The 57,671-nt window shown below is 47.6% G+C and carries 51 protein-coding genes, 1 tRNA gene and 3 pseudogenes (1 of these 55 running past the window's edge); 33 read left to right on the top strand and 22 right to left on the bottom strand.

Annotated elements, in window-relative coordinates; translation table 11 throughout:
• Positions 1-996, bottom strand: the 5' portion of a protein-coding gene (locus tag KTR07_RS13710) for an ATP-binding protein (RefSeq protein WP_011108087.1). The gene continues 294 nt to the left of window position 1, outside the view; only the first 996 of its 1,290 coding nucleotides appear in the window; its start codon is at positions 994-996; its stop codon lies off the left edge, out of view.
• A 152-nt stretch (positions 997-1,148) separates the two neighbouring features.
• Complete coding sequence (locus KTR07_RS13705) at positions 1,149-2,204, bottom strand: metallophosphoesterase (RefSeq protein WP_113748205.1); 1,056 nt, start codon at positions 2,202-2,204, stop codon at positions 1,149-1,151.
• 113 nt (positions 2,205-2,317) lie between these two features.
• On the opposite strand from KTR07_RS13705, the gene KTR07_RS13700 reads away from it, so the two are divergent.
• Entirely contained in the window at positions 2,318-3,214 is an 897-nt protein-coding gene (locus tag KTR07_RS13700; RefSeq protein ID WP_113748204.1) for a 1,4-dihydroxy-2-naphthoate polyprenyltransferase, read from the top strand.
• A gap of 1 nt (position 3,215) precedes the next feature.
• Here KTR07_RS13700 and rfbB read toward each other — a convergent pair whose 3' ends face one another.
• From rfbB to KTR07_RS13685, 3 genes are all read right to left on the bottom strand, one after another.
• On the bottom strand, positions 3,216-4,352 hold the full coding sequence (rfbB, locus tag KTR07_RS13695; protein WP_008761096.1) for a dTDP-glucose 4,6-dehydratase: 1,137 nt from the start codon (positions 4,350-4,352) through the stop codon (positions 3,216-3,218).
• 16 nt (positions 4,353-4,368) lie between these two features.
• The gene (rfbA, locus tag KTR07_RS13690) at positions 4,369-5,244 is read right to left on the bottom strand and encodes a glucose-1-phosphate thymidylyltransferase RfbA (protein WP_011108090.1); all 876 of its coding nucleotides are present in this window, start codon (positions 5,242-5,244) and stop codon (positions 4,369-4,371) included.
• A 77-nt stretch (positions 5,245-5,321) separates the two neighbouring features.
• Entirely contained in the window at positions 5,322-5,813 is a 492-nt protein-coding gene (locus KTR07_RS13685) for a metallophosphoesterase (protein WP_008766431.1), read from the bottom strand.
• A gap of 55 nt (positions 5,814-5,868) precedes the next feature.
• Between KTR07_RS13685 and KTR07_RS13680 the strand changes: the two genes are divergently transcribed.
• Together KTR07_RS13680 and KTR07_RS13675 are read left to right on the top strand one after the other, a co-directional pair.
• Positions 5,869-7,953: an RNA degradosome polyphosphate kinase gene (locus tag KTR07_RS13680; protein WP_117981386.1), complete on the top strand. Its 2,085-nt coding sequence runs from the start codon at positions 5,869-5,871 to the stop codon at positions 7,951-7,953.
• A gap of 1,083 nt (positions 7,954-9,036) precedes the next feature.
• Positions 9,037-11,289 carry an inorganic phosphate transporter gene (locus KTR07_RS13675; RefSeq protein WP_008766433.1) on the top strand — a complete coding sequence of 751 codons (2,253 nt, stop codon included), beginning with the start codon at positions 9,037-9,039 and terminating at the stop codon, positions 11,287-11,289.
• 658 nt (positions 11,290-11,947) lie between these two features.
• Here the strand turns inward: KTR07_RS13675 and KTR07_RS13670 are convergent.
• Positions 11,948-12,475: an HU family DNA-binding protein gene (locus KTR07_RS13670; RefSeq protein WP_016269584.1), complete on the bottom strand. Its 528-nt coding sequence runs from the start codon at positions 12,473-12,475 to the stop codon at positions 11,948-11,950.
• A gap of 276 nt (positions 12,476-12,751) precedes the next feature.
• Between KTR07_RS13670 and KTR07_RS13665 the strand changes: the two genes are divergently transcribed.
• A complete protein-coding gene (locus KTR07_RS13665) occupies positions 12,752-13,009 on the top strand; it encodes a DUF4248 domain-containing protein (RefSeq protein WP_008761088.1) in 258 nt (85 codons plus the stop codon).
• Positions 13,010-13,113: 104 nt separating this feature from the next.
• Here KTR07_RS13665 and KTR07_RS13660 read toward each other — a convergent pair whose 3' ends face one another.
• Positions 13,114-15,276 carry an ATP-binding protein gene (locus KTR07_RS13660; protein WP_008761087.1) on the bottom strand — a complete coding sequence of 721 codons (2,163 nt, stop codon included), beginning with the start codon at positions 15,274-15,276 and terminating at the stop codon, positions 13,114-13,116.
• 568 nt (positions 15,277-15,844) lie between these two features.
• Positions 15,845-16,540: an RNA helicase gene (locus KTR07_RS13655; protein WP_074856212.1), complete on the bottom strand. Its 696-nt coding sequence runs from the start codon at positions 16,538-16,540 to the stop codon at positions 15,845-15,847.
• 168 nt (positions 16,541-16,708) lie between these two features.
• Here KTR07_RS13655 and KTR07_RS28750 point away from each other — a divergent pair, with 168 nt between their 5' ends.
• From KTR07_RS28750 to KTR07_RS13620, 8 genes and pseudogenes are all read left to right on the top strand, one after another.
• Positions 16,709-17,047: an SH3 beta-barrel fold-containing protein gene (locus tag KTR07_RS28750; RefSeq protein ID WP_008766438.1), complete on the top strand. Its 339-nt coding sequence runs from the start codon at positions 16,709-16,711 to the stop codon at positions 17,045-17,047.
• Positions 17,044-17,313: a hypothetical protein gene (locus KTR07_RS13645; protein WP_008766439.1), complete on the top strand. Its 270-nt coding sequence runs from the start codon at positions 17,044-17,046 to the stop codon at positions 17,311-17,313. The genes KTR07_RS28750 and KTR07_RS13645 overlap by 4 nt, the downstream gene beginning before the upstream one ends.
• The gene (locus tag KTR07_RS13640) at positions 17,310-17,483 is read left to right on the top strand and encodes a hypothetical protein (protein ID WP_008766440.1); all 174 of its coding nucleotides are present in this window, start codon (positions 17,310-17,312) and stop codon (positions 17,481-17,483) included. The genes KTR07_RS13645 and KTR07_RS13640 overlap by 4 nt, the downstream gene beginning before the upstream one ends.
• A 37-nt stretch (positions 17,484-17,520) precedes the next feature.
• A complete protein-coding gene (locus KTR07_RS13635; RefSeq protein ID WP_011108096.1) occupies positions 17,521-18,489 on the top strand; it encodes an HNH endonuclease in 969 nt (322 codons plus the stop codon).
• Positions 18,486-18,923 (top strand): N-acetylmuramoyl-L-alanine amidase, encoded by a 438-nt coding sequence (locus KTR07_RS13630; protein WP_008766442.1) that lies wholly within the window; start codon positions 18,486-18,488, stop codon positions 18,921-18,923. The genes KTR07_RS13635 and KTR07_RS13630 overlap by 4 nt, the downstream gene beginning before the upstream one ends.
• 325 nt (positions 18,924-19,248) lie before the next feature.
• Positions 19,249-19,650, top strand: a pseudogene (locus KTR07_RS28745) (DUF4373 domain-containing protein); the annotation flags it as partial.
• 909 nt (positions 19,651-20,559) lie between these two features.
• Positions 20,560-20,829, top strand: a pseudogene (locus KTR07_RS28740) (hypothetical protein); the annotation flags it as partial.
• Positions 20,830-21,001: 172 nt separating this feature from the next.
• Complete coding sequence (locus KTR07_RS13620) at positions 21,002-21,916, top strand: Rpn family recombination-promoting nuclease/putative transposase (RefSeq protein ID WP_011108099.1); 915 nt, start codon at positions 21,002-21,004, stop codon at positions 21,914-21,916.
• Between the two features lie 198 nt (positions 21,917-22,114).
• Here KTR07_RS13620 and KTR07_RS13615 read toward each other — a convergent pair whose 3' ends face one another.
• Entirely contained in the window at positions 22,115-22,336 is a 222-nt protein-coding gene (locus KTR07_RS13615; RefSeq protein WP_008766446.1) for a carboxypeptidase-like regulatory domain-containing protein, read from the bottom strand.
• Between the two features lie 333 nt (positions 22,337-22,669).
• Between KTR07_RS13615 and KTR07_RS13610 the strand changes: the two are divergent.
• Together KTR07_RS13610 and KTR07_RS13605 are read left to right on the top strand one after the other, a co-directional pair.
• Positions 22,670-25,672, top strand: a pseudogene (locus tag KTR07_RS13610) (SusC/RagA family TonB-linked outer membrane protein); the annotation flags it as partial.
• Positions 25,673-25,693: 21 nt separating this feature from the next.
• Positions 25,694-27,256, top strand: coding sequence for a RagB/SusD family nutrient uptake outer membrane protein (locus tag KTR07_RS13605; RefSeq protein WP_008766448.1), 1,563 nt, complete (start codon positions 25,694-25,696; stop codon positions 27,254-27,256).
• 437 nt (positions 27,257-27,693) lie between these two features.
• Here KTR07_RS13605 and KTR07_RS13600 read toward each other — a convergent pair whose 3' ends face one another.
• Complete coding sequence (locus KTR07_RS13600; RefSeq protein ID WP_008761074.1) at positions 27,694-28,092, bottom strand: response regulator; 399 nt, start codon at positions 28,090-28,092, stop codon at positions 27,694-27,696.
• Between the two features lie 144 nt (positions 28,093-28,236).
• Here KTR07_RS13600 and KTR07_RS13595 point away from each other — a divergent pair, with 144 nt between their 5' ends.
• The 8 genes from KTR07_RS13595 to KTR07_RS13560 all read left to right on the top strand — a co-directional run bounded on the left by KTR07_RS13595 (position 28,237) and on the right by KTR07_RS13560 (position 38,296).
• Positions 28,237-29,874, top strand: a complete 1,638-nt coding sequence (locus KTR07_RS13595; protein WP_008761073.1) for an ABC-F family ATP-binding cassette domain-containing protein — start codon at positions 28,237-28,239, stop codon at positions 29,872-29,874.
• 87 nt (positions 29,875-29,961) lie between these two features.
• Positions 29,962-30,543, top strand: coding sequence for a zeta toxin family protein (locus KTR07_RS13590; protein ID WP_008766449.1), 582 nt, complete (start codon positions 29,962-29,964; stop codon positions 30,541-30,543).
• Positions 30,533-30,745 carry a hypothetical protein gene (locus KTR07_RS13585; protein ID WP_008766450.1) on the top strand — a complete coding sequence of 71 codons (213 nt, stop codon included), beginning with the start codon at positions 30,533-30,535 and terminating at the stop codon, positions 30,743-30,745. Before KTR07_RS13590 ends, KTR07_RS13585 begins: the two co-directional genes overlap by 11 nt.
• A 96-nt stretch (positions 30,746-30,841) precedes the next feature.
• Complete coding sequence (locus tag KTR07_RS13580) at positions 30,842-31,252, top strand: DUF6769 family protein (RefSeq protein ID WP_008766451.1); 411 nt, start codon at positions 30,842-30,844, stop codon at positions 31,250-31,252.
• A gap of 86 nt (positions 31,253-31,338) precedes the next feature.
• Positions 31,339-32,610: an efflux RND transporter periplasmic adaptor subunit gene (locus tag KTR07_RS13575; RefSeq protein ID WP_008766452.1), complete on the top strand. Its 1,272-nt coding sequence runs from the start codon at positions 31,339-31,341 to the stop codon at positions 32,608-32,610.
• 129 nt (positions 32,611-32,739) lie between these two features.
• Positions 32,740-35,868 (top strand): efflux RND transporter permease subunit, encoded by a 3,129-nt coding sequence (locus KTR07_RS13570; RefSeq protein ID WP_062694599.1) that lies wholly within the window; start codon positions 32,740-32,742, stop codon positions 35,866-35,868.
• A 49-nt stretch (positions 35,869-35,917) separates the two neighbouring features.
• Positions 35,918-37,111 carry a TolC family protein gene (locus KTR07_RS13565; RefSeq protein ID WP_032841162.1) on the top strand — a complete coding sequence of 398 codons (1,194 nt, stop codon included), beginning with the start codon at positions 35,918-35,920 and terminating at the stop codon, positions 37,109-37,111.
• Between the two features lie 390 nt (positions 37,112-37,501).
• Positions 37,502-38,296, top strand: a complete 795-nt coding sequence (locus KTR07_RS13560; protein ID WP_217315443.1) for a pilus assembly protein N-terminal domain-containing protein — start codon at positions 37,502-37,504, stop codon at positions 38,294-38,296.
• Positions 38,297-38,370: 74 nt separating this feature from the next.
• Here KTR07_RS13560 and KTR07_RS13555 read toward each other — a convergent pair whose 3' ends face one another.
• Positions 38,371-39,849, bottom strand: coding sequence for an rRNA cytosine-C5-methyltransferase (locus KTR07_RS13555; RefSeq protein ID WP_008766456.1), 1,479 nt, complete (start codon positions 39,847-39,849; stop codon positions 38,371-38,373).
• Between the two features lie 108 nt (positions 39,850-39,957).
• Here KTR07_RS13555 and KTR07_RS13550 point away from each other — a divergent pair, with 108 nt between their 5' ends.
• The 6 genes from KTR07_RS13550 to KTR07_RS13525 all read left to right on the top strand — a co-directional run bounded on the left by KTR07_RS13550 (position 39,958) and on the right by KTR07_RS13525 (position 44,439).
• A complete protein-coding gene (locus KTR07_RS13550) occupies positions 39,958-40,710 on the top strand; it encodes a DUF6249 domain-containing protein (protein WP_217315439.1) in 753 nt (250 codons plus the stop codon).
• Positions 40,707-41,255 carry an RNA polymerase sigma factor gene (locus tag KTR07_RS13545; protein ID WP_008761066.1) on the top strand — a complete coding sequence of 183 codons (549 nt, stop codon included), beginning with the start codon at positions 40,707-40,709 and terminating at the stop codon, positions 41,253-41,255. The genes KTR07_RS13550 and KTR07_RS13545 overlap by 4 nt, the downstream gene beginning before the upstream one ends.
• Positions 41,239-41,568: a DUF5056 domain-containing protein gene (locus KTR07_RS13540; RefSeq protein WP_008766458.1), complete on the top strand. Its 330-nt coding sequence runs from the start codon at positions 41,239-41,241 to the stop codon at positions 41,566-41,568. Before KTR07_RS13545 ends, KTR07_RS13540 begins: the two co-directional genes overlap by 17 nt.
• A gap of 268 nt (positions 41,569-41,836) precedes the next feature.
• Positions 41,837-43,108, top strand: coding sequence for a cardiolipin synthase (gene cls, locus KTR07_RS13535; protein ID WP_008766459.1), 1,272 nt, complete (start codon positions 41,837-41,839; stop codon positions 43,106-43,108).
• Positions 43,109-43,145: 37 nt separating this feature from the next.
• Positions 43,146-43,940, top strand: a complete 795-nt coding sequence (locus KTR07_RS13530; RefSeq protein WP_008761063.1) for a thymidylate synthase — start codon at positions 43,146-43,148, stop codon at positions 43,938-43,940.
• Positions 43,941-43,944: 4 nt separating this feature from the next.
• Positions 43,945-44,439, top strand: a complete 495-nt coding sequence (locus KTR07_RS13525; protein WP_008766460.1) for a dihydrofolate reductase — start codon at positions 43,945-43,947, stop codon at positions 44,437-44,439.
• Between the two features lie 19 nt (positions 44,440-44,458).
• Here the strand turns inward: KTR07_RS13525 and KTR07_RS13520 are convergent, their stop codons facing one another.
• Positions 44,459-44,938 carry an Lrp/AsnC family transcriptional regulator gene (locus tag KTR07_RS13520; protein ID WP_008761061.1) on the bottom strand — a complete coding sequence of 160 codons (480 nt, stop codon included), beginning with the start codon at positions 44,936-44,938 and terminating at the stop codon, positions 44,459-44,461.
• Positions 44,939-45,090: 152 nt separating this feature from the next.
• Here KTR07_RS13520 and KTR07_RS13515 point away from each other — a divergent pair, with 152 nt between their 5' ends.
• Both KTR07_RS13515 and KTR07_RS13510 read left to right on the top strand, forming a co-directional pair.
• Positions 45,091-46,368, top strand: a complete 1,278-nt coding sequence (locus KTR07_RS13515) for an IgA Peptidase M64 (protein ID WP_008766461.1) — start codon at positions 45,091-45,093, stop codon at positions 46,366-46,368.
• Positions 46,369-46,548: 180 nt separating this feature from the next.
• The gene (locus tag KTR07_RS13510; protein ID WP_008766462.1) at positions 46,549-47,085 is read left to right on the top strand and encodes a GNAT family N-acetyltransferase; all 537 of its coding nucleotides are present in this window, start codon (positions 46,549-46,551) and stop codon (positions 47,083-47,085) included.
• 180 nt (positions 47,086-47,265) lie between these two features.
• Here KTR07_RS13510 and KTR07_RS13505 read toward each other — a convergent pair whose 3' ends face one another.
• From KTR07_RS13505 to KTR07_RS13465, 9 genes are all read right to left on the bottom strand, one after another.
• Entirely contained in the window at positions 47,266-47,736 is a 471-nt protein-coding gene (locus KTR07_RS13505; RefSeq protein ID WP_008761058.1) for a biopolymer transporter ExbD, read from the bottom strand.
• A 3-nt stretch (positions 47,737-47,739) separates the two neighbouring features.
• Positions 47,740-48,333: a biopolymer transporter ExbD gene (locus KTR07_RS13500; protein ID WP_008761057.1), complete on the bottom strand. Its 594-nt coding sequence runs from the start codon at positions 48,331-48,333 to the stop codon at positions 47,740-47,742.
• A 35-nt stretch (positions 48,334-48,368) separates the two neighbouring features.
• The gene (locus KTR07_RS13495; RefSeq protein WP_008761056.1) at positions 48,369-48,854 is read right to left on the bottom strand and encodes a hypothetical protein; all 486 of its coding nucleotides are present in this window, start codon (positions 48,852-48,854) and stop codon (positions 48,369-48,371) included.
• Between the two features lie 6 nt (positions 48,855-48,860).
• Positions 48,861-49,664 carry a MotA/TolQ/ExbB proton channel family protein gene (locus KTR07_RS13490; protein ID WP_008766463.1) on the bottom strand — a complete coding sequence of 268 codons (804 nt, stop codon included), beginning with the start codon at positions 49,662-49,664 and terminating at the stop codon, positions 48,861-48,863.
• A gap of 75 nt (positions 49,665-49,739) precedes the next feature.
• Positions 49,740-49,827, bottom strand: a tRNA-Ser gene (locus tag KTR07_RS13485).
• Positions 49,828-49,947: 120 nt separating this feature from the next.
• Positions 49,948-50,724, bottom strand: a complete 777-nt coding sequence (locus KTR07_RS13480; RefSeq protein ID WP_011108111.1) for a TatD family hydrolase — start codon at positions 50,722-50,724, stop codon at positions 49,948-49,950.
• The gene (locus KTR07_RS13475; RefSeq protein WP_011108112.1) at positions 50,718-51,434 is read right to left on the bottom strand and encodes a hypothetical protein; all 717 of its coding nucleotides are present in this window, start codon (positions 51,432-51,434) and stop codon (positions 50,718-50,720) included. The genes KTR07_RS13480 and KTR07_RS13475 overlap by 7 nt, the downstream gene beginning before the upstream one ends.
• A 15-nt stretch (positions 51,435-51,449) precedes the next feature.
• Positions 51,450-52,424 (bottom strand): polyprenyl synthetase family protein, encoded by a 975-nt coding sequence (locus KTR07_RS13470; RefSeq protein ID WP_011108113.1) that lies wholly within the window; start codon positions 52,422-52,424, stop codon positions 51,450-51,452.
• Between the two features lie 70 nt (positions 52,425-52,494).
• The gene (locus KTR07_RS13465; protein ID WP_008761051.1) at positions 52,495-53,178 is read right to left on the bottom strand and encodes an energy transducer TonB; all 684 of its coding nucleotides are present in this window, start codon (positions 53,176-53,178) and stop codon (positions 52,495-52,497) included.
• A 222-nt stretch (positions 53,179-53,400) separates the two neighbouring features.
• Between KTR07_RS13465 and cmk the strand changes: the two genes are divergently transcribed.
• From cmk to pfkA, 3 genes are all read left to right on the top strand, one after another.
• Positions 53,401-54,090: a (d)CMP kinase gene (gene cmk / locus KTR07_RS13460; RefSeq protein ID WP_008761050.1), complete on the top strand. Its 690-nt coding sequence runs from the start codon at positions 53,401-53,403 to the stop codon at positions 54,088-54,090.
• Between the two features lie 18 nt (positions 54,091-54,108).
• Positions 54,109-54,978 carry a 4-hydroxy-3-methylbut-2-enyl diphosphate reductase gene (locus tag KTR07_RS13455; RefSeq protein WP_011108114.1) on the top strand — a complete coding sequence of 290 codons (870 nt, stop codon included), beginning with the start codon at positions 54,109-54,111 and terminating at the stop codon, positions 54,976-54,978.
• A gap of 128 nt (positions 54,979-55,106) precedes the next feature.
• Positions 55,107-56,087 carry a 6-phosphofructokinase gene (gene pfkA / locus KTR07_RS13450; RefSeq protein ID WP_008761048.1) on the top strand — a complete coding sequence of 327 codons (981 nt, stop codon included), beginning with the start codon at positions 55,107-55,109 and terminating at the stop codon, positions 56,085-56,087.
• A gap of 131 nt (positions 56,088-56,218) precedes the next feature.
• Here pfkA and KTR07_RS13445 read toward each other — a convergent pair whose 3' ends face one another.
• Entirely contained in the window at positions 56,219-57,592 is a 1,374-nt protein-coding gene (locus tag KTR07_RS13445; protein ID WP_062694591.1) for a PepSY domain-containing protein, read from the bottom strand.
• Positions 57,593-57,671 lie beyond the last annotated feature (79 nt).

The following is a 57,671-nucleotide window of genomic DNA, read 5'->3' as shown; positions in this document are numbered from 1 at the left end:
ATAATCACTAAACAACACATTCCCCTCCAATAACGCTTGCGGTGGAAGCCCGCTCATAGCTCCCATTAATCCGGTATCTAACAAAAATAATTTAAATGCCGAAAAGTCCTCATAAGCCGACAATGGGATTCCGGCTTTTTTCACTCGGCTAACCTTGTAAATAAGTCCTGCATCAATCAGCCACTCAATAGCCAACTCAAAATCTTTCGCTCTGGCTCCTTCCTTCACGACACCATAAATAAACTTCTTATTTTCCTTAGCCAATTGAGCCGGAACAGAACGCCAAATCATACGAATCCGAGGCACTTCGGCAATAGGAGCATGTTTGGAGAAATCACGATCATAAGAATCCAGAATTGTCTGCTGTAGCTGTCGCACTTCGGCATAGTCTTTATGATTAATAAAGGCATTCACAACTTCAGGCATTCCTCCGACATAATAATACTGTTTGAGCAAATCTATCAATTTAGAACGAAAAGCAGCGATCAGCCCCCAGTCTTTTTTTGCAAGTAAACGGGCAAAAGCCTCTTGCCCGACAGCCTCCAAAAACTCCGAAAAAGAAAGAGGATATAAATCCATAAAATCGACCTTCCCGACGGGAAAAGAATCATTGCTATGCATGGCAATGCCAAGGAGGGAACCTGCTGCAACCACATGATACTGAGGAGCTTTTTCTTGAAAATACTTCAATGCCGTCAATCCGCGAGGCGCTTCCTGAATTTCATCAAAAATAATTAATGTCTCAGTATCTACTACGATGCCGGTCACTAATTGAATAGCCATCAGAATGCGCTCGACATCAAAGTCTTTCTGAAAAACATCTTTCATCACTTCGTTATCCTCAAAATTGATGTAAGCAAACTGTCTGTAAGCTGATGATGCAAATTCTTTCATCAACCATGTCTTCCCCACCTGCCGGGCACCACGAACAATCAAAGGTTTCCGTGTTGTCTTCTCCTTCCAGTCATATAACTGTTGCATTGCATCTCTTCTCATATTTATTCTTTTATAATCAACGATTTATGAACTGCAAATATAAGCAACTGAATAGAAAAGAACAAAAAGTCATGCATAAAAATGTGCTAATAACACAAAAAGTCGTACCTAAAAGTGTGGAGTTCATCAGAAAGTCGTACCTAAAAGTGTATCTACTCTTTGAGACGATGAAGCGTAATCATTATGATTTCTGCCGGAGCACCGATTCGTACAGGCATCTGAGAAGTACCGATCCCATTAGTAACAATCAATGGCATTTTAGTTGAATTGTACGCCAGTCCGGTCAGAAAGCGGGTGCCGTAGTGGGAGTTCTGTATCGGGGCGTAACCGAATACGCGTACCTGTCCACCATGAGTATGTCCCGCCAAAGCGATGTCCGTGTTGGCCACCGAAACATCCTCCACGTAGTCGGGAGTATGCACCAACAAGATAACGAAGTCGTTGGGAGAAAGCGCCAGTGTGGGCGACACCCCATTTTGTTTCAAGTCGAAAGGATTGCGTACTCCGGCAAGGATAATCTGCTGACCGTCTTTGCGTAATGTATCGACTTCGTGTTCCAGCGGACGCATCCCGTAATGCTTCATCGTGCGGATTATTTCGTCATGGCAGCGTTCATAATCATTATTTCCCATTACTCCGAAAGTTCCCATCGGTGTTTTCACACGAGCCAATGCGGCAAATAACGGTTCTACGTATTCACAGCCTTCCTGATAGTCTCCTCCCATCAGCAAGACGTCCGGTTTTTGGGCGATCAAAAGATCGACAAGGTTGTTCAAGCCTTTCTCTTTCAGCAGACTCTTGTAATGCAAGTCGGAAATGAAGGCGATGCGGAAGCCTTCGAAGGCTTCGGGGACATCACGGTGGGTGAAGTCATATTCCACGACACGGTCTATGCCGCTATAAGTGGCAGGGACGTTCACGGTAGAAGACGTGATCTTCGTTCCGCGAAGTACCAAATTACGTTCTTCCTGCTCGGTCGCAGCTTCTTTCTTCGCTGTTTTCTTCTGCTTTTTCGTCGAAACTTTCAAGTCGGCAAGCTGAGAATGATCCGGAGCAAACAGGTCGTCGATAGCGGCGGAACTGTCCGGACGGACGGAATCGACATTGAGCACAGGACGAGGCAGGGTCGATACGACATTCTTCTTTGACTTACAAGATACGAACAGGAATAATACGAATATTATGAACAGGTAATTTATTTTTTTCATCTTCTTTGGTTTATTTTCTTCTACATATAACACATTCCCCCACTATTTGAGGCGCAAAGATAGGAAAAATCATGTATCTTTGTCCGTCAAAACTTATTATTATATATTAAAGCATGGAAGAAGTAAAGCGTAACTCGCTGCGTGCGTGGATATTAGCAGCACGTCCCAAAACTCTGACAGGAGCCATTACGCCGGTCATGATCGGTAGCGCACTTGCTTATATGGATGGACATTTTCAATGGTTGCCGGCCCTTATCTGCTGCCTGTTCGCCGGTCTGATGCAAATTGCCGCCAATTTTATCAACGACCTCTTCGACTACCTCAAAGGAACCGACCGCGAAGACCGGCTGGGACCGGAACGAGCCTGCGCACAAGGCTGGATTTCACCGAGAGCCATGCGAAACGGAATCATCGTCACCGTCCTGTTCGCCTGTCTGATCGGATCTGCGCTGCTGTTTTATGCCGGATGGGAGCTGACCATAGTAGGACTTCTCTGCGTACTCTTCGCTTTCCTCTATACCACAGGTCCTTATCCATTATCCTACAACGGCTGGGGCGATGTTCTGGTCATCGTATTTTTCGGATTCGTCCCCGTGGGTGGAACGTACTACGTACAGGCGCTGACATGGACTTCGGACACAACGGTAGCTTCTCTGATCTGCGGACTGCTGATTGATACCTTGCTGGTAGTCAACAATTACCGAGACCGTGAAGCGGATGCACGGAGCGGAAAGCGGACGGTCATCGTTCGTTTTGGCGAGAAGTTCGGACGCTATCTTTATTTGATGCTGGGGGTGGCAGCAAGTCTTCTGTGTTTCTGGTTCTTCTTCGAAGGACACTTGTTTGCCGCACTTCTTCCGTTACTCTACCTGATTCCTCATGTCCTCACATGGAGACGGATGGTGCAGATTCACAGTGGTAAAAAATTAAACAGCATACTAGGTGAGACTTCACGTAATATGCTGTTAATGGGTATTTTGCTATCAATAGGATTCTTGATCCGACATTGATTTATTTTCCGTACATCTTTTCGTAATAGCCTTGATAGTCTCCGCTGGTCACCTCTTCCACCCAGTCTTGATTTTCAAGATACCATACGATTGTCTTCACGATGCCATCTTCAAATTTCGTTTCGGGATACCAGCCCAAGGCGTTCGTGATCTTCGTGGGATCAATGGCATAACGCTGGTCGTGCCCCAGACGGTCTTTGACAAAAGTGATCAGATCGTTGTTGATCCAGTCAACGGAGATTTCTCCGTCTTCACCTTTCACTTTCTTTTTAAGGACCTGACGATATTCCGGTTTCTCGGTCATTAGTTTACGGATAGTGGCAATGGTCAGCTTCACAATTTCAAGATTGGTTTCTTCGTTGTGACCACCTACGTTGTACACCTCGCCCTCTTTGCCTTCGCGCACTACCAAGTCGATCGCTTTGCAGTGGTCTTCTACGTAAAGCCAGTCGCGCACGTTGCTTCCGTCACCGTAGACAGGCAGATGTTTGCCTTCGAGTATATTCTTGATAATCAGCGGAATCAGTTTTTCGGGAAAATGATAGGGGCCGTAGTTGTTGGAACAGCGGGTGATCGTTACCGGCATTTTATAAGTGTCGTGATAAGCCATGACTACCATGTCGGCACTGGTTTTCGAAGCGCTGTACGGGCTGTGCGGACAAAGCGGGGTTTCTTCCGTGAAGTAGCCTTCCGCACCGAGTGAGCCGTACACCTCGTCGGTAGATACCTGATGGTAGCGCACTCCTTTTCTCCAGGTAGGATATCCCTGTTCGTCCTTACCCATCACCCAGGCACGGCGGGCACAATCCAGCAGATTCTGCGTACCGAGGATGTTGGTGATCAGAAACAGTTGCGGGTTTTCGATACTGCGGTCTACATGGCTTTCGGCGGCGAAGTTCACGACATAGTCGAAACGGTATTCGGCAAAAAGGCTGTCCACCACTTCGCGGCTGCAAATGTCTCCTTTGATAAAGAAACAACGTTCGTTATCGATATCTTTGGCAATAGTTCCCAGATTACCCGCATACGTCAGGGCGTCAAGAACCACCACTTTTATATCGCTGTGCTTGGCCAAGATATACTTAATATAATTGGCGCCAATAAATCCTGCGGCACCGGTCACCAGATAAGTTTTCATATATGATTATTTATGTTTATTTCAAGGGTTGTTTAGACAGTTCTATCAGGTATTTACCGTATTCGGTCTTTTCGAGTTTCTGTCCGAGCAGCAGCAATTGTCCGGACGAAATCCATCCTTGCCGCCAGGCTATCTCTTCGATACAGCTGACGTAGAAGCCTTGCCGGTTCTGAATGGTAGCCACGAAGTTGGAGGCTTCGAGCAGGCTGTCGCAGTTTCCGGTATCCAGCCATGCGAATCCGCGTCCGAACAGTTCCACGTTCAGTGTTCCTTCTTCGAGGTACAGGCGGTTCAGGTCCGTTATCTCATATTCTCCACGTGCCGAAGGGCGGAGAGAAGCCGCTTTTTCCGTCACGGTAGCGTCGTAGAAATAAAGTCCGGGAACGGCATAATTACTTTTCGGCACCAGTGGCTTTTCTTCCAGAGAAATCACTTTGCCTTGTTCGTCGAACTCCACTACCCCATAAGCCCGAGGATCTTTCACATAATAGCCGAAGATGCAGGCTCCCTTCTCCACACCGGCAGCACGCCGGAGCATAGCGGAAAACCCTTGTCCATAAAACATATTGTCCCCAAGAATCAGACAACCTGCCTCACCGTTCAAGAAATCAGCTCCCAACACAAAGGCTTGTGCCAGTCCGTTAGGCTGCTCCTGTATTTTGTAAGAGAAAGACATCCCGAGCTCCTCACCTGAGCCCAACAAGTCCCGAAACATCGGCAAATCACGCGGAGTAGAGATGATCAAGACCTCCCGTATCCCTGCCAGCATAAGCGTAGACAGCGGATAATAGATCATCGGCTTGTCGTATACGGGCATGATTTGTTTGGAAATCGCTTTGGAAAGCGGATAAAGACGAGTGGCGCTTCCACCGGCCAGAATAATTCCTTTCATTGTCGTCTGAGTTATTCATTTTACTGTGTGCAAAGGTCGGAAAGAAATCTGACGTGACAAAATGAATTGTAAGAAATCTATCCTGCCAGTTCAATAACTTCGAGGTCTTTGAACGTTCCGTTGTCGATGACAAAGCGCACCATTGTCCGCACTTTATGGAATCCGGACATCCCTGCGGCTCCGGGATTGATGTGCAGCATGTCCAACGTTTTGTCGTATTTCACCTTTAATATATGGGAGTGTCCGCTGATGAAAAGTTTCGGCGGACGTGCCATCAGGCTGCCGATAACCGAAGGGTCGTACTTGCCCGGATACCCGCCGATATGCTTGATCAGCACTTCCGCTCCGTCCACCGTGAAGCGGTTCACCTGCGGGAACATCTTCCGTATTTCCTGCCCGTCTATGTTGCCGTAAACCGCCCGCAGGGGACGGAAAGCCGCCAGCTTCTCGGCTACTTCTACCGAACCGATATCTCCGGCATGCCAGATTTCGTCGCACGATTCAAAATATTCGAGATATTTTTCGTCCCAATAAGCGTGGGTATCGGACAATAATCCAATTCTTGTCATAATTTTCTTTGTTTAGTCCTGCAAAGATACTATATTTGGGAAAATCTTAAAGCACATGGAAAGCAAATATAATTATTTCAAACGTGATATCAGCTGGCTCTCATTCAACTATCGGGTGTTGCTCGAAGCGCTGGATGAGCACCTGCCGCTATACGAGCGCATCAATTTCATCTCCATCTACTCCTCCAATCTGGAAGAATTTTACAAAATCCGGGTGGCGGACCACAAGGCCGTGGCATCCGGCGCAACGGAGAGCGATGAAGAAACCGTACAATCCGCCCGCGAACTCGTGGAAGAAATCAACCACGAAGTAAACCGCCAGCTGGACGACCGTGTACGCATTTACGAAGAAAAGATACTGCCCGCCCTGCGCAAAAACCACATCATCTTCTACCAGGACAGACATGTGGAACCGTTTCACCAGCAGTTTATCAAGGACTTTTTCCGGGAAGAAATCTTCCCCTACCTGCAACCCGTGCCCGTATCGAAAGACAAAATCGTCTCTTTTCTGCGAGACAACCGGCTCTACCTCGCCATCCGCCTCTATCCGAAGGAAAACAGGAACCCCGCCAACCGGCAGCCTTTCTATTTCGTCATGAAGCAGCCGTACGCCAAAGTGCCCCGTTTCATCGAACTTCCGCCCCGTGGAGACAACTATTACATCATGTTCACCGAGGACATCATCAAAGCGAACCTCAACCTTATTTTCCCCGGCTACGACGTCGATTCGAGCTACTGCATCAAAATATCCCGTGACGCCGACATTCTGATAGATGACACCGCCAGCAGCGCCGACCTCGTAGCCCAACTGAAAAAGAAGGTAAAAAAACGCAAGATAGGCGACGTCTGCCGCTTTGTCTACGACCGTGCCATGCCGCAAGACTTCCTCGACTTTCTGGTCGACGCCTTCCGCATCCACCGTGACGAACTCGTCCCCGGCGACAAGCACCTGAACCTCGAAGACCTGCGCCACCTGCCCAACCCGAACAAGTCTCTCCGCCGCATCGAAAAGCCGCAACCGATGAAGCTGAACATCCTCGACGAAAAAGAATCGATCTTCAACTACGTCGCCCAAAAGGATCTGCTGCTGTATTACCCGTACCACTCCTTCGAGCATTTCACCCACTTCCTCTACGAAGCAGTGCACAATCCGGAGACGCGCGAAATCATGGTCACCCAATACCGTGTAGCCGAAAACTCGGCCGTCATCAACACCTTGATAGCCGCCGCGCAGAACGGCAAGAAAGTCACCGTATTTGTCGAGCTCAAAGCCCGTTTCGACGAAGAGAACAACCTCGCCACCGCCGAAATGATGCAAGCCGCCGGCATCAAAATCATTTACAGCATCCCCGGACTAAAAGTACACGCCAAAGTGGCCCTCGTCCGTCGCCGCGGACTGAATGGAGAGAAAATCCCCAGCTACGCCTACATCAGCACGGGCAACTTCAACGAAAAGACCGCCACCCTATACGCCGACTGTGGACTTTTCACCTGCCGCAAGGAAATAGTGAACGACCTTTACAACCTATTCCGCACCCTGCAAGGCAAGGAAGACCCGAAATTCACCACTCTCCTCGTCGCCCGCTTCAACCTCATACCGGAACTGAACCGCCTCATCGACCGTGAAATATCCCTTACCGACCAAGGCAAAGGCGGACGTATCATCCTCAAAATGAACGCCCTCCAAGACCCCGCAATGATCGACCGACTCTACGAGGCCTCCGAACACGGCGTGCAGATCGACCTCATCGTCCGCGGCATCTGCTGCCTCATACCGGAGCAGTCATACAGCCGTAACATCCGTGTCACCCGCATTGTCGACAGTTTTCTGGAGCACGCCCGCATCTGGTATTTCGGCAACGAAGGGCACCCCAAAATATACATGGGCTCGCCCGACTGGATGCGCCGCAACCTCTACCGCCGTATCGAAGCCGTCACCCCCATCCTCGACCCTGACCTGCGCGCCAGTCTGATCGAAATGCTCCATATCCAGCTCGCTGACAACCAAAAAGCCTGTTGGGTAGACGACAAACTGCAAAACGTATTCAAAAAAAGAGCGTCCGGCACCCCTGCTGTCCGTGCCCAATATGATTTTTATGAATGGCTGAGTAAAAAAGCGCAGGAAGCGCAGCACTCATAACTTTTTGATCATCTCCAACTGCTTGCCCTCCGGTCCGATGTTTTTCGACCGGAGGAAAGCAGTCATTGAGCTACACCCAATGTCAGTCTTGATAATCTTAACAGAATCGTGCTTATTGCTTTCGTTCATCTTCTGAAAAAGCAATTAGCCGATTCCCCTTCGACAATATTCTTTGTCAGCAGTTATCTGACTAACATCACGGGACGAGGGGCAAAGCCTTCGTAGGCAAGAAGTTTTTTCGGACGAAAAAACACCCATACAAATAAAATCTTCGACAAATAATATAAAATTAAATATTTACAAGCAATTCAATATATTACAACACAACCGTCACACTTTTATCATTTCCATGACAAAACTCGGGCAGTCCGAAAACCCAGTTTTGGCTCCATACTTTACAGTTTTGAATTAAATGATAGTCAATAGTATCTTAAAATCTCCTCCTTCGGGAAGGAGGAGTACCCGTAGGGGGAAGTGGTAGGTGAATACATAATCCTGTTATTTACAAAGAAATAGGAACAAACATTATTTCTCCTACCACCTCGGTCTTCGACCACTCCTCCTTCCCGAAGGAGGAGAATAGAGATAGAATCGACTTTTTAGTCACCCCCCAATAGAGATACTACTGTTTGATTCATTTTTCATTCGGATTCATTTTTCATTCGAAAGAAACAAACTGGAAACAACCTTTTTTCTCGGATTGATCCCAAAACTCCCACCCCCCTCACACATCACCTCCCACATCCCTCACATGCCACCTCACACATCACCTCCCCCCGCACCGCCTCCCCCCGCTCCACCCCACCCGCACGGTCCCCCGGCCTACTTTTTTCTCCGTCAAGCGAGCGCCCGCAACGGAGCGTTAAGAAGGGCAGACTGTTTGAGCGGAGCGAGTTTCTGCCCTTTAGCGTAGTGAAGGAAGCGAGTAGGAGAAAAAAGTAAGCCTTGAATTTTTCTTTGGTTCTTTCTTTTGTTTCAAGACAAAAGAAAGAACGTTGTAACACAAATGTAACATGTATGACATCCCCCTGCAACCTCAAACCCCGTCCTTTGCACCCAGAAATAACATACACAACTTTCTTTATGGAGACAATTTACTTATGCATTATCATTTTCCTGTTCGTGCTGGCCGTGTTCGATCTCATCGTCGGAGTCAGTAATGATGCAGTCAACTTTCTGAATTCGGCGGTAGGCGCCAAGGCCGCTTCGTTCAAAACCATTCTTTTCATAGCCGGGATCGGTATTTTCATTGGCGCATCCCTGTCCAATGGCATGATGGATATAGCCCGTCACGGAATCTATCAGCCCGAGCATTTCTACTTTGCCGAAATCATGTGTATACTGCTCGCCGTCATGCTGACCGACGTAGTCCTTCTGGACGTCTTCAACTCTATGGGCATGCCCACCTCCACGACCGTCTCACTGGTCTTCGAGCTGCTCGGAGGAACTTTCGCCCTCTCCCTGATCAAAGTAAACAATGACGCCACCCTTGCGTTGGGCGATCTGATCAACACCGACAAAGCACTTTCCGTGATCATGGCCATTTTCGTGTCCGTAGCCATCGCCTTCTTCTTCGGTATGTTAGTACAGTGGCTCGCCCGCATCGTTTTCACGTTCAATTACACGAAAAACATCAAATACAGCATCGGCCTTTTCGGTGGGATCGCCGCCACCTCCATCATCTACTTCATGCTGATCAAAGGGTTGAAAGACAGCTCCTTCATGACCCCCGAAAACAAACAGTGGATACAGGACAACACGCTGCTGCTCATCGCCAGCTTCTTCGTCTTCTTCACGGCACTGATGCAAGTGCTTCACTGGCTCAAAGTCAATGTTTTCAAAGTAGTGGTACTGATGGGCACCTTTGCTCTCGCCCTCGCCTTCGCCGGCAACGACCTCGTCAACTTCATCGGAGTCCCCCTCGCGGGCTACTCCTCCTTCATAGACTACACCACCAACGGAGCCGGAGCAAGTCCGGACAGCTTCCTGATGACCTCGCTGCTAGGCCCCGCCAAGACACCGTGGTACTTCCTTATCGGTGCCGGCGCCATCATGGTCTACGCCCTCTGCACCTCCAAAAAGGCGCACGCCGTCATCAAAACCTCGGTAGACCTCTCCCGTCAGGATGAAGGAGAAGAGAACTTCGGAAGTACCCCGATGGCACGCACACTGGTACGTTTCAGCATGACACTTGCCAACGGCACCTCCCGCATCATGCCCGAAAGCACGAAGCAGTGGATCAACTCCCGTTTCCGCAAAAACGAAGCCATCATAGCCGACGGAGCCGCTTTCGACCTCGTCCGCGCCTCTGTCAACCTCGTCCTCGCCGGTCTGCTCATCGCCTTGGGAACGTCGCTGAAACTGCCGCTCTCTACCACCTACGTCACCTTCATGGTAGCAATGGGTACGTCGCTCGCCGACCGTGCATGGGGACGTGACTCCGCCGTCTACCGCATCACAGGCGTTCTAAGCGTCATCGGCGGCTGGTTCATCACTGCCGGAGCCGCCTTCACCATCTGCTTCTTCGTAGCCCTCGTGCTGCACTACGGCGGCAACATCTCCATCATCGCACTGATCGGAATAGCGATTTTCATCCTCATCCGCAGCCAGGTGATGTATAAGAAACGCAAGGCGAAAGAGAAAGGCAACGAAACGCTGAAACAACTCATGCAGACCGCCGACAGCGAAGAAGCGCTGCAATTGATGCGTAAACATACCCGCGAAGAACTCGCCAAAGTGCTGGAGTACGCCGAAACGAATTTCGAACTGACCGTCACCTCCTTTATACACGAAAACCTCCGCGGACTACGTCGTGCCATGGGTTCCACGAAATTCGAAAAGCAGCTCATCAAGCAGATGAAACGCACCGGAACCGTTGCCATGTGCCGCCTCGACAACAACACCGTGCTCGAAAAAGGACTCTACTACTATCAAGGCAACGACTTCGCCAGCGAACTGGTGTACAGCATCTCGCGCCTCTGCGAACCGTGTCTTGAACACATCGACAATAACTTCAACCCGCTCGACGCCATTCAGAAAGGTGAATTCAGCGACGTGGCCGAGGACATCACTTATCTGATTCAGCAATGCCGCAAGAAGTTGGAAAACAACGATTATCAGAATATGGAAGAGGAAATCCGCCGTGCCAACGACCTCAACGGACAGCTATCGCAACTGAAACGCAAAGAGTTGCAGCGCATCCAAAGCCAGTCGGGCAGTATCCGAGTAAGTATGGTTTATCTGACCATGGTGCAGGAAGCTCAAAATGTAGTGACTTACATCATTAACCTGATGAAGGTAAGCCGGAAATTCCAAATGGAAACAGAAATGCCGTAAGGTGGCTCATCCCCCAAAAGCACACAACAAAAGGGTTTATCTTCAAAAAGTCTATCTGATTAAATAAAATGCATTAGAGATAAACCGGAAAAAGCAAGAAGGGCTGCTCCCAAGTAGAATTGGGGCAGCCCTTTTTATGGTTGGGCGGTTGACTGTTATCCAATCTGCCGGGATATTCTTTTATAGATGTCAAAATTCTCCAACTACCGCATTATCGGGCTCAAAAAACATAATGTAGCAAACAGGGGTATAGGTGACCCCATTTTTTGATACTACACTTTTCCATAAATCCTACATCTCAGAGCAGGTATGAATCATTTCGCACAAGAAATGAAATGAATTAAATTCCACTACCTATTACTATACAATTACCTATTACTTTCCCATACAAAAATCCCCTTTATTCAACCCCATATCATAGACAGATACGGTTTTAAATAAAAGGGGATTCTCTAGTTTTTAAGAGAGGAGGTCGGTTTATGAATCTCCCGTCTTTTTAGCTTTCCGACGACGGAAGCGCAAGAGTGCTTCCAAAATATCCAATAACTTTTCTAAAAATAATTTCATAGCTTCCTTCTTTAGAGTTAAAAAACAGAGTGAATGGAGCAATTTAATAAGGGAACCGATCATGCATTAGTGAGTCAGCGATTCAGCCTCATTAAACGGTTGGGTCCGGAGCCTCATCGTCGTCGCCTCCGGGAGTGCTTCCTCCGCCGGGAGTGTCTCCGCCTCCCGAATGATTTTTATCATCGTCGTCCACAAAGCCGCCCGCTACGTCCTTGACGTGGACAAATTCTACTCCGGAAGTCAGTGCACGGGTAGTGACGCCATCGGCAGAACGGGTATATTCGGGAGTAAACTGACAGCGCAGCGAAACGATCTGCGAACTGCTGACTTTACTTTCCAACACGACTCCCTTTCCTCCGGCTTTGGCGATCATCGTAAATGTGCCCAAGCCTTCGAGACGTACTGTGCGGCTGTTGAGCAACTGTTCACGCATCACGGACATCAAGTTTCGAATCACGTTGTGGACATCACCCGGTGTCAGAGAAGCCTTCTCGGCGATCAGCTCCGCCATCTTCTGCGTGTTGACCATTTTCGAGAATTTCACGAGGCGGGGGTAATACAGTTTCTGTCCCGCTTTGTTGGCGATATTCGCCTGGTAAGGTTTGTAAATTAATGGCATAAGGTTGTTTTCCTTTCTTTTTTTAATGGTTGATGTAAGTTTTCTATGTGCAATCGATTACGGTGACAAAAGTAGGCGATGGCAAAAAAGTCCGGATACACGATGTAACGACTTGTAACGGAAGAGCACCAGTCGGCACGGCCTCGCACAAATACTGCCTCCAAGGACTTCTGTACAAAGCAACACCAAACGACTAAAAAAAGCGTACCTTTACATTGGCAACGAAAATGAAAGAAAGAAATATAGAAAAGATAGTAAAAGCAGTATCAAAAGACAATGAAAGCAAAAATCATGAAACCAACTTCCGAAGAAAATGCAACCCTGCCCCGCATACAGGCATACAGCAAAAGCCAACTGGCCACTCTCTACCTGCCCCACATACAGCCCGCCTCCGCACGCCGCACTCTCCGCAGCTGGATCGCCAAGAACACGGCACTACAAAACGAACTCGCCCGCACGGGATATTCCGAGAAAGCCATCCTGCTCACTCCGGCGCAAGTAGGGCTCATCTTCCGTTTCTTGGGGGAGCCTTGATTCGAGCTGACTATCCGCATGGCTTCCCCTCCCTTCGGGAAGGGGCTGACTAAAAAGTCCCATTCTTCGGGAAGCAAGTATATTTCCGTCACGCCACGTCCCTTTCAAACCTTCTCTTCGTTGGCCGTATAAGGCAGCGTGAACCAAAAAGTACTCCCCTGACCCAGCCGTGAGACAGCACCGATCTTTCCTCCCATCCTTTCGACGATTGCCCGGCAAATGGTGAGTCCGAGTCCCGTGCCCTGCACAAAGCTGTTGAGTTTGACAAAATTCCCGAAGATTTCTTCCAACCGTTCCTCCGGTATCCCGCAACCGGTGTCGGTGACATAGAAATGCAGGAAACCGTCTTCGCGCACATCAAACCCGAACTCAATGCTGCCTTCCCCGGTAAACTTCACGGCATTATTCATCAGATTCATCATCACCTGTACCAGACGGTTACGGTCCGCCTTTACGACACATTCGGTCGTCCGGCGGTGATAGCAGATACAGATGCCGGACTTTTTATTCCTCAACCGGAACGTATCTTCGAGTTCGATAAACAGGCCGTGCACATCTACCGGGGCGTAGTCGAACTCCATCGTTCCGGCTTCGATCTTCGAAAGGTCGAGCACATCGCTGATAAGCTGCAACAGGAGTGTGTTGTTGTTTTCAATGATGTTGATATATTCCTGTTTCTCTTCCGAAATCCCCCTTTCCGCTGACACCAGCAGCGAGGAAAAGCCGACAATGGCGTTGAGGGGAGTGCGTATTTCGTGGCTGATGTTGGCGAGGAAAGAAGATTTGAGCGTGTTCGCCTCCTCGGCTTTCACCTTTGCCTGTACGAGCGCTTCCTCCATTTCCTTTCGTTGGGTGACGGTCATCGAAGTGCCGATAAGGCTCAGCGGTTTTCCGTTCGCGTCGCGCTCGTCCACGGCTGCGCGCACTTCTACCCATTCATTCTGTTGCGGGGAAGGAAGCCACTGTCTGCCTACCCGATATTCCTCGCGCATTTTCTGCGTTTCGCCATTGGCGAGGCGCTCGAAGGCGTCCCGCACGCGTTCGCGGTCTTCATCGCAGATTTTCGCGAAACAGGCGGAGGTGGGCACGATAATCAGGTTGCCGTCATGCGTCACCTCCTCTTCGGTGACGTACAAGTCGTGGCTGACGTTGCACGAGAGGAGGCCGGTCCGCAAATCCCATTTCCAAGGGGTCATGTCGGCAGCGTCGAGGGCGGCGGACAACTTATGGTTGGTGGATTTCAGCATTTGCTGCGTCAGCACCAGTTCGGTATTGTCCACACCAAAGACATCGACGCAGCCTTTCGTTTTGGAATGTATGGAGATGACGGTCAGATGAGTTTTCGTCTTCTCCAGATAATACTGAAAGGTTATTTGCCTGTTGTCATTCAGTTCGCTGTACCTGTCGGGCAGTTCCGGCGAATAATCCGGATTGAGTTCGCTGTATTTCTTTCCCAGTATTTTTTCTTTGGGCAGGATGTATTTCTCGAAAGTGGGATTCACTTCCCGGTAGACATAGTCGATAATCCGGGCACCGGGGTCGAATATGAGCTCGACACGGGCATAGAGAACGGGCATGTTTTCGACCAGACTGCTATAGCTCCTCATGATCTCCAGCCGCCTGCTCCTCTCATGCAGCGCCCTCCGGAGCCATATCACATAGATGACGGCCAGTGCCATCAAAGAGAAAAACAGGGCCAGATAATATTTGTTCCGCTCGAAAAAAGTGGGGGGCTTCATACCAAAAACAGTGTCGTCGGGACACAGGCCGAGCAACAGTCCGCTCTCTACGTAGTCGGCATAATTGATGACGGATGGGGGCGTCCCCATCGCTGTCGTTTCCACTCTGTGCGGATGCGACGCTCCGTCCAGGCGGCTTTTGATCACCGGGAGCAGATGTTTCTTTATTTCACTGTCTGTCCAGAAATAGCCGCCGATCAACAGGAAAGGCATCACTTCCTCCGCTTCTTTCCTGCATTGCGCACTGATCCAGCGCCTGTCGGACATGAAGACCTGTTTGCGCATATCCGGGACAACGGTCGCCATCAGTTCCATGTGCTCGGCACATATGTCAACCGGGCTGTTCTGGACGCGAAACTCTTTATAGACAGGGGCCATAAAGTCATCGCTCCACAGACAGTTTTCGGTATAGGAATTGATGATTAATAGTTGACAAGAAGAGGGGCGGCCGGCATAAATGTAAGTCTGAAATGCACTGATCAGAAAGATTGCAAGTGCCGCTGTTTTTCGAGTTATCCGCGCTTCCATAAATAGTGATTGTTTTGATTGTTTGCGGAACCGATCACTGAATATCTTAAAATATTGCTATTAAATCTTTAAATATTACTATACAAAAAGGTAAGTTCTGTAAGAACTTGGTAGAGCGACTTATCTGCCAGTTTATAATATATTACTAAAGAAATAAAAACAAACAGACTTATTAAAAGCCGTCATCTGCATTCTCAGCTCGGAAAACGGATTCGTTTTACCCGAACTGAGAATGCAATAATTAGAATTTGTAAATAATGACGAACGTGCAATACGGTAGAAACCGACAAAGGAAAACAAATAAATATCTAAAAGAGAAAACGTAGGATGTCAACATCGAATATGAAATCTGAGTGAACAATAAAACTTATTTTTCAGAATAAAAGCGTTTCTGCATGGTTTTCTCAATAATATGATTACATTTGTGGTGACATTATAACAAGGGAATAAAATGGAAATCCATCGCTGATATCGAATCGTTTTTTTACGAATACAGACTACCAAGTTCTTACAGGACTTACCTCATTCCGTCAGTTGTTCTTTCCTTTGTCCCGATCATTGTCGTCGCTCAAAGGTGTTCGTCGTCTTTACCTTCTTTTCCTTTTTCGTTCTTTTCCTCGTCTTTCATGCGCAATAATTTATCTTTACCGAAATTTATTTCTATCACCACTTTCTTGGGCGAGTCGATATGGTAACTCACAATTCCGGCATCTCTAATCAAGAACATAATAATGACAACCAGCATCCCGACCAGATTTTCGGCAAAGACACAATTGACGGACACGCAGTGCGCTAAATTAAAAATCGTCGTCCAATTGGACATTCTCTTTCCCATCCAGGCCGAGTGGAAGCGCTTGATCGACGATGCCGAACAGTCCGAATGCTGCTGAAGATAAGCGTCGTCAAAGCCGTTATCCCGGCTGACTTTCATAATCGAATCGATGACTTTCTGTTTTTCTTCGTCATCACTGTGCTGCAAGCCATTACATTGCTTTTTCTTCCATTGCTTCTCTTCGACTCTTTCCTGAAGGGCATCCCTGTTCTCGTCATACACGGACTTTTCGCCACTCTGATTTGCTTTTTTCTGACTCATGCTTTTCTGATTTGCTTTTTCCTGACTCATGCTTTTCTGATTTACTTTTTTCTGACTTGTACTTTTCTGATTTACTTTTTTCTGACTTGTACTTTTCTGATTTACAGTCCTTTTTACTTCAATGTGTTGTTCTCTTTCACTACTGTTCTGGCAGTTTTCTTTTTTGTTCATTACTAATTATATTTAAATTAATCCGACAAAATTCGGGATTTACCTTTAACATTTTGGGTCACGCGTGACTCTTTCTACATATTTTTTCATTTTAGTCAAGCGTGAACGGTTTTTATTCTACCCACAGTCTACTTTTGCCCCGAAATCAATAAAAAACAATTGAATCATATGACTGAAATGAAAAAACAACATTCCCTCCCACGGGTACGGCTCATGAGGCGGGCCGCCGTCATCCGTCGCAACAATGACATGAACCGGCGTGATGCGCTCATCATCGCCCACCGAATCGGTGGACTGATAAGGAAGATGCACAGGGAGAACGTGAAATTCTGCTACACCAAGCAGGACGGAACCGTGCGCCACGCTGTCGGCACGCTCACCGGATATCAACACAGTTTTCACCGCCCCTATATGCCACGACCGGAAAATACGTTTGTAGTCTACTACGACCTCGAAGCCAAAGGGTGGCGCACGTTTCATGCCGAAAATTTCCTTTGCGTCGAATGAGTTTCGAAGAGCAGATGAGATTCGGAGAGCAAATGAGTTTCGGGCAGCAGATAAATTTTGAAATGAGTTTCGGACAGCAGATAAGTTTTGGACAGCAAATGAATTTCGGAGAACAAATGACTTCAGAAGAACGAAAAGAATGGGAAACGCTTTGCAGAATGTATCATGTGGACTCTTTGTACGAAGCCATTCAAGGGTGTCGGGAGGAACTGGAGTTTCTCGTTCGCTGTGCCGAACGGCTCGAACCCCGTGCAGAGGAGGAATGAGAAAGGTCAAAGACCGGAGTAAGCGGGCGGAACCGCCTCATGTCAGCGAGGAGGCTACGCCGTTTAACAGTCCTTGTTTATGCCGTTTTTACCTTGCAGGCTACGCCGTTTCTACCATGCAGGCTGCGCCGTTTATCCCCGGTGGTTTCGGAAAAGGGATTTCTTTTTAACGAAGTATAATTTTATTAACAATATAAAGAATAAAGTATGGAAAATTGGAGATTTATCGAAGCAAATTCCGATTATATGGTTTCAGACCACGGGCGGATATTGAGTTTCAAAGGCAAATCGAAGTTGATAATCAGCAGCAGCATTACCGCAAAAGGTTATGAGTACGTGGCCATCCGCCAAAAGGGGATATACGTCGGCTACTCTGTACACCGCTTAGTGGCAACAGCTTTTATCCCCAACCCGAAGCGTCTCCCCCAAGTGAACCACCTCGACGGAAACAAGCTCAACAACCACGTCGCCAACCTCGAATGGTGCGATGCCTACGACAATGTCATGCACGCCATCCGGACCGGTCTGCGTCCGTCGTCACCCGCCCTCTCCCCCGTCCCCTGTGCCACAACGGACGAGGCAGGAAATATCCTGCAAGCCTATCCATCCATGAACGCACTGGTAAAAGGGGAACAAATGAACCCTAAACAACGTAATTGGCTGGTGCTGCATTTATTACACCCCGAAAGACTGAAGCAATCGGCCATGAAGAAAAAGTCAAGAGCCGAAAGAAGCGGTTCGGAAGAATGCTTTCTGATAGCACCCGAAATACCTGTGCTGACCGTCAAAGCTGATTCAATCGGGGAGTTCGAAGCAGGCAATCCACTTGGGATAGGCAAATCGAGCAATTCAGTCGGGGAGTTCGAAGCAGGCAATCCGCTTGGGATAGGCAAATCGAGTAATTCAGTCGAGGAGTTCGAAGCAGGTAATCCGCTTGGGATAGGCAAATCGAGCAATTCAGTCGGGGAGTTCAAGGCAGGCAATGTATGTGTGCAGCCAGTTTCTTTTTCCTTTGTTTCATCGCCTTTTCCTCTTATTTCTCTCTTTGCCCCTATACATCATTCAGTGACGCAGCACTATTACCGCCGCCTGTCCCCCGAAGAATCCGCCATTTTTGGTTTCAACACTTATATATTGCCCAGAGAAAGAGGACAAAGAAAGGAGTTTCTGCAATGAAAGACACCATCATCATCCACTGTTCCGCCACCCGTGCGGGACAGGACATCACCGCTGCCGACATCGACTGCTGGCACCGTGCCCGTGGCTTCTGGTCCATCGGCTATCATTACGTCATCCGCCTCGACGGCACCATCGAACCGGGACGGGACGTCACCCTCGACGGGGCGCATTGTATGGGCTGGAACCAGCGTTCCATCGGCATCTGCTACGTCGGCGGACTGGACAAGGAAGGCCGCCCCGCCGACACACGGACAGATGCACAACGCACCGCCCTCATCCGACTGGTGAAATCTCTGCAACTGGCCTTCCCCAACGTGAAACAGGTCATCGGACACCGGGACACAAGCCCCGACCTCAACGGAGACGGCATCATCTCACCCAATGAATACATGAAAGCCTGTCCCTGCTTCGATGTGAAAAAGGAGTTCTAGGGAGTAGTTGTACGCAATAGTAACTCTATTCTCCTCCTTCGGGAAGGAGGAGTACCCGTAGGGGGAGGTGGTAGGTGAATGCATAATCCTATCATTTACAAAAAAATAGGTATAAACATTATTTCTCCTACCACCTCGGTCTGCGACCACTCCTCCTTCCCGAAGGAGGAGAATAGAGATAGAATCGACTTTTTAGTCACCCTCAGTTGAGATACAGAACTGACTATCAAGTAGCTTATCACCATACTGAAATGAGCTAAATTAAAATTACCGATTCGCCTTATTCATTATTTATCAGTCAATATCACTCTAAATATTCAAAAAGATGGCCCGTATTTCCAAACCCGGATTAGATTATTTCCCGCTCGATGTCAACTTCTTCCAAGACAGGAAGGTACGCCGCATTTCCAACCGTCATCATGCGGCAGGAATTGCCGCACTCACTTCCCTGCTCTGCCTCATCTACAAAGAAAAGGGATTTTACGTCGCATGGAATCAAGATACCTTGTTCGACATTTCGCAGGAAGTGTGTTGCGAGGAGGAGGAGATGCAGGCCATCATCGACGACTGCCTGTCCGTCGGACTGTTCGACACCTATATATATAAGGAGTACGGGATTCTGACTTCGCAAGCCATCCAAGAGCAATACCACAAAATCATTACCGACAGCCGAAGGAAATACAAACTTCCGCTGGAACGGTTTTGGCTCATCAAGGAAGAAAAGGATGGAACGGGAAATAATTCCGCAGACATAAGAAGCAATATAAATTCAAAAGGTACAGAAGTGGATGAAGCGGAAAACAAGATAGTAGATGCAGGAGTCAACACAACAAAAACAGGAGTCAATATCACAGCTACAGAAGTTACTAAAACAAAGCCAGGAATCGGCACGACAGGCACAAACATCCATGCAGCAGGCACAGACATCCATGCAGCAGGCACAGGAATCAATGCTACAAAAACAGTGACCGACGGAGCAGCTATGAAAATTAATGCTGCAAAAAACCGAGAAATTGCAGCAACAATCCCACAAACAAAACAGGAAACGGATACAGAAATCGAAAGTAAATCGGAAACGGATACTGAGATTCAAAGCAAACCGAAAAGAGAGATGGAAAATGATATCAAACCGGAAAGAGAAAAAGACAAAGAGAGAGAAAGACAAAGCAAAACCGAAAATGAATGGGAGAAAGATAGAGAGCAGCCGCCCGTTCCGTCAAACGGCGTTTCTCAGGCTGCGCCTGTTGCTGTCAAAGGTTTGTCTTTAGAAATCTCGTCCGGAAAAAGGGAGGAGGAAAATAAGGAAGAAAGAAGAAATGGAGGAATAGATCAGAAGGGAGAAGCTAGATATAACGGAACCCAATACGAAAGAAACCAGCTAGAAGAACCCAAGCATAACGGAACCCAGTACGAAAGAAACCAGCAGGAAGAACCCAAGCACAACGGAACCCAGTACGAAAGAAACCAGCAGGAAGAACCCAAGCACAACGGAACCCAGTACGAAAGAAACCAGCAGGAAGAACCCAAGCACAACGGAACCCAGTACGAAAGAAACCAGCAGGAAGAACCCAAGCACAACGGAACCCAGTACGAAAGAAACCAGCAGGAAGAAGCCCCGAACGAAAGCATTGCTTCCGGAGGATTCTCCGAATCCCTGCTGCGCCTCAACATGGACGCCATCGGCATCCGGAACGAACAAACCGTGAAAGGCATCCTCGCCCTCGCCCGACGCAGAAAGCTGGGTGGTCCGTGCGGCACCTTATGGAAAGTCCTCAGCTCCGAATACCGCTCCACCCTGCTCAAAAAGAACGAGCCGGGCGACTACATCCTCTGGGCGCTCAATCACCCGGCAGAATTTGAGGACACCTACACCGGTATCCTCAAAAAGCGAGTTAGGGGAAGATGAACATTTTTAAGAGGAAGATGAGCATTTTTGAGCGCCCACGTCATTTATTTCTCCCGCCAAACGCATCATAAAACAATAATTTATCCTATCTTTGTGGGACAAAGAAAAAGCCTCTTTACCGTATGCAAAGAGAAACCTCTCTTTACAACCTAAAAGAGCAACAACCAAAACAATGAGCAAATTTATCAATCCGTTCACCGACTACGGATTCAAATTAATATTCGGCAGAGAAGTCTCCAAGGATTTACTAATCGAATTTCTGAACGACCTTCTCGAAGGTGAACGAGTGATAACCGACTTAACGTTTTTGAACAACGAACAGCTGCCGGACTACCCGGAAGGACGAGGCATCATCTACGATGTCTACTGCACCACGGACACGGGCGAAAAGATAATTGTCGAAATGCAAAACCGCATGCAGAGCAACTTTAAAGAACGCTCCATTTTCTATCTCTCCCGTGCCATCGTCAACCAGGGCCGGACGGGGCACGACTGGAAATTTGAAATAAAAGCTGTTTACGGAGTCTTTCTGATGAATTTCATCATGGACAAGAACATAAAACTCCGGACAGACGTTATTCTTGCAGACAAGGAGACAGGTGAACTCTTCTCGGAGAAATTCCGGCAAATATTCATCGCCCTCCCCCTCTTCAAAAAAAGCGAAGAGGAATGTGAAACGAATTTTGAACGTTGGATTTATATATTAAATAATATGGAAACTTTAAAACGCCTGCCATTCAAGGCACGAAAAGCCGTCTTCGAAAAACTCGAAGAGATCGCTGATGTGGCTTCTATGTCTCCAAAAGAGAGGGAGCTATACGATAATAGCGTCAAAGTGTACCGGGATTATTTGGTGACAATGGATGCAGCGGAAAAGGAAGGAATAAAAAAAGGGATGAAAGAAGGAATGAAAGAAGGACTGAAGAAAGGACTTGAAGAAGGACTTGAGGAAGGCCTGAAGAAAGGTCGCGAAGAAGCCTTGAACATCTTTCAGACAGCCATCGACATGAAAAAGCAAGGAATTGACAATCAACTCATTGCCGAAAAGACCGGTCTGCCCCTATCGCTCATAGAAAGCCTCAAATAAAGGTAGAACCTAAGCATCCGCCCCCCTGAAAACAAGCCGAGTACCTGCCCGAAAAAGATGACTGAGATCGAAAAAGAAAGGGAAAAGGTTGCGATTATAGTAAGTGAGCCGGGAAGCCAAGTTGCAGAAAGCAGCACTTATATTCTGATTTACAATAAGATAGGACGAAAAAGGAGGAAAAAGAGAGGCTATAAAATATCAATAAGTCTTAGAAGAACTTGGTACATTCGTGATTGTAAACTTACCATCAATATCCGTGATAGTACCAAGAGTAGTGCCATTCACCAATACCGAAGCACCTACAACAGGCAGGCCATCTTCCTCGGCGGTTACCACACCGGTAACTCGGGACGTCTGCGCTGTCACCAGACCTATACCCACAAAAAGGAAGGTCATAAAGAACATCAATTTTCTTTTCATAAATTCTCTCTTAAATTTAACCTATAAATAGACTTCTAGTCTCTAACAGGGTGCAAAGATAACACTATTTATATCAAAATTAAAAAAGTGTTACGTTTTTAACTATAAAGTATCATATTGAAAGAATTTAATCAGAGAATAAATCAAATAAGTAAATCTAAAGACGTATTTAGCAGCATTTAAACATTATTACCTAACAGAAAGAAAGTGTTAAAACCGCTATTTTCATAAAAAAAACATCAGATATTCGTTCGAAATGGTATCTTTTTATCATTTTATGCCTTAAATAGCCCCAAAAACACTTAACGCTTCCCGAAAGGGCAACTCCCCACCGTACCAAGTTCTTCTAAAACTTTGCGCGTTTCCTATGTAGGAATGACTCCGCAAACTGTTACGATCACACAAGGCGTTATCAAAGTAGTATTAAAAAGTGACGCCAAGTCACTAGACGAAGTCGTAGTAACGGCCATGGGTATCTCCCGCGAAAAGAAAGCGCTGGGATACGCCGTTCAGGACGTGAAGTCAGACCAGCTGACACGCGCGGCCAACACCGACCTTGCAGGAGCACTACAAGGAAAAGTTTCGGGTGTGGACATCGCTCCCTCTTCCGGTATGCCGGGTGCATCTTCCAAGATCACGATCCGCGGTTCCCGTTCGTTCACGGGCGACAATACACCTCTGTATGTCATCGACGGCATGCCGATCTCTTCCGCTGCCGACGTAACGACTACCGACAACGCTAACGGCGCCGCCTACGGTACCGACTACGCCAACCGTTCGGTGGACATCGACCCCAACGACATCGAAAGCATCAACATCCTCAAAGGTCAGGCAGCTTCTGCCCTCTACGGTATGCGTGCGTCAAACGGTGTCATCGTCATCACCACCAAAAGCGGTAAAGGAGTGGCCAAAGGCAAACCGACGATCACATTCCGCAGCAATCTTTCGTTCGATGTCGTGTCTACACTGCCCGAACTGCAAAACGAATTCGGACAAGGCAGCGGCGGCTCATACGACCCTTATTCCGGCCACAGCTGGGGACCGAAAATAGCCGACCTCGCCAACGATCCTACATACGGCGGCAACACCGACAACGCTTTCACCCAGAAAATGGGAAAACGTCAGGGACAATACTACGTGCCCCAACGTGCCGAAGCCGGTCTTGACCCGTGGGCAACGCCGAAAGCATACAACAACATGAAGGATTTCTTCGACACCGGCATTACCTGGAGCAACAACGTCAACGTTTCCCAAAATCTGGACAAAGGAAACTACTCTTTCTCGCTGGGTAACAGCCACCAGGAAGGCATCATCCCGACTACCGGTATGGACAGATACAACGCCAAAATGTCTGCCGAAGTTCAGCTCAGCCCCAACTGGTCGACTGGCTTCAACGGTAACTTCGTGACTTCCAAGATAAAAAAGCAGTCTACCGCCAACTCCGGCGTGACGGCTACCATCTACAACGCTCCGGTGAGCTACAACATGAAAGGAATCCCCTCGCACGTCGAAGGCGACCCGTACGAGCAGAACACGTACCGCCAGGCATGGATCGACGACGCCTACTGGGCTGTGGACAACAATCTGTTCACCGAACGCTCGCAACGTTTCTTCGGAAACGCATTCGTGAAATTCACGACCAAATTCGGCACGGACAACCACAAACTGGACGTGAAATACCAACTCGGTGACGACGCCTACACCACCAACTACAGCGAAATCTACGGATACGGCAGTACAATGGCAGACACCGGCGACGCCATCGAATACCACTACAGCATCAACGAGCTGAACTCGCTGCTGACAGCTTCTTACCGCTGGGACATCAACAAGGACTGGGTATTCGACGCCCTGATCGGTAACGAACTTGTAGAGAAAAGAACGCAATATGCCTTCTCCGAAGGGATGAACTTCAACTTCCCGGGATGGAACCACATCAACAATGCTTCTATCTACCAGAGTTCCAAGTCGTACAACAAGAAACGTACGGTAGGTAACTTTGCCAACCTGTCTCTGGCATGGAAAAACATGGTATACCTCAACGGAACAATCCGTAACGACGTCGTTTCAAATATGCCGCGCGACAATCGTTCGTTCACTTATCCTTCCGTATCGCTCGGATTTGTGTTCACCGAACTCGAACCGCTGAAAAACAACATCCTCACATTCGGTAAGCTGCGCGCATCGTACGCCGAAGTAGGTATGGCAGGCGACTATATGCAAAGCTATTACTACACCCCGAGCTACGGCGGCGGATTCTTCAACGGCACGCCCATCGCCTACCCGATCAACGGAACGATGGCATATATCCCTTATTATAAGGTGTATGACCCGAACCTGAAACCGCAGAACACGAAGTCATACGAAATCGGTGCCGACCTGACATTCTTCAACGGACTGTTCACTTTGAACTATACCTACTCGCGTCAGAACGTAAAAGACCAGATCTTCGAAGTGCCTTTGTCCGGCTCTACCGGCTACGACAGCATGATCATGAACGGCGGTAAGATTCATACCAACTCGCACGAACTTACACTGGGAGTGTCGCCGGTCAACAACCGCAACTTCAAGCTCGACTTCGCTTTCAACTTCTCAAAGATCGACAACTACGTAGACGAACTTGCACCGGGTGTTGAAAGCATCTATCTCGGCGGATTCGTCACTCCGCAGGTGCGTGCCGGTATCGGCGAGAAATTCCCCGTAGTATACGGCAGCACGTACAAGCGCAACAAGGCCGGACAGATCGTGGTAGACGCGAACGGACTTCCGCAGGTGGGCGAAGACGACGTGATCGGCCGGGTTTCTCCCGACTTCCGTCTGGGCTTCAACACGAATATCGAGCTTTACAAATTCCGTATCGCTGCCGTGTTCGACTGGAAACAAGGCGGACAAATGTACTGCGGTACTGCCGGTGAAATGAACTTCTACGGTGTCACCAAAGAATCGGGCGAAAAACGCAAGAGCAACTTCGTCGTTCCCAACACCGTGAAAGAAACCGGAACAGACGCGCAGGGCAACCCGACGTATGCCGCCAACGACATCGAAGTGACTAACGCACAGGCTTATTACACCCGCCTGCGTTCTATCAACGAATCTTATATCTACGATTCATCGTTCATCAAACTGCGTGAGCTTTCTGTAAGCTACCCGGTATACGCCAGCAAATGGCTAAACGTAGATGTAAACGTATTTGCCCGCAACCTCATCGTATGGTCCGAGCTGAAGGGATTCGACCCGGAAGCATCTCAGGGTAACGACAACATGGGAGGTGCCTTCGAGCGTTTCTCTCTGCCGGGAACTGCAAGCTACGGTTTTGGTGTAAATGTAAAATTCTAATTAGCTAAACGAAAGAAGATTATGAAAAGATATGATAAAATAACCGGTGTACTGGCTGTTGCCGCTCTGTCTTTGTTCTCTGCTTGCTCGGAGGACACGATGGACAGAATCAACAAGGACCACGACCACACCACCAGTGTTGCCTCAAGATTTATCTTGGCAGATGTAATCACCTCTACCGCTTTCTCCAACGCCAGCGGTGACATCAATACATACGCCTCTTCGTATATCGAATACGAAGTAGGTGTCGACAACCAGCTTTACTACGCCGAAGTCCGCGAAAACGAACCGTCGTCCTCGTCTACCTTCAATAACTCATGGAACGGCATCTATTCTTCATTGAAGAACGCCCGCATCATCATCGACCAATGTGGCGAAGGAGGCAGAGATCACGGCAACGACGTCACCCGGGGAATGGCCGAAGTGATGGCCGCTTACAACTGCGCACTGATTGCCGATTTCTTCGGTGATGCCCCGTGCAGTCAGGCTGCGCTGGTGGACGAAAAAGGCTCTCCGGTCTATATGACCCCGAAAATGGATACGCAACAGGAAATCTATACTCAAATCATCAGTTATCTCGACGACGCCATCGCCAATCTTCAGAAAGAAGACTTGGCAGACGTGACCGAGCAGGATTTCCTTTATGCCGGCGACGCGGACAAATGGCTGAAATTCGCTTACGGCCTGAAAGCCCGCTACACCATGAGACTGATCAACCGCTCAAGCAACAAATCGGCCGATTATGAAAAGGTGCTGGACTATGTAAGCAAATCGTTCACTTCGGCTGACGACCAGGCTGCATTCGACATCTACGACTCTAACAACATCAACCCGTTCTACGGTTTCTACAACTCTCGTGCCGGATTCGGAGCCAGTACAAGCCTCGGCACCAAGCTGTTGGCCTACAATGATCCGCGTGCCAACCGTGCTTTCTTCACTCCGATCGTCGACAAAAAACGTTCGCAGGTAGCAGCCAACGATCCCAGCCTCGTTCCGGCTCCCAACGGTAGTCCGGATCAGAGTACGTCCAAATACGGTATCTCTGCATTCGTTTACGCCAAAACCGCACCGACCCTGCTGATGAGCTATCACGAACTGATGTTCCTGAAAGCAGAAGCTCTGTGCCGTCTGAACCGTGATGCGGAAGACGCGCTGAAAGAAGCGGTAGTAGCCGGCTTGCTGAATGCGGAAAACAGCATAAGCATTGCCATCAAGGAGTTGGGAAGCGGTTTGAACACCAATTCCAGCGAAGTAATCACGGAAACGTCTGCCGGAAAGTATTTCGACGACGTAGTGAAAGCGAAATATGCAGCCAACCCATTGCAGGAAACAATGATTCAGAAGTACCTTGCCATGTGGGGTGCCTCCGGTGAAGCCACGGAGACGTACAACGATTTCCGTCGTATGAAGGGACTGAACGAAAACTTCATCACGCTGACCAACCCGAACAATTCCAGCAAATTCCCGCTGCGCTACCCATACGGAAACAGCGACACAGCTGCCAACCCGGAAGTGAAAGCCGCTTACGGCAACGGTGACTACGTATACTCCGAACCCGTTTGGTGGGCAGGCGGAAGCCGATAAAAATCGCTCTTAAAATCTCTCAAAGGAGAGACTTTACATAGAGTCGTTTCTGAACTCTAACAAATTAACGGAAACGAACAGAAATAGGCCGACCGTGAGGTCCGCCTATTTTACTTTTACAGCCTTCTGCCGAAAGTGTCGGGCAGAGGCATTCCAGACAATACACCCGGATTGATACAGTAATATCCGGATTGACATAGAAACGTCCGGACACAGCTGACGGGGATAATGTGGATTTTCATATAGTAAAAATCCATATTATCCCCGTCAGCTATTTGTTAATATCACAAATACAAAACAGGAAAAAACACCCGAATTGTTATACCGTTTTTCTACTCAGCGATACCGTTTTGCCGGATAAAGATCATGTTTGCCGGAGCAAGGACCGGTTTAACAAACAAAAAAGATCAGTCTACCGGACAAAAAAAGAGATCGGTTTACCAGACCAGTTCGGGGAAATACTTCGTCAGCGTATTGCGCAGAATCGACAGTGTGATCGGTTTCACCAGCACTTCGCTCGCTCCCGCGTTCATCGCATTCTCCTTGTCAGAGCTGAAAGCGTAGGCGGTCTGCATGATAATAGGGATTTCCTTGTTTTCTCCGCGGATGATTTTCGTAGCATCCAGTCCGTTCATCACAGGCATTTTGATGTCCATCAGGATCGCTTTGGCCTCGTTGCCGTATTCCTTGAACAGTGCCACGATTTCTTCGCCATTCTTGGCCCACTGTATATCACATTTCTTTCCGATGATTGCTTTGATCAGTTTGAAGTTGCTGTCGTCGTCCTCAGCCACTAAGATAAGAGGTCTGAATTCATTTGTTTGTCCGCCTTCCATATCGTTTCTATATTATTTTTAAAATTATTCTCTAAAATTACTTTTTAGTCAACATATTTCAGTTAATAATGCTTTTCAGCCCGCAAGTTATAAAAAAGATTGATATATTTCGCTATCTTTGCGCCTCAAATTATAAAGAATTGTATGATTTCGATAGACGGACTAGCCGTAGAGTTTAGCGGCACTACCCTATTTAGTGATATTTCTTTCGTTATTAATGAAAAAGACCGCATCGCCCTGATGGGAAAAAACGGAGCGGGAAAAAGTACCTTACTCAAGATTCTGGCAGGAGTCAGACAGCCTACCCGTGGCAAGGTTTCGGCCCCCAAGGATTGCGTAGTAGCCTATCTCCCACAGCATTTGATGACGGAAGACGGCAGAACCGTGTTTGCCGAAACGGCACAGGCTTTCGCGCATCTGCACGAGATGGAAGCACGGATCGACGCACTGAACAAGGAGCTGGAAACACGGACGGATTACGAAAGTGACAGTTACATGGCACTGATCGAGGAAGTGTCCGCCCTCAGCGAAAAATTTTACTCCATCGACGCAACCAATTACGAAGAGGATGTAGAGAAATCATTACTCGGACTCGGATTCACACGCGAAGATTTTCAACGTCAGACGAGCGACTTCAGCGGAGGCTGGCGCATGCGCATCGAGCTCGCCAAACTGCTGCTGCAAAAACCGGACGTACTCCTGCTTGACGAACCGACCAACCACCTCGACATCGAATCGATCCAATGGCTGGAAGATTTTCTGATCAATAACGGCAAAGCGGTCATCGTGATCAGCCACGACCGCAAATTCGTGGACAACATCACCACCCGCACCATTGAAGTAACGATGGGGCGCATCTACGACTATAAAGTAAACTACTCCCAATACCTGCAACTGCGCAAGGAACGCCGCGAACAGCAACAGAAGGCTTATGACGAGCAACAGAAGTTCATCGCCGAAACGGAAGCCTTCATCGAACGCTTCAAGGGGACGTACTCGAAGACTTTGCAGGTGCAGAGCCGTGTCAAGATGCTGGAAAAGCTGGAATTGCTGGAAGTAGACGAGGAAGATACTTCGGCACTGCGGCTGAAATTCCCGCCTTCGCCCCGTTCGGGCAGTTATCCCGTCACGATGGAAGGTGTCGGAAAGACGTACGGCGATCATGTCGTGTTCCGCAACGCCAACCTGACAATTGAACGTGGCGACAAGGTGGCTTTCGTAGGCAAGAACGGTGAAGGTAAATCGACGCTGGTGAAATGTATCATGAACGAAATCGACCATGACGGCACGCTGACGCTGGGACATAACGTGCAAATCGGATATTTCGCGCAGAATCAAGCCTCGCTGATGGACGAAAACCTCACGGTTTTCCAGACGATTGACGACGTGGCAAAAGGAGAAATCCGCAACAAGATACGCGACTTGCTGGGCGCCTTCATGTTCGGCGGGCCGGAAGAGTCTATGAAGAAAGTGAAAGTGCTCTCGGGTGGCGAACGTACCCGTCTGGCAATGATCAAGCTCCTGCTGGAACCGGTCAACCTCCTGATTCTGGACGAGCCGACCAACCACCTCGACATGAAAACCAAAGATATCCTCAAGCAAGCGCTGATGGATTTCGACGGCACCCTGATCGTCGTTTCGCACGACCGTGACTTCCTTGACGGACTGGTGACCAAGGTCTACGAGTTCGGCAATAAGAAGGTGACGGAGCATCTTTGCGGCATCTACGAATTCCTCGAAAAGAAGAAAATGGATTCGTTGCAGGAACTGGAAAAGAAATAATAAACAATAAAAAGACATTATCTGCTTTAGGTGAAAGAAAAAGTATTTGTATATTTGTCACATAATATCTGAAACAGATAATTTAAAATGGATGAAACGAGGCAGTTATACATTATAAGCGGATGCAACGGAGCTGGTAAAACAACAGCTTCTTATACTGTACTGCCCGAAATATTATTGTGCAAAGAATTTGTCAATGCAGACGAAATAGCCAAAGGACTATCGCCTTTCAATCCGGAAAGCATGGCTATCGAAGCCGGACGTCTGATGTTGAAACGTATTGACGAACTATTGGCTACAAGAACCAGTTTCTCCATCGAAACGACATTAGCGACTCGCTCGTACACACGGCTCATCACAAGAGCACAGAGTGCCGGATACAAAGTAAGCCTGATCTATTTTTGGCTAAACTCTCCGGAACTTGCTGTCAACCGTGTATTGCAACGGGTCAACGAAGGCGGGCATAACGTGCCCATTGATACAATCTACCGCCGCTATCAGGCAGGCATAAACAACCTGTTCCGAATATATGCGCCACGTGTAGACTATTGGCTATTAGCAGATAACAGTGTTTCTCCCCGAGTGATTGTAGCCGAAGGCTGCCAGCAAGGTGAGGACCGGATATACGAACTTGAACTTTTTAATCGCATCAAGAGTTATGTCAAATAATGAAATGCAAGAATTGAGTGATAAACTGCGGCGCGGGCTCCAACTGGCCGAACAACGGCTACTGGAAAGAAATGCCCGTCACGGAAAACTCCTCAGTCAAGGGACGCCCGATGGAAAAGTGATTTACGTCTCCGCCACAGAATTGCTCGAACGCTTGCAGAAGCAAGAAAAAGAGAAAAGTAAAGAGTCGGAAAAAGAATAATTGAAGTTTTATAATAAAGCAACAACCGGAGCTCTATAATAAAGTAAAAAGATATTGGAAGTTTTACAAAATTAGAAAGCTCTATATAAATAAAGGATGAAAGGGAAGAAACGATTCATAGTAACGATGCTATTCTTTATCAACATTATCATGTTGGTAGCCGCCGTTATTCCCCATCACCACCACCCCAACGGGATGATCTGCATGAAGCAGGACCAACCGGTAGAGCAGCAATGCCCCAACCACCATCATCACCCCGCAAGCGATTCATGTTGCAGCAGCGAATGCATGACCCGCTTCCACTCTCCCATTCCCTCCGTGCACACGGACAGCGGACCGAATTACGTATTCGTCGCCACCCTGTTTACGGATATGATCATCGAACATTTATTACGACCGCAGGAAAGACGAGTCAAAAATTACTACATCTATCGTGAATCCCTGCACGGTACGAAAATACCTCGTACCTCCTCCCTTCGGGCCCCTCCCTACTCTGTTTTTGCGTAATGACGTAAATGCAAGCAAGTTGCATCTGCGTTACTCTATCTTTGTAGCGTACAAAAACAGTAAAACTTAGTAGGAAAACAACATTTATGAAGAAACTTATCTTTATAGGAGTCATGGGATTATTCGTCCTGGGCTCTTGCAATAGTAAAAATACTGGTCATGAAGGGCATGACCACGAGACCGTCACACACAATCATGATGAACACGAAGGACATGACCACGAAGCAGAAGGACATGACCACGAAGCCGAAGGAGCCGACCATTCACACGAAGGTGAATGCAGCGGAGGACACGATCACGGCAAAGCTGCCACCAGCGAACCCGCCGGCGAGCACAGCGACGAAATCATCCTCCCGAAAGCGAAAGCTGACGCTGCCGGTGTGAAGGTAAATGCCATCACACCGGCCCCCTTCCAGCAAGTGATCAAGACAAGCGGACAGGTACTCGCTGCCCAGGGCGACGAATCGGTGGCTGTAGCCACGGTGGCCGGAGTCGTTTCTTTCCGCGGCAAGGTGACGGAAGGAATGAGCGTCGGTCGCGGCACTCCGCTGGTGACTATTTCTTCGCACAACATCGCCGACGGTGACCCCGTGCAACGTGCCCGAATCGCTTACGAAGTATCCAAAAAGGAATACGAACGAATGAAGTCGCTCGTCAAAAACAAGATTGTGTCCGACAAGGATTTCGCACAGGCGGAGCAGAACTACGAAAACGCACGTATCAGCTACGAAGCGCTCGCCAAAAACCACTCGGCCATCGGTCAGAATATCACCGCGCCCATTGCCGGATACGTAAAAAGCATTCTGGTCAATGAGGGAGACTACGTAACCATCGGTCAGCCACTGGTCAGCGTGACGCAGAACCGCCGGCTTTTCCTCCGTGCCGAGGTATCGGAAAAATACTACCCATATCTCCGCACAATCAGTTCCGCCAATTTCCGGACACCTTATAATAATGAGGTCTACGAACTGAATGAACTGAGCGGCAGACTGCTTTCCTTCGGAAAAACTTCCGGAGACAATTCTTTCTACGTGCCCGTCACCTTCGAATTTGACAATAAAGGAGAAGTGATTCCGGGATCATTCGTCGAAGTTTATCTGCTTTCCTCCCAACTGGAAAACGTGATTTCCGTGCCCCGCACCGCCCTGACGGAAGAGCAAGGCATCTTCTTCGTCTACCTGCAACTCGATGAAGAAGGCTACAAGAAACAGGAAGTGACCCTCGGCGCCGACAATGGCAAAAGTGTACAAATCCTGACCGGAATCAAACCCGGAGACCGTGTAGTGACCGAAGGCGCATACCAAGTTCGCCTGGCAAGCGCAAGCAACGCCATCCCTGCCCACAGTCATGAGCACTAGCGGCAAGGTGCCGCATCCAAGTTCCCTTGCGGCACACACAGAACTCATTTATAGTTACGCAAGTTTATCCCCTGTCCGGCACTGCTCAAAAGTAAACCGGGAGGAACCAGACTTAATCAATGAAATATCATGCTAAATAAAATCATACATTACTCCCTGCACAACCGACTGGTTGTGCTCTGCGCGGCCATCCTCCTGCTTATCGCGGGGACTTACACCGCCATGCATACGGAAGTAGACGTGTTTCCCGACCTGAACGCCCCGACAGTGGTCATCATGACCGAAGCCAACGGTATGGCAGCCGAGGAAGTGGAACAGCTCGTCACCTTCCCCGTCGAAACAGCCGTAAACGGGGCTACCGGCGTGCGCCGTGTCCGTTCTTCTTCGACCAACGGTTTCTCCGTTGTCTGGGTAGAGTTCGACTGGGGCACAGATATATACCTCGCCCGTCAGATCGTCAGCGAAAAGCTCGCCGTAGTCAGCGAGTCACTTCCCGTCAACGTGGGCAAGCCGACTCTCGGCCCCCAATCGTCCATCTTGGGCGAAATGCTCATCGTCGGTCTGACCGCCGACTCCACCTCCATGCTCGATCTGCGGACGATTGCCGACTGGACGATCCGCCCGCGCCTGCTCTCCACCGGAGGCGTGGCACAGGTGGCAGTGCTCGGAGGAGACATCAAGGAATATCAGATTCAGTTGGACCCCGAACGGATGCGCCACTACGGCGTATCGATGGGAGAAGTGATGGCCGTCACCCAAGACATGAACCTAAACGCCAACGGCGGCGTACTTTACGAATTTGGCAATGAATATATCGTGCGCGGAGTACTCTCTACCCCCAAAGTGGAAGAACTCGGCAAAGCGGTAGTGAAAACGGTGAACAACTTTCCGGTGACGCTGGAAGACATCGCCGACGTGAAAATAGGTCCCAAAGCCCCGAAACTGGGCACAGCCTCGGAGCGTGGCAAACCGGCCGTACTCATGACCGTCACCAAACAGCCCGCCACCAGCACGCTGGAACTGACGGACAAATTGGAGGCCTCTCTGCAAGACTTACAGAAGAATTTGCCTGCGGACGTCAAAGTCTCCACGGATATTTTCCGCCAGAGCCGCTTTATCGAAAGCTCTATCGGCAACGTGAAAAAGTCTCTTTTTGAAGGAGGAATCTTTGTCGTCATCGTACTTTTCCTGTTTTTGGCCAATGTACGCACTACGCTGATTTCCCTTGTCACGCTGCCGCTTTCACTACTCGTCTCCATCCTCACGCTTCACTACATGGGGCTGACGATCAACACGATGAGTCTGGGAGGTATGGCGATTGCCATCGGTTCGCTGGTCGACGATGCCATCGTCGACGTGGAAAATGTATACAAGCGACTGCGGGAGAACCGTCTGAAAGCGGAAGCCGAACGCCTCAGCACGCTCGAAGTGGTATTCAACGCTTCGAAGGAAGTGCGAATGCCGATTCTTAATTCAACGCTGATCATTGTCGTCAGCTTTGTGCCGCTGTTCTTCCTGAGTGGAATGGAAGGACGTATGCTGGTACCGCTGGGTATCGCTTTCATCGTGGCGCTGTTCGCTTCCACGGTCGTTGCCCTCACGCTGACTCCGGTGCTCTGCTCTTACCTGCTGGGCAGCAACAAGACGAACAAGGAACTGAAAGAATCCTTCCTTGCCCGCTGGATGAAAGGCATTTACGAAAAGGCGCTGACATGGGTGCTGGCTCACAAACGGGTGACACTCGGCAGCACCATCGTCCTTTTCCTGATCGCCTTAGGGGTATTCTTTACGCTCGGGCGCAGCTTCCTTCCTTCGTTCAATGAAGGCTCGTTTACCATCAATATCAGTTCGCTGCCGGGTATATCCCTGGAAGAAAGCAACAAGATGGGACATCGTGCCGAAGAATTGCTGCTGACAATCCCCGAAATACAAACCGTAGCCCGCAAAACGGGACGTGCCGAACTGGATGAACACGCGCTCGGCGTAAACGTTTCGGAAATCGAGGCACCGTTTGAACTGAAAGACCGCCCGCGCAGCGAACTCGTCGCCGAAGTGCGCGAGAGACTCGGAACGATCACCGGAGCAAACATCGAAATCGGTCAGCCCATCAGCCACCGTATCGACGCGATGTTGTCCGGTACGAAGGCAAATATCGCCATCAAACTCTTCGGAGACGACCTGAACAAGATGTTCTCGCTGGGCAACCAGATCAAGGGAGCTATCAGCGACATTCCGGGAATTGCCGACCTCAACGTGGAACAACAAATCGAACGCCCGCAGTTAAAGATACAGCCCAAACGGGAAATGCTGGCGAAATTCGGCATCACCCTGCCGGAATTTTCTGAATACGTGAATGTGGCGCTGGCAGGAAAAGTGATTTCGCAAGTGTACGAGCAGGGCAAGAGCTTCGACCTCATCGTCAAAGTGAAGGACGACGCACGCGACGAAATGGAGAAAATCCGCAACCTCATGGTCGACACCAACGACGGACGCAAAGTTCCTCTGAACTACGTGGCGGAAGTGGTTTCCTCGATGGGCCCAAACACGATCAACCGCGAAAATGTAAAACGGAAAATCGTTATCTCCGCCAACGTTGCCGACCGTGACCTGCGCAGTGTTGTAAATGATATTCAGAAGCAGGTAGACGCCACTATCCAGTTGCCCGAAGGCTACCACATCGAGTATGGCGGACAGTTCGAAAGCGAACAGGCTGCCAGCCGTGTATTGGCGCTGACATCTTTCATGAGTATTGTCATTATTTTCCTGTTGCTTTACCACGAATTCCGCAGTGTCAAGGAGTCCGGCGTGATCTTGCTGAACCTGCCTCTGGCATTGATCGGCGGCGTTTTTGCCCTTGTCATCACGACCGGCGAAGTAAGCATTCCGGCAATTATCGGTTTCATTTCGCTGTTCGGTATCGCGACCCGTAACGGTATGCTGCTCATCAGCCACTACAACCACTTGCAGCAAGTGGAGGGACTGAACGTGTACGACAGCGTGATACAAGGCTCTCTCGACCGTCTGAATCCGATCCTGATGACGGCTCTCTCCTCTGCGCTGGCACTGATACCGCTGGCTCTGGGCGGTGATCTGCCGGGCAACGAGATTCAAAGCCCGATGGCCAAAGTGATTTTGGGCGGACTTTTAACATCTACTTTCCTGAACGGTTTCATCGTTCCGATTGTTTATCTGATGATGCACCGCCAGCGTAGCGCTGGGGCAAATTCTCCATGCGGCGTACCGGCGGAACAAGCATAATTATCAGTTAAATATAGCTACTATGTATATAGAAACAAATAAAAAAAGTATGAAACGAATCATCATCATAGGCTCTTTGGTAAGCTGCGCACTTCTCGCCCTCACGGGCGAAGTGCAGGCCCAAAGCGGCATCGAACAGGTTTTGAAGAATATCGAAGCCAACAATAAGGAGTTGCAGGCAAACGCCCAACTCATCACCTCGCAAAAGCTGGAAGCCAAAACGGACAATAACCTGCCGGACCCGACATTATCATACGCCCACCTTTGGGGAGCGAAAGATAAAAACGAAACGATCGGCGAACTTGTGGTGTCGCAAAGTTTCGACTTTCCGAGCCTGTATGCCACCCGCAACAAGCTGAATCGTCTGAAAGCGGGTGCTTTTGACAGTCAGGCGGACGTCTTCCGCCAAGAGAAATTGTTGCTCGCCAAAGAAGTGTGTCTGGACATTATCATGCTGCGCCAGCAAAAACACATCTTGGAGGAACGGCTGCGCAACGCAGAAGAACTTGCCAAAATGTACGCCAAGCGCCTCCAAACCGGAGATGCGAACGCTCTCGAAACGAATAAAATCAATCTGGAACTGCTGAATGTCAAGACGGAAACTTCGCTGAACGAAACGGCACTGCGCAATAAGTTGCAGGAACTGAACACGTTAAACGGCAATATCCCCGTAGTGTTCGAAGAAAACACGTATCCCGCGACGCCTTTCCCTGCCGACTATCAGATACTGAAATCGGAAGTGCTCTCCGCCGACCGCACGTTAATGGCGTTCAACAACGAAAGCCTCGTTGCCCGCAAGCAGATCGCCGTCAACAAGTCGCAATGGCTGCCGAAACTGGAACTCGGCTACCGCCGGAACACCGAAACCGGAACGCCTTTCAACGGAGTGGTAGTGGGATTCTCCTTCCCGCTTTTCGAGAACCGCAACAAGGTGAAAATAGCCAAAGCGCAAGCGCTGAACATCGACTTGCAGAAAGACAATGCCAGCCTGCAAGTGGAATCCGAACTGGCACAGCTCTATCGGGAGGCCAAAACACTGCACACCTCTATGGAGGAATACAGGAAAACTTTTCAGGCGCAACAAGACCTCGCACTGCTGAAACAGGCTCTGACAGGCGGACAGATCAGCATGATCGAGTATTTTGTCGAGGTATCCGTCATTTATCAAAGTCATCAGAATTACCTCCAGCTGGAGAATCAATATCAGAAGGCAATGGCACGAATTTATAAGAGCAAGCTATAAATTCCCGCTTTATTTCGCCCGATTATTGAATAAATAACTGAGGTTTCGCAAGTTCTTTATATTATTGACAAACAATAGTATCCCAAATGGGGGTGACTAAAAAGTCGATTCTATCTCCATTCTCCTCCTTCGGGAAGGAGGAGTACCCGTAGGGGGAGGTGGTAGGTGAAACATAAAAATACCTATAATAGAATACGAATGAATGCTTTTCTCACCTACCACCCCGCCCTACGGGCACCCCTCCTCCCGGGAGGGAGGGGAATTAAGATAGTTTGGATAACGCAAAAGTAACCTGCGAAACTTGAATAAATAAAAAGAATGCATTACATTTGGGGACTGTAAAAAAACACTAAACTATTATGAAAACTAAAACCCTCTCTTACACCCCCCATCTTGTTTTGCATTCTTATTTTATGGAGTGCCTGTAAAGACGATGCCGATGCCCCCCTGCGGTTTTACGACAGCAAATACGAAGTGCCCATGGGAGGAAGACGCTACCTCGGAATCGAAAGTGGAAACGGAGACTACTCTCTGGAAATCGGAAATCCCCGCATCGCAAGTGCCGGAATCGAAAGCGGCTGGAGCGGAGTTCCCGCCGGACGAATGATTTACATATCCGGCATTCTCACCGGAAGCACGTATCTGAAAGTGACAGACAACGCCACACAGGAAACGCTCACTCTGCCCATTAAAGTGGTGGACTACTACGAAGATCTCAATCTGATACACGGCTCGTCCTCCCTGCGTCCCAATGGGGACGAAAACCTACTGCCGGGTGTTGACGACATTTTCCTTGTCAGCAACGCTGCCCGTGACGCTTATTTCTTCAAACAAGGACAACGAACCGCTTTTTCATCGGGACTCGAACTGATCACCAAAGGAACTTATGCACTGAAGCAAGAGGAAGATAACAAAGCCACACTGACCCTTACTTTCTCATTGGATGCCTCACCGGCTACGGAACACCATTTCACCGTATGGGGAAACGCGTACCTGCTTCACCGGCTGGACAAGAACTTACATCTGAACTGGGGCACGCCGCCCATTGGAGAAACACGGACATCACCTGCCCCGCCTCCGGCCTACACACTGGAAGAAATAACGGAAGGAGCAGAACCGGGAACAGGCAGACAGGTCGGTTTCATTCTGAATTATAAGGAAATACCTACGGGAATACTTCCCTAAATTATGGATGATAAATTAGCCGCGCTATCAAGATAAGCATTCTATCCGCTCTCCGTTTCTTTCAGGAATGATCTTTACAGCGTACGTATCTCCTCCGGCAAATACCCGCTGCGGATACGCCACTCCTGCGGATAAAGATTATTGGCACGATTTCCGATATTCTTCACAAATCCGAGAGGAATATTCCGGTAAGTAAGCAAGATATAACCACGAGGGGCTGTTTCCGGCAAGGTAATAGCCTCTTTTCGTAAATAAGCGATAGCCTGTTCATAACTCACCTCTTCCGTATCAAAAGCATCCTGCCGCAAGAGCGTAGCGCTCATCGCCAGCGCATGAGTGGGAATCAAATCTTTCCCTTTCACTTCACCAGTCAGAACGCCTGCCTGTATCACTTTCAGATACTGTTTCATGGCAGCCAGTTCATCGGTATATCGTTGCAGAAATGCGACGATGCCCGCGCCTTCCGCAGACAAGGTGTATCTTTCGGCATTTTCCTGCTTCAGCCAGTTCAGTGCCATCCCCATGTGTTCTTTGGAAACGGGAGAAGCAGCCGCTCCGCCTTTCTTATCTTTTTTCTTGGACGACTTTGCTTTTGAGAATGAATAGGTTGCCGGTTCATCTTCCGCATCCGGTTTGCGAAGTGCCGCCAGAAAGAATCCTTCGCCTTTTGTCTTATGAGGAAGAAAATGACAGACAGACAAACTTCTCTGAGATTCATCCTCTCCGTCGAGTAAATTCCCCGTTATATTCCACTCGTCCTGCACCTCCAGCGGCAAGAGTTCCGCACCGAATTCCTGCTGAATCCAGCAGACGTTCTCTTCATCTTCTTTGCTATTATAGGTACACGTACTATATATTAATATGCCGCCCGGTTTCAGACAGGGCCAAATATCCGCAATAATCCGCCGCTGACGCTGCCAGCAGATCTCTACATTCTCCGGACTCCATTCCTCCACGGCTACGGGGTCTTTACGAAACATTCCCTCGCCCGAACAAGGCACATCGGTCAGAATGACATCGAAAAAAGACGGAAGTGCCGAGAAATCAGCCGGATCATTGTTGGTAACCACCACATCCGGATGCCCCCACTTCGTCAGATTCTCCGCCAGCACCTGTGAACGGTTCCGAATCACTTCATTCGCCACCAGCAGACTCCCTTCCGGAAGCACGCTGCGCGCATGGGTTGATTTTCCTCCGGGCGCCGCACAAAGATCGAGCATCACCACCGGAGACTCGACATACTGCCGCAGCACCTGCTCCACAAACATGGACGAAGCCTCCTGAACATAGTAGCAACCGGCATGAAACAACGGGTCGAACGTAAAAGTCAGACGCTCGTCAAGATAGTAGCCATCGGATGCCCAAGGAACTTTGTTGAAGGAAAAACGGGCAGAACTGTCTGTCAGCGAGCTTAATCCTTCCTCCTTCATTCTCAATTTATTGATCCGAATGCTGACGGGAGGCTCCTGTTGCAAGGCGGCAGCCAGTTTTTCATATTCTTCATTGCCCAGTAAGGCACGGGTATAGTCGATAAAAGAAGCGGGTAAATTCATTTTTCATTTATTAATTCCTGCAAATATCAAAAATATTTCGTCTCTTTGCAACTTTCTGACATACGAACTACGTCTAACAGACAAAGAAACAAATAAAAGAATTAATATATGAAACGGATTTTAATTGCTTTACTGGTCATGATGACCATTTTCTCGCTGGCAAACGCCCAGAAACAAACGACTATTGTGAACGACTCTACCGGAAACGTAAAAGTGACCGTAACGAAAGGGAAAGGCAAGGATGCCAAGGTAAATGTCGGCAACACGGCCGTCACTGTGATCGGAATCGATGACGAAGACGCCGACACGACAAGTGTAGATACGGGCAAAGTGAGTAGCTCCTCGCGCGGCTCTCACGGAAAAGCGAGCTTCACCATCAGCTCTGACGACGATGACTTCCCGTTCAATAATTTCGGAAATGCAGTCGGAGGAGGTATTCTGGTAGCCATCATCAGCATCATTGCCATATTCGGAATGCCGGTATTCATCATATTTGTAGTCTTCTTCTTCCGCTACAAGAACCGGAAAGCACGCTATCGCCTTGCCGAACAGGCTCTCGCAGCCGGTCAACCTCTTCCGGAAGAATTCATACGGGAGCACAAATCGACAGACCAACGTACACAAGGAATCAAAAACACCTTTACAGGCATCGGACTCTTCATATTCCTCTGGGCCATCACCGGCGAATTCGGAATTGGCGCTATCGGACTGCTCGTCATGTTTATGGGACTGGGACAATGGCTGATCGGCTACAAGCAACATGCCAACGAGGAAACCAAGAACAGAGAAACCGCCATCAGAAGCAACGACATCATCATCTCGGAGAGGAACGACGAAGAGAAGAACGAAGAAAATAGATGAGCCAACTCAACGATATATCGCTAGTCGCACAGGTCGTGGTGTTCAAGAACACCAGGGCCTTCGACCAGTTGGTACAAAAATACCAGTCGCCTGTCAGACGCTTCTTCCTGCATCTGACTTGCGGTGACAGCGAATTGAGTGACGACTTGGCACAGGATACCTTCATCAAAGCATATACCAATCTGGCCTCTTTCCGTAACTTGTCGAGTTTCTCCACGTGGCTATACCGTATTGCTTATAATATTTTTTATGATTATATTCGCAGCCGGAAAGAGATGGCAGACCTGGATACCAGGGAAGTAGACGCCGTCAACTGCACCGAACAAGCGAACATAGGGCAGACAATGGATGTTTATCAGTCACTCAAATCGCTGAAGGAAGTGGAACGAACCTGCATCACGCTGTTTTACATGGAAGATGTAAGCATCGACAAGATTGCAGGAATAACGGGAATACCGGCAGGGACGGTGAAAAGCCACCTGTCGCGTGGAAAAGAAAAATTAGCAACGTATTTAAAAAGAAACGGTTATGACGGAAATAGATAATGATAAACTTCTGAAAGATTTCTTCGCAGAAAACAAGCGGGAAATAGCCGACAACGGATTCAGCCGCCGCGTCATGCACCACTTGCCCGACCGCAGCAACCGGTTGGCACGCCTTTGGACTGTATTCGTAATGACAGTAGGAGCCACGCTCTTCGTCACGCTGGGCGGACTGGAAGCCGTATGGGGAACGCTGAAAGATGTACTTATCGGCATGATCAACCATGGCGCAACCAGTCTCGATCCGAAATCAATCATCATTGCAACGGTCGTCCTGCTGTTCATGGCCGGACGGAAAGTAGTATCAATGGCATAACAATGCTTGTCACACAACTGTGCCAAGGACTTGGCACAGTTGTGACACCGCACTGGCACAGCAGTGCCACGCCGTTGGCACAAGTGTGACAACGGCAGGGAACACAGCAGACAGTTCAGATGTATCGAACGAATATAATCCCCCAGATCAAGAGATTCTTGTTCATTTCTTCTGTTAAAGTATAATAAATTTGCTCTCCTCTCCCGATAGCTCCAAACATAGATGTTGTATCTTTGTTACTTTGTAAACTAAAATAGCGAGAAGAGTTTTGAAACTACGTATATTTCTTTTATTTCTGTTTCTGTCTTTATTCCGTGCTCAGGCAGATGTCATCGACAGTTTGATGACGCATCCCAGAGACTCCATAGCTCTGACAAGTGACTCCCTTGTATTACGTTTCTTATCGGAGTCAGGGATTCCTATATCCGACAATAACAAGGTCAGATTACTGAAAAGCGGACGAGAAAAATTCATTGATTTATTCAGCGCCATCCGCGACGCCAAACACCACATCCATCTGGAATATTTCAATTTCCGCAATGACTCTATAGCCAATGCGCTGTTCGACCTGCTGGCCGAAAAAGTGAAAGAAGGCGTGGAAGTACGAGCCATGTTCGATGCGTTCGGCAACTGGTCGAACAATAAACCGCTCAAGAAGAGACATCTCAAAAAAATACGAGAGCAGGGAATCGAGATTGTCAAGTTCGACCCGTTCACCTTTCCCTACATCAATCATGCGGCACACCGTGATCACCGCAAAATAGCCGTCATCGACGGTGAAGTCGCCTATACGGGAGGAATGAACATCGCCGACTACTACATCAACGGACTCCCCAAAATCGGTACATGGCGTGATATGCACATGAGAATAGAAGGCGATGCCGTCAATGACCTGCAAGAAATATTTCTTACCATATGGAACAAGGAGACTAAACAAAATATTGGCGGCGAAGCATACTTCCCCAAGCACAAGGAGCAGTCGGACAGCACCAATGTAGTCGTCGCCATCGTAGACCGCACACCGAAGAAAAACAGCCGTATGCTCAGTCATGCTTATGCCATGTCGATCTATTCGGCACAGAAAAACGTGCACATCGTCAACCCGTATTTTGTGCCCACATCCTCCATCAACAAGGCGCTTCAACGCACCATCGAACGAGGTGTGGATGTCACGATTATGGTTTCTTCTGCCTCCGACATCCCGTTTACTCCGGACGCCGCCCTCTACAAACTTCACAAACTGATGAAAAGGGGGGCCACCGTCTATATGTACAATGGCGGTTTCCACCATTCCAAAATCATGATGGTCGACGATATTTTCTGCACGGTAGGCACCGCAAACCTGAACAGCCGCAGCCTCCGGTACGACTACGAGACGAACGCTTTCATCTTTAACAAGGAAATTACAGGCGAACTGAACGAAATGTTTCGGAACGATATAGAACACTGTACGCAGCTAACACCGGAATTCTGGAAAAAGCGCTCACCGTGGAAGAAGTTCGTCGGATGGTTTGCCAATTTATTCACGCCATTTTTGTAATTTTGCATCGCACCAACTTATTGGAAAATTATTCGCTATGAAACAATATTTAGATTTACTCAATCGCGTATTAACTGAAGGAACTGAGAAAAGTGACCGTACAGGAACCGGAACGATCAGTGTGTTCGGACATCAGATGCGTTTCAACCTCGACGAGGGTTTCCCGTGTCTGACCACCAAAAAACTGCATCTGAAATCAATCATCTACGAGTTACTCTGGTTTCTGCAAGGTGATACGAACGCGAAATATCTGCAAGAACACGGTGTACGCATCTGGAACGAATGGGCGGACGAGAACGGTGATTTAGGGCATATCTATGGCTATCAGTGGCGTTCGTGGCCCGACTACGACGGCGGATTCATCGACCAGATCAGCGAAGCGGTAGAGACGATCAAGCACAATCCCGACTCCCGCCGTATCATTGTCAGCGCCTGGAATGTAGCCGATTTAAAGAATATGAACCTGCCTCCCTGTCATGCCTTCTTCCAGTTTTACGTGGCAGACGGTCGGCTGAGCCTGCAACTTTACCAGCGCAGCGCGGATATATTTCTCGGAGTCCCGTTCAATATCGCATCATATGCACTGCTGCTACAAATGATGGCGCAGGTGACAGGACTGAAAGCGGGTGAATTTATCCATACACTTGGCGATGCCCATATCTATCTGAACCACTTGGATCAGGTCAAATTGCAGCTTAGCCGCGAACCACGCGCATTGCCTCAAATGAAAATTAATCCGGATGTGAAGAGTATCTATGACTTCCAGTTCGAAGACTTCGAACTGGTGAACTACGACCCGCATCCACATATTGCCGGAATAGTAGCGGTATAAAACCATGAGTAAAATATCAATTATTGCCGCCGTAGACCGCCGAATGGCGATCGGCTTTCAGAATAAACTGCTTTTCTGGTTGCCCAACGACTTGAAACGCTTCAAGGCACTGACTACCGGAAACACCATCATAATGGGAAGAAAAACCTTCGAATCGCTGCCGAAAGGTGCGTTGCCCAATCGCAGAAACGTTGTGTTATCCACCCGTCCGGATACGGTATGTCCCGGTGCGGAAGTCTTCCCGTCGCTGGAAGTCGCCCTGCAAAGCTGCAAGGAAGATGAGCACGTCTATATAATAGGTGGCGCAAGCGTCTACCAGCAGGCACTTCCTCTTGCCGACGAACTTTGTCTGACGGAAATAAATGACGTTGCTCCCGAAGCCGATGCCTTCTTTCCGGAAGTATCTCCGGCTCAATGGCACGAAAAAAGCAGAGAAGCTCATCCTGTGGATGAGAAACATCTCTGCCCGTATGCTTTTGTAGATTACGTGAAACAGTAAGCTATTTTATTCTGTACGATTAATCTTCGTCTTCAATGTCGACCATAATCGGCATCTGCCGCTTTATGGCTTCATGGAAAGAGATCAATGTCTCCGTACGCGCCAACCCCAAAGGTTGCAATTTATCATGTATGATACTCAGCAAATGGTGATTGTTCTTAGCGTAAATCTTGATAAACATATCATATTTACCAGTAGTGAAATGACACTCTACTACTTCCGGAATGGCTTCCAAAGCTCTCGTTACAGAATCAAAGGATTCCGGATCTTTCAGATATATACCAATATAAGCACAAGTTTCATATCCTATCTTCTCAGGATCGATCACATATTCCGATCCTTTCAATATTCCCAGATTAGTCAACTTCTGAATGCGCTGGTGGATAGCCGCCCCGGAAACGTTACACGCTCTTGCTACTTCCAAAAAAGGAATACGCGCGTTCCCTGCTATTAATTTCAGAATTTGCTCATCTAAAGCATCTAATTGATGATGTCCCATTTTTGAATCAAATTGTTTTAATCAATGAATCTTTCATGCAAAGTTAGCTATTTTTCGGCAACAAATACTATGATTTATTACTTTTATTTGCAAATATCGAATAAGTCAACAATAGTTTGTACCTTTGTAAAAAACATAAATATACTATTTATATGAAACAAATTTGCAGTATTCTTCTTTTTTTCCTGATTTCGGCAGGAAGTTATGCGCAAAACTTTGCAGATTATTTTCAGAATAAGACGTTGCGGGTAGATTATATCTTCACCGGAAACAATAAGCAGCAAGCGATCTATCTGGACGAGCTGTCTCAGCTTCCCTCCTGGGCAGGTCGTGAACATCATTTGTCCGAACTTCCGCTCGAAGGCAACGGGCAAATTATCGTCAGAGATCTCGCCACCCGACAGTGTATCTACAAGACTTCCTTTTCTTCTCTGTTTCAAGAGTGGCTGTCCACCGATGAAGCCAAGGAGACAGCCAAAGGCTTCGAAAATACATTCTTGCTTCCCTACCCCAAACAGCCGGCAGAGGTAGAAATCGTGCTGTTCTCTCCCCGCAAGGAAGTGATGACCAGCTTCAAGCACATTGTCCGTCCGGACGATATCTTGATTCATAAACGGGGAACATCGCACGTCACTCCACACCGGTATATGCTTCAGAGCGGTAACGAAAAAGAGTGCATAGATGTCGCTATCCTGGCAGAAGGCTACACGGAAAAGGAAATGGATTTATTCTATCAGGATGCGCAGAAAGCCTGCGAGAGCCTGTTTTCGCACGAACCGTTCCGGTCGATGAAAAACAAGTTCAACATAGTGGCTGTAGCCAGTCCGTCGATTGACAGCGGAGTCAGTGTTCCCCGCGAAAATCAATGGAAACACACGGCTGTTCATTCTCATTTCGATACTTTTTACTCGGACCGTTACCTGACTACAAGTCGGGTGAAGGCCATCCACAACGCTTTGGCCGGCATTCCTTATGAGCATATTATTATCCTTGCCAATACGGATGTGTACGGAGGCGGAGGAATTTACAACTCATATACGCTGACTACCGCTCATCATCCGATGTTCAAGCCTGTAGTGGTCCATGAATTCGGACATAGCTTCGGAGGCTTGGCGGATGAGTATTTTTATGATGACGATGTAATGACGGACACGTATCCGCTGGATGTAGAGCCGTGGGAACAGAACATCAGTACACGGGTAAATTTTGCCTTGAAATGGGAAGATATGCTTGCACCGAATACGCCTGTCCCCACACCTGTAGCACAACATCAAAACTATCCGGTAGGTGTATATGAAGGTGGCGGTTACTCAGCCAAAGGTATTTACCGTCCGGCATTCAATTGTCGCATGAAAACGAACGAATATCCTGAGTTCTGCCCGGTATGCCAGCGTGCTATCCAGCGGATTATTGAGTTCTATGTCCCTTAATTAAAGGCAGATGTAGGAATTCTTTTTCTTTTAGAATTCCTGTCTGACTCCTGACATAGTAACATCTCATAGTATCATATAACTGATATAATATAACACCCGATAGAGTATAACATTTGGTATAGCAATACCGGGTATAGCAACAAAAAACAATATTGTCAAACTTAAAACCCAAACCGTATGATCAGATTTCAACCGATCACCACATCGGACGTACAACATTACAAATTTATGGAAGAGCTTCTCGTCGAATCGTTTCCACCCGAAGAATATCGCGAACTGGAACATCTTCGCGAATATACAGACCGGATAGGTAACTTCCATAATAATATCATTTTTGACGATGACCTGCCCATTGGCTTTATCACATATTGGGATTTCGATGAATTCTATTACGTAGAACACTTCGCTACCAATCCGGCATTGCGCAACGGAGGTTACGGAAAACGCACATTAGAGCATTTATGTGAGTTTCTGAAACGCCCCATTGTACTGGAAGTAGAACGCCCGGTAGAGGAGATGGCCAAACGCCGTATCAACTTTTACCAACGCCACGGATTTACACTGTGGGAAAAAGACTACTACCAGCCGCCGTATAAAGAAGGAGACGATTTCCTGCCTATGTATCTCATGGTACACGGCAACCTGGATGCAGAAAAGGATTATGAAGGGATAAGACATAAACTCCATACAATCGTTTACGGAGTCAAAGAATAAAGAAACAAAAGAATCGGAAGAAACATACTTCGGATAGATTTTAGATCATATCCGGCAGACGAAGTTCAGACATAAAGTCTGCCTCTGCCGAAGAATAATAAACAGAGAAGCTAAAAGAGAAGCTAAAAAGAAAGGGCGTCCAATTGCTTGGACGCCCTTCTCTATATATCAATTAACTAATTATTTCTCACCACGTTTAGTAGAAGAATAGTTAATCTTCAAAGCGTAAGATTTTCTAAGAGCATTCTTCACGTCTGTGATAATACCCATTTTAGTCTTTTGGTCTACTTTCAGAGACACAGTCATCTTAGCTTGGTCACCCTCATTCATACTTGCACGTTCCTGGAAAATGAAGTCTTGTACTTCGCCAACTTCAGCATAGCTGTCGTTGAGCTGAATACGACTTTCAGTACCCATTTTCGCACGATATTCCTGAGTCGGTTCACCCACATAAATGAATGTTACCAGCGATTTCTTCTCCAGTTTTTCGAGTTCAGTACCTACCGGAAGTGTAAACTGTACCTTTAATGTTACCTCGCGCATTGTTGTTACAATCATAAAGAAGAACAACAAAGTAAAGATAAGGTCAGGCAACGAAGAAGTATTCAATGCCGGCATTTCACGTTTACCAGTTTTATTAAATTTTCCCATTACTTACTTCCTTTTTTCTCCGTATTTTTTAGGTTCTGCCTCAGAAATTCTCTGCGGATAGATTTCACGAATTGCTTTTTGCTGTTCGTCGTTCAATTCCGCATAAGGTCTTTGCCATTTCTGAAGGGCCAGTTCATCTCTCAATTCATTGTATGCAGCAACAAGTTCGTTCTGCACGCTGATGTATGCCTGATAAGAAGATCCACGGTCATTCTGCAAAGAAATTACATGCTTGTCGTTAACGAGAGTCGTACCGAAAAACTCCACATTCTTCTGTGTCTTTTCAGGCATGTGCTCTGCATTGCCGGCATTAGCAATAAATTCTTTAGCTTTTTCCCTTAGTTGCTCAACACCGATATAATCATTACCGCACATCAAAGCATCATCCTTATTCAGGTATACCTGCAAAATGTTACGTTCTTTGATCTTATCTGTATTCTGTTGATCTTGATCTTCGGGTGGTGGAGGCAAAAGTCTTGCCAAACCACGGTCCGTATCCATTGATGTTGTAATCAAGAAGAAGATCAGCAACAAGAAAGCGATATCCGCCGTAGAACTTGAGTTAATATCAGGAACTTTTCTTTTTCCTCTTGCCATTGTAATTACTTATTAAATTGAGTATCCTCAATTGATTATGATATTTTTTTCTTTATGCCACTTGCAATGATTGCAACGATTGTTACAAACAACAAGATGTAGATGGAATAAAGGAACATATCAGTTAATTTCAGCCAGAAAGGAACGTTGTCAGTACCGTCATAACCTGGGATATTCATCGGTGTTCCATCACCTGCAGCCCAAGCAATCACTAAAACAACAACCAAAAGAACCAAACCAAGCAATGACTTAATTGCATTTGCAGGGCTATCTTTCAAAGCTGCTCCAAATTGGAATACAGCAGCAACTACTGTAGCAGCAACAGCCAAACCAAATAACCCATAAATGAGCATCAGTAAGGCATTTGTGTTTGCCGGTTGCCACATTTCAGGATCTACTCCCGCAATGACATCTGCTCCTTGAGCATCACCACCCAGGTAGAAAAGCCCCAGGACAATGAGGATGATGGCAAACATCGCATACAGTGCGTAATACGATACTTTATATGATAACTTACTCATTTCGAATTATTTTTTGTATTTCAGATCATATTTGATTACCATGTCAAGCAAAGAGATAGAAGAGTCTTCCATTTCGCTTGTAAGAGCTTCAATCTTAGCAAGTACGTAGTTGTAGAATACCTGAAGAATCAAAGCAACGATCAAACCGAAAATAGTTGTAATCAAGGCAACTTTCATACCACCTGCAACAACCGTCGGAGAGATATCACCTACCTGCTGGATCTTATCAAATGCCTGCACCATACCGATTACAGTACCCAAGAATCCGAGTGACGGAGCCATAGCGATAAACAGTGTGATCCAAGAACATCCTTTTTCAAGGTAACCAGCCTGTACACCACCGTAAGATACTACTGACTTCTCAACTACATCGATACCTTGGTCGATTCTCATCAAACCCTGGTAGTAGATAGAAGCAACAGGACCTCTGGTGTTACGTGCGATGTCTTTAGCAGCTTCAACATCACCTTTTTCCAAAGCAGCTTCGATAGATGCCATGAATTTTTTTGTGTTGATTTCAGCCAAGCTCAAATAGATGATACGTTCGATACAGAAAGCCAAACCGATAACCAAAGCAATAGCAACCAAACTCATGAAAGATGCAGTACCTTCGATGAATTTAACTTTGATTTCTTTGTGAATACCACCTTCTTCTGCAGCAGGAGCAGCGGCCGGAGCAGCTTGAGCAGCAGCAGGAGCAGCTTGTTGTTCAGTTTGTTCTGCTGCAGGAGCGTCTTGAGCCTGAGCAAGTTGAATTGAGCCAAATGTAAAGGCCCCAATCACAGCAACAATTGCAAATAACTTTTTCATTGTGTGTCTAATTTTTAAGATTAATTAATTGATTATTATTTATTGTATTTACTTCACGTTTCAACTTTTGTTCTGCGGAGAGACGGGGATTCGAACCCCGGATACACTTTTGGCGTATACACGCTTTCCAGGCGTGCCTCTTCAACCACTCGAGCACCTCTCCTTATGAGTTTTCCGCATTTTCAGCTACAAATGTATCCTTTTTTTTCTTTTCCTAAAGCATTATCCCTTTTTTATCTTAAATAAATACTGCAAATTAATATAATTTAAAACCTTTGGAACCTTATTTGACCATTCCGAACACTTTTAGCGCATTTTCGGAAGTGGCTTGTGAAAGGTGCTCCGGGGTGGTCCGATAAATTTCTACCAGTTTCAGGAACGTATCACGCACATTCGCACTTTCATTCCTCTTCCCCCGATTGGGGGCCGGGGTCAGATACGGTGAATCCGTTTCGAGCACAATCCGCTCCAAAGGCACTGTCAGCAAAGTATCCGGCAGTGAGGACTTTTTAAATGTGACCACTCCATTGATTCCCAACATGAAACCGCCAAATTCAAGCAACCGGGCCGCTTCTTCGGCATTTCCGGTGAAACTATGAAAAATACCGGTCAAAGCAGTGTTTTTATAGGGCTCCATTACCTTATATATATAGTCGAATGCCTCCCGCGAATGAACCACGATGGGCAATTTATATTCGAGCGCCCATTCTATCTGTTTCTCAAAAACGTACAGTTGTTCGTTCAGAAAGGTTTTATCCCAATACAAATCAAGCCCAATTTCGCCAATGGCTACAAAGTTATTGGGTGCTTCCAGACGCTCCCGGACGATTGACAGTTCCTGACGGTATGACTCGTTCACCGAGGTAGGATGCAGTCCGATCATCGGATAACAGAAATCCGGATAATCCGCGCAAACCGACAGCATGGGTTCAATCGTCGTACTGTCAATGTTGGGCATATAAATACGCGAAACACCTGCCTGACGTGCACGTTCCATCACCTGCGGCAGGTCATCGGAAAATTCTTCTAAAAAAAGATGGGAATGAGTATCTATTAACATGACAATTCGCTTTCTTCTTTTACTTTTTCGTTGGAGCGGTAGTAATATACCAGCCCATAGTCACGACATTTTTCCAACCGGGCTTCATTGGGGTTCACTTCCTGGAATTTTGTTTCTACCTGATTCCAGATATCCAGAATCAGTTCATCTGCCCGGTCACGCATCGAAGCCAGCTCATCCAGACTCCGGTTGGTGGCGGACTGGTAACTCTTCTGACGTTCGTAGCTATCCAGAAAAATATCATAATGCACTTTTACGCGCGCAATAGTCGGGTTATAAATGGGGATTCCCCCTTGTGAGGTTCTCCGCTGCTCTCCTTCAATGATCTTTCTCCCCCACTCTACCAAAGCTGCTTCGCTTAATAAATCCGGTACCACATTCGCTTCCGGAAGATCATAAAGTTCTTTATGCACCGATTTGATTTCATCGCGAAGCACCGCGAGGTTGAGTACTTGAATAAAATGGGATATATACAGCCGTGCCATCCGCACATTTGCCTGATGCTTGCGACTGGCTCTCGACTGGTTGTCATAACATTGGGTATAGTAAATCTGCGCAGCTTCAAACTTCAGCAGAAAATTACGGGCTTCGAATAATGTTTTCAGTGAGATAGCCAAGTCCCGCACATTATACACGTCACCCTTCTCGACCGCTGCTTTCAGCGCCCGTACTCTGGCTTGATCCGTATTTGGCAATCGTCTGTAAGGCATTTCCCACCAACTTTACTACATTTCCCGATACATCAGTAATTTCACTAAATTCTTAAGTTCTTTCTTCTTCTCTTCTGCAACTGCAACTGCTTCAAGACTCTCCATAGCCAGCGTATAATATTCGCGCATTTTGTTTTCACAAACGCTGCGGATAGTCAACTGATTATAAATCTCCGTCACTGCCGCTATCTTTTCTGCCGGCTGACAGTTGTCTGCATTCAGCCAGCGATTCAGTTCTTCCAGCTGTTCTCCGTTTGCACGTTCCAGTGCTTTGATCAGCATATATGTCTTCTTATTGCAAAGGATGTCTCCACCGATTTTCTTTCCGAACACTTCCGGATCGCCATAAACATCCAGCAAATCATCCTGTAACTGGAATGCAACCCCTATCTGCATACCAAAATTATAAAGATTCTCCGCATCAGCGGCAGACGCTCCTGCCAGAATCGCACCGATCTTCAGACTTGCGGCAAGCAATACAGCCGTTTTCAGACGAATCATTTCAATATATTCGTCTTCCGCCACATCGTTGCGCGACTCAAATTCCATATCCAACTGCTGCCCTTCACAAATTTCCAACGCAGTCAGACTAAACAAATCAATGACTTCTTTCAAATGCTCGGGCGCACAACCGGCTACATACCGGAAAGCCAGTATCAGCATGGTATCACCCGACAAAATAGCTGTGTTATCGTTCCAGACCTTATGCACAGTCGGTTTTCCTCTGCGCATATCCGAACGATCCATCAGATCATCATGCAACAAAGTGTGATTATGATAAACTTCGATACCGGTAGCAGGATCGTAAATTGATGAAACATCTTCCTTATACAAGTTATATGCCATCAGCATCAATACAGGACGAATCCGCTTTCCTCCCAGAGAAAGGATGTATTCGATTGGTTCGTAGAGTCCTTCCGGAGTCCGGGTTATCTGAATTTCAGATAGGTGGTTGTTTATTTTATCAAGTAATTGAGAAGCTGTAAACATGATGAAAACAAAGATTAATGAATAAAAAGAGGCTGCATTCGCAGCCTCTTAAATGTATGAGTGTTACAAATTACTGCAATCTGAACATTACAGGAACTGTAAATTTAACGCGAACCGGTTTACCACGCTGCATACCTGGTTTCCATTTCGGCATCGTGTTGATCACACGGAGAGCTTCTTTATCCAGATACGGGTCTACACTGCGTACAACTTTTGCATCTACGATACTACCGTCTTTGTTAACAACGAACTGTACGATAACACGACCTTGAGTACCATTTTCCTGTGCGATAGTCGGATATTTGATATTTTTAGCCAGATACTGCATCAATGCTGCCTGTCCACCCGGGAAGTCCGGCATGTTTTCTACAACTTCGAAGATAGTCTGTTCTTCCGGCTCTTCCTCAACTACTTGTACCGGTACGTATTTTACTTCCACTTTCGGTGTGTTATCCTCATTAAGGATGGTAGTTGATTCTTCAATATCTGCCTGGTCATCGACAATTTCCAGCAATTCGGCCACCTTCGGTGCCTCGGGTGGTGGTGGGGTCGCTTGTTCAGGGGTTTCGGTAATAGGAATGATTTCCTCTTCAAAAACAACATCAGCTACAGCCTGGCTTGTATCGATTTTCACGTCACGCTGGGTCCATTCGAACGCCACGAACATAAAAGCCAATACCACCACGTAACCGATCAGCAGCCATGTGGATTTCTTTCCTTCCAGGTCTGCCTTGGGTGATTTTTTAACTTCCATAATTTTGTTAATATAATGATTAATAAAAAAAAGTGTCTTCCTATGTGTCTCTGGGCAAATATACTACATTTTCAGATAACCGTCCGTTTCTTTGTATCTTTTTATCCGGCTTTTTAACTTTTTTAATTCTTTCATACTCATTCAGTTGCTTTTACAGTCAAATCTATGGCTGATTTTCAAAATAAGCGTATCTTTGGCGGACAAATATAAGAAGCAGATAATATGAAAAAGATAACAATCGCAATCGACGGCTTTTCCTCCTGCGGAAAAAGTACAATGGCCAAAGATCTCGCCCGCGAAGTAGGATACATTTATATAGATAGTGGGGCAATGTATCGCGCAGTCACCTTATATAGTATTGAAAACGGGATATTTAACGGAGACGTTATCGATACGGAGAAGCTGAAAGAAGCAATCCGGGATATCCGGATTACTTTCCGCCCCAATCCGGAGACGGGACGTCCGGACACCTACCTCAACGGGGTGAACGTAGAGAATAAAATCCGTACAATGGGGGTTTCGTCCAAAGTCAGCCCTATCAGCGCACTCGATTTTGTACGCGAAGCGATGGTAGCACAGCAACAGGCCATGGGTAAAGAAAAAGGGATTGTGATGGACGGACGGGACATCGGAACCACGGTTTTCCCGGATGCGGAACTGAAAATATTTGTTACGGCCACACCGGAGATTCGTGCCCAACGCCGTTTTGACGAACTGAAAGCAAAAGGCCAGGAAGGCAGTTTCGAGGAAATTCTTGAGAACGTAAAGCAACGGGATTACATCGATCAGCATCGTGAAGTGAGCCCATTGCGCAAAGCGGACGACGCTCTGCTGCTCGACAATTCCAATCTGAGCATCGAACAGCAGAAGGAATGGCTGTCGGAACAATTCGGGAAAGTAGTAAAGGAATAGAGGATAGAAATCGAGTGTATGATTAAAGTAGAGATAGACGAAGGTTCCGGCTTCTGCTTCGGCGTGGTCACAGCCATCCACAAGGCGGAAGAAGAACTGGCAAAAGGAGAAACGCTCTATTGCCTGGGAGATATTGTACACAACAGCCGGGAGGTAGAAAGGCTGAAGGCAATGGGACTGATTACGATCAACCGTGATGAATTCAGACAATTGCGCAATGCCAAAGTATTGCTTCGCGCACACGGAGAGCCACCGGAGACTTACCAGATCGCCCACAAGAATAATATCGAAATCATCGATGCAACCTGTCCGGTCGTACTGCGGCTTCAAAAGCGCATCAAACAAGAGTTCCGGAAGGAAGATTTTGAAGAAAAGCAAATTGTGATCTACGGCAAGAACGGTCATGCAGAAGTGCTGGGACTGGTAGGGCAGACCGGCGGTCAAGCCATTGTCATCGAAAGTGCGGAAGAAGCCAAAAAGCTGGATTTCACTAAAAGCATCCGCCTTTTCTCACAGACCACAAAGTCTCTGGACGAGTTTCAGGAGATTGTAGAATACATCAAACTCCACATTTCACCGGATGCCACTTTCGAATATTACGATACAATCTGCCGGCAGGTAGCTAACCGTATGCCCAATCTCAGGGAATTTGCGGCAACGCACGATCTGATTTTCTTCGTCAGCGGGAAAAAGAGTTCGAACGGAAAGATGCTTTTTGAAGAATGCCTGAAAGTAAACGCCAACTCACATCTGATTGATAATGAGAAAGAAATCGATCCCACTTTACTCCGGAATGTGAAATCCATCGGCGTATGCGGAGCGACTTCCACTCCCAAATGGCTGATGGAAAAAATACATGACCATATCCAGCTATTGATAAAAGATTAAAAAGAAAGATAGAAGAGACAATTTGAATATTTTTAATGGTTTCGACACACGAAAAAAAACTTATGAAACACTGCTTTCAACTTTTTGTTGTACATTTGCCACGTCAAACTAATTAATGAAAGATTGTTATGGGAACAGTTAAATGTATCGGTATTTTGACTTCGGGAGGTGATGCTCCGGGAATGAATGCGGCCATCCGCGCAGTAACACGTGCAGCTATCTACAACGGACTACAAGTAAAAGGTATATATAGAGGATACAAAGGTCTGGTGACAGGCGAAATCAAAGAGTTCAAGAGCCAGAACGTAAGTAATATCATCCAACTGGGTGGAACCATCCTGAAAACAGCCCGCTGTAAGGAGTTCACCACACCGGAAGGCCGCCAGCTGGCTTATGATAATATGAAAAGAGAAGGCATCGATGCTTTGGTGATCATCGGTGGTGACGGTTCGCTGACAGGCGCCCGAATCTTCGCACAGGAATTCGATGTTCCATGTATCGGACTTCCGGGAACGATTGACAACGACCTTTACGGCACGGATACCACTATCGGATATGATACCGCATTGAACACCATTCTGGATGCAGTAGATAAAATCCGTGACACCGCCACTTCACACGAACGTCTGTTCTTTGTAGAGGTGATGGGACGTGACGCCGGATTCCTCGCTCTGAACGGCGCCATTGCTTCGGGAGCCGAAGCAGCCATTATTCCGGAGTTCAGTACGGAAGTCGACCAACTGGAAGAATTTATCAAGAACGGATTCCGCAAATCCAAGAATAGCAGTATCGTACTGGTAGCGGAAAGCGAACTGACAGGCGGTGCCATGCACTATGCGGAACGTGTGAAAAACGAATACCCGCAATACGATGTGCGTGTGACGATCTTAGGACACTTGCAGCGCGGTGGAAGCCCTACAGCTCACGACCGCATCCTGGCAAGCCGTTTGGGTGCCGCTGCCATCGACGCTATCATGGAAGACCAGCGCAACGTGATGATAGGTATCGAGCACGATGAAATCGTCTACGTACCATTCAGCAAAGCTATCAAGAATGATAAGCCGGTCAAGAGAGATCTGGTCAATGTATTGAAAGAACTTTCTATATAATAAAGGTAATACATTCATATAAGGTAATATAAAGAACGGTGGACGCAATGAGAGATTCAATGGTCCACCGTTCTTGTTTCAATAAAGCTATCACTATTTCCAGGAGTCCGAACCGATATACCGGCATTCTTTCAAGCAATATCTCTTTTCCCCGCGGCAGATAAAGCGATCGTCTTTTCACGCTTTCTCTTATTTATCATTTTCTTAATCCACAAATAATAACCGGTCAACGGCAAGGAAGCGCCCACTAATGCAGCCAAAAAAGTAAGTATACGTGTCGTCATACCTCCCCAGTTGCCTACATGAACAGAGTAAATCCAACCGCGTATTTTTCCTGCCTTATCCTGATGCTGATAAAGACTCGTCTCTGTAAATTCACCATTTTCCGTATTAAATGAATAACGGTCAGCAGCACGTTGATTCCCCAAACGGTCGAAAGCAACGCTAGCCGTACCGGAGGAAACACTGATCTGTTTGTATGCCGGATTCTGAAGACTCAGCTTGTCATATATTTCCTGCCAATAAGCAAAGGCAGAAACAACAGGCTTTGGCTGTTCAGTTTGCTGGTGTTTCCAATGTCTGCCGCCCTCATGCAGGTTGCCTTCCTGCCGTTCACTTTGTGAATAATCTGCGGATAAGCCTTCCTGTTTTTCTCGATGCGGCCTGTCCGGACGACCTCTTCTGCCACTTCCACGTTCTTCGGCATTCTCCCGTCCTTCAGTTTCAGCCTTCGGCTTTCCATCCTGCAAAGCCAGTCGGGCATCTCCTTTGGAAGTGCTTTCTTTCTGCCCGTGCCCATGCCCGCCCTGCTGCTGCACTTCCACGCCAAAAACTTTATAAAAGGCTGTCCGATACCAAGTGAAAGACCACGTCAGTCCGGTCAGCGACATAGCCAGCAGAAGAACCAGCGCATACATTCCTCCCGCCACATGCAAGTCATACCAAAACCGCTTCCAGCCTTTCGTGCCCGATATCTTCAGACTATTTTTCAATGCCTTACGTGTACGCGGCCACCAGACAATGATTCCGGAAATCAAGACTACGACAAACATCAAAGTGCTGACGCCTACAATCATCTTTCCCCAGAAAATCCCCTCACCTCCCGGATTCATACTATCCAGCAACCAGCGGTGCATCCGAAACATAAACGCAAAAAAACCGCTGCGCTGATTCTTTCCGGTAATCTCGCCCGTATACTGATCGACATACACCGAAGAACGGCGGGGTTTGGAAAGACTCACCTGATAAGTGCGTTCCGGATCAGAGGAAATGCTGACACCTGACACAGAAACATCGTCGGGCAACGTGGCAGCCACCTTTTCCAACAACTGATCAACCGGTAACGGAGCTGCCTCAACCTGTTTCACAAAGTAAAGTTCCGGCCACATCAGTTCATTTACCTCATTCTCGAACACCAGCATGGCGCCGGAGAAACAGATAAGCGTGATTATTATTCCGAAGGGGACTGAGAGCCACAAATGAATTTTTCGAAAAAACTTTCTCATTGTATTTGTATGGGTTACTTTTGGCACATTTACATTTGCAGTATTAAATATCACAACAAAATATAAGTGTATATTTGAA

Source organism: Bacteroides sp. MSK.20.82, assembly GCF_019052485.1.
GTDB lineage: Bacteria > Bacteroidota > Bacteroidia > Bacteroidales > Bacteroidaceae > Bacteroides > Bacteroides thetaiotaomicron.
The sequence above is the reverse complement of the archived record's forward strand: the minus strand, read 5'-3'. Positions and strand labels throughout refer to the sequence as shown.

Coding starts and splice junctions, on each gene's coding strand:
- KTR07_RS13700 (WP_113748204.1), top strand. CDS start 2,318: ATGGAAGAAGTAAAGCGTAACTCGCTGCGTGCGTGGATATTAGCAGCA.
- KTR07_RS13455 (WP_011108114.1), top strand. CDS start 54,109: ATGATTAAAGTAGAGATAGACGAAGGTTCCGGCTTCTGCTTCGGCGTG.
- KTR07_RS13600 (WP_008761074.1), bottom strand. CDS start 28,092: ATGGAAGGCGGACAAACAAATGAATTCAGACCTCTTATCTTAGTGGCT.
- KTR07_RS13595 (WP_008761073.1), top strand. CDS start 28,237: ATGATTTCGATAGACGGACTAGCCGTAGAGTTTAGCGGCACTACCCTA.
- KTR07_RS13520 (WP_008761061.1), bottom strand. CDS start 44,938: ATGGGACATCATCAATTAGATGCTTTAGATGAGCAAATTCTGAAATTA.
- KTR07_RS13705 (WP_113748205.1), bottom strand. CDS start 2,204: ATGAAAAAAATAAATTACCTGTTCATAATATTCGTATTATTCCTGTTC.
- KTR07_RS13500 (WP_008761057.1), bottom strand. CDS start 48,333: ATGGCAAGAGGAAAAAGAAAAGTTCCTGATATTAACTCAAGTTCTACG.
- KTR07_RS13540 (WP_008766458.1), top strand. CDS start 41,239: ATGACGGAAATAGATAATGATAAACTTCTGAAAGATTTCTTCGCAGAA.
- KTR07_RS13495 (WP_008761056.1), bottom strand. CDS start 48,854: ATGAGTAAGTTATCATATAAAGTATCGTATTACGCACTGTATGCGATG.
- KTR07_RS13615 (WP_008766446.1), bottom strand. CDS start 22,336: ATGAAAAGAAAATTGATGTTCTTTATGACCTTCCTTTTTGTGGGTATA.
- KTR07_RS13465 (WP_008761051.1), bottom strand. CDS start 53,178: ATGGAAGTTAAAAAATCACCCAAGGCAGACCTGGAAGGAAAGAAATCC.
- KTR07_RS13680 (WP_117981386.1), top strand. CDS start 5,869: ATGGAAAGCAAATATAATTATTTCAAACGTGATATCAGCTGGCTCTCA.
- KTR07_RS13545 (WP_008761066.1), top strand. CDS start 40,707: ATGAGCCAACTCAACGATATATCGCTAGTCGCACAGGTCGTGGTGTTC.
- cmk (WP_008761050.1), top strand. CDS start 53,401: ATGAAAAAGATAACAATCGCAATCGACGGCTTTTCCTCCTGCGGAAAA.
- KTR07_RS13505 (WP_008761058.1), bottom strand. CDS start 47,736: ATGGGAAAATTTAATAAAACTGGTAAACGTGAAATGCCGGCATTGAAT.
- KTR07_RS13515 (WP_008766461.1), top strand. CDS start 45,091: ATGAAACAAATTTGCAGTATTCTTCTTTTTTTCCTGATTTCGGCAGGA.
- KTR07_RS13630 (WP_008766442.1), top strand. CDS start 18,486: ATGAAAGACACCATCATCATCCACTGTTCCGCCACCCGTGCGGGACAG.
- KTR07_RS13670 (WP_016269584.1), bottom strand. CDS start 12,475: ATGCCATTAATTTACAAACCTTACCAGGCGAATATCGCCAACAAAGCG.
- KTR07_RS13555 (WP_008766456.1), bottom strand. CDS start 39,849: ATGAATTTACCCGCTTCTTTTATCGACTATACCCGTGCCTTACTGGGC.
- KTR07_RS13575 (WP_008766452.1), top strand. CDS start 31,339: ATGAAGAAACTTATCTTTATAGGAGTCATGGGATTATTCGTCCTGGGC.
- KTR07_RS13675 (WP_008766433.1), top strand. CDS start 9,037: ATGGAGACAATTTACTTATGCATTATCATTTTCCTGTTCGTGCTGGCC.
- KTR07_RS28750 (WP_008766438.1), top strand. CDS start 16,709: ATGACTGAAATGAAAAAACAACATTCCCTCCCACGGGTACGGCTCATG.
- KTR07_RS13490 (WP_008766463.1), bottom strand. CDS start 49,664: ATGAAAAAGTTATTTGCAATTGTTGCTGTGATTGGGGCCTTTACATTT.
- KTR07_RS13470 (WP_011108113.1), bottom strand. CDS start 52,424: ATGTTTACAGCTTCTCAATTACTTGATAAAATAAACAACCACCTATCT.
- KTR07_RS13550 (WP_217315439.1), top strand. CDS start 39,958: ATGAAACGGATTTTAATTGCTTTACTGGTCATGATGACCATTTTCTCG.
- pfkA (WP_008761048.1), top strand. CDS start 55,107: ATGGGAACAGTTAAATGTATCGGTATTTTGACTTCGGGAGGTGATGCT.
- KTR07_RS13565 (WP_032841162.1), top strand. CDS start 35,918: ATGAAACGAATCATCATCATAGGCTCTTTGGTAAGCTGCGCACTTCTC.
- KTR07_RS13570 (WP_062694599.1), top strand. CDS start 32,740: ATGCTAAATAAAATCATACATTACTCCCTGCACAACCGACTGGTTGTG.
- KTR07_RS13590 (WP_008766449.1), top strand. CDS start 29,962: ATGGATGAAACGAGGCAGTTATACATTATAAGCGGATGCAACGGAGCT.
- KTR07_RS13475 (WP_011108112.1), bottom strand. CDS start 51,434: ATGCCTTACAGACGATTGCCAAATACGGATCAAGCCAGAGTACGGGCG.
- rfbA (WP_011108090.1), bottom strand. CDS start 5,244: ATGAAAGGAATTATTCTGGCCGGTGGAAGCGCCACTCGTCTTTATCCG.
- KTR07_RS13635 (WP_011108096.1), top strand. CDS start 17,521: ATGGAAAATTGGAGATTTATCGAAGCAAATTCCGATTATATGGTTTCA.
- KTR07_RS13585 (WP_008766450.1), top strand. CDS start 30,533: ATGTCAAATAATGAAATGCAAGAATTGAGTGATAAACTGCGGCGCGGG.
- KTR07_RS13480 (WP_011108111.1), bottom strand. CDS start 50,724: ATGTTAATAGATACTCATTCCCATCTTTTTTTAGAAGAATTTTCCGAT.
- KTR07_RS13620 (WP_011108099.1), top strand. CDS start 21,002: ATGAGCAAATTTATCAATCCGTTCACCGACTACGGATTCAAATTAATA.
- KTR07_RS13655 (WP_074856212.1), bottom strand. CDS start 16,540: ATGAACAAAAAAGAAAACTGCCAGAACAGTAGTGAAAGAGAACAACAC.
- KTR07_RS13510 (WP_008766462.1), top strand. CDS start 46,549: ATGATCAGATTTCAACCGATCACCACATCGGACGTACAACATTACAAA.
- rfbB (WP_008761096.1), bottom strand. CDS start 4,352: ATGAAAACTTATCTGGTGACCGGTGCCGCAGGATTTATTGGCGCCAAT.
- KTR07_RS13645 (WP_008766439.1), top strand. CDS start 17,044: ATGAGTTTCGAAGAGCAGATGAGATTCGGAGAGCAAATGAGTTTCGGG.
- KTR07_RS13580 (WP_008766451.1), top strand. CDS start 30,842: ATGAAAGGGAAGAAACGATTCATAGTAACGATGCTATTCTTTATCAAC.
- KTR07_RS13660 (WP_008761087.1), bottom strand. CDS start 15,276: ATGGAAGCGCGGATAACTCGAAAAACAGCGGCACTTGCAATCTTTCTG.
- KTR07_RS13640 (WP_008766440.1), top strand. CDS start 17,310: ATGAGAAAGGTCAAAGACCGGAGTAAGCGGGCGGAACCGCCTCATGTC.
- KTR07_RS13525 (WP_008766460.1), top strand. CDS start 43,945: ATGAGTAAAATATCAATTATTGCCGCCGTAGACCGCCGAATGGCGATC.
- KTR07_RS13685 (WP_008766431.1), bottom strand. CDS start 5,813: ATGACAAGAATTGGATTATTGTCCGATACCCACGCTTATTGGGACGAA.
- KTR07_RS13445 (WP_062694591.1), bottom strand. CDS start 57,592: ATGAGAAAGTTTTTTCGAAAAATTCATTTGTGGCTCTCAGTCCCCTTC.
- KTR07_RS13530 (WP_008761063.1), top strand. CDS start 43,146: ATGAAACAATATTTAGATTTACTCAATCGCGTATTAACTGAAGGAACT.
- KTR07_RS13665 (WP_008761088.1), top strand. CDS start 12,752: ATGAAAGCAAAAATCATGAAACCAACTTCCGAAGAAAATGCAACCCTG.
- KTR07_RS13605 (WP_008766448.1), top strand. CDS start 25,694: ATGAAAAGATATGATAAAATAACCGGTGTACTGGCTGTTGCCGCTCTG.